General features: G+C 70.7%; 40 protein-coding genes, 1 tRNA gene and 1 other RNA gene (1 of these 42 cut by a window edge). 17 read left to right on the top strand and 25 right to left on the bottom strand.

The features are described 5' to 3' along the window. The 3 genes from ACFWN7_RS05540 to ACFWN7_RS05530 form a co-directional block, all read right to left on the bottom strand. Window positions 1-578, bottom strand: a 578-nt coding sequence (locus tag ACFWN7_RS05540; RefSeq protein ID WP_376937730.1) for a GNAT family acetyltransferase, incomplete at its 3' end; no start/stop codon positions are given. Further along, a complete protein-coding gene (locus tag ACFWN7_RS05535; protein ID WP_376937729.1) occupies window positions 578-1,696 on the bottom strand; it encodes a branched-chain amino acid aminotransferase in 1,119 nt (372 codons plus the stop codon). The genes ACFWN7_RS05535 and ACFWN7_RS05540, both read right to left, overlap by 1 nt. Before the next feature lie 24 nt (window positions 1,697-1,720). Further along, on the bottom strand, window positions 1,721-2,794 hold the full coding sequence (locus tag ACFWN7_RS05530; protein WP_376937728.1) for a 3-isopropylmalate dehydrogenase: 1,074 nt from the start codon (window positions 2,792-2,794) through the stop codon (window positions 1,721-1,723). A 125-nt stretch (window positions 2,795-2,919) separates the two neighbouring features. On the opposite strand from ACFWN7_RS05530, the gene ACFWN7_RS05525 reads away from it, so the two are divergent. After that, entirely contained in the window at window positions 2,920-3,180 is a 261-nt protein-coding gene (locus tag ACFWN7_RS05525; protein ID WP_376937727.1) for a DUF6458 family protein, read from the top strand. A gap of 81 nt (window positions 3,181-3,261) precedes the next feature. On the opposite strand, the gene ACFWN7_RS05520 is transcribed toward ACFWN7_RS05525, so the two are convergent. Continuing rightward, on the bottom strand, window positions 3,262-4,860 hold the full coding sequence (locus ACFWN7_RS05520; protein ID WP_376937740.1) for an MFS transporter: 1,599 nt from the start codon (window positions 4,858-4,860) through the stop codon (window positions 3,262-3,264). A gap of 80 nt (window positions 4,861-4,940) precedes the next feature. Between ACFWN7_RS05520 and ACFWN7_RS05515 the strand changes: the two genes are divergently transcribed. Then, window positions 4,941-5,507, top strand: coding sequence for a TetR/AcrR family transcriptional regulator (locus ACFWN7_RS05515; protein WP_376937726.1), 567 nt, complete (start codon window positions 4,941-4,943; stop codon window positions 5,505-5,507). Between the two features lie 14 nt (window positions 5,508-5,521). On the opposite strand, the gene serA is transcribed toward ACFWN7_RS05515, so the two are convergent. The 4 genes from serA to ACFWN7_RS05495 form a co-directional block, all read right to left on the bottom strand. After that, a complete protein-coding gene (gene serA / locus ACFWN7_RS05510) occupies window positions 5,522-7,111 on the bottom strand; it encodes a phosphoglycerate dehydrogenase (protein ID WP_376937725.1) in 1,590 nt (529 codons plus the stop codon). Between the two features lie 140 nt (window positions 7,112-7,251). Continuing rightward, complete coding sequence (locus ACFWN7_RS05505) at window positions 7,252-7,611, bottom strand: hypothetical protein (protein ID WP_376937724.1); 360 nt, start codon at window positions 7,609-7,611, stop codon at window positions 7,252-7,254. Further along, the gene (locus ACFWN7_RS05500; protein ID WP_376937723.1) at window positions 7,608-8,087 is read right to left on the bottom strand and encodes a DNA polymerase III subunit gamma/tau; all 480 of its coding nucleotides are present in this window, start codon (window positions 8,085-8,087) and stop codon (window positions 7,608-7,610) included. Before ACFWN7_RS05500 ends, ACFWN7_RS05505 begins: the two co-directional genes overlap by 4 nt. Window positions 8,088-8,130: 43 nt before the next feature. Further along, complete coding sequence (locus ACFWN7_RS05495) at window positions 8,131-8,538, bottom strand: hypothetical protein (protein ID WP_376937722.1); 408 nt, start codon at window positions 8,536-8,538, stop codon at window positions 8,131-8,133. Window positions 8,539-8,651: 113 nt separating this feature from the next. Here ACFWN7_RS05495 and ACFWN7_RS05490 point away from each other — a divergent pair, with 113 nt between their 5' ends. Then, window positions 8,652-12,872: a BTAD domain-containing putative transcriptional regulator gene (locus ACFWN7_RS05490; protein WP_376937721.1), complete on the top strand. Its 4,221-nt coding sequence runs from the start codon at window positions 8,652-8,654 to the stop codon at window positions 12,870-12,872. A 12-nt stretch (window positions 12,873-12,884) separates the two neighbouring features. On the opposite strand, the gene ACFWN7_RS05485 is transcribed toward ACFWN7_RS05490, so the two are convergent. The 9 genes from ACFWN7_RS05485 to ACFWN7_RS05445 form a co-directional block, all read right to left on the bottom strand. Next, window positions 12,885-13,625: a copper homeostasis protein CutC gene (locus ACFWN7_RS05485; protein WP_376937720.1), complete on the bottom strand. Its 741-nt coding sequence runs from the start codon at window positions 13,623-13,625 to the stop codon at window positions 12,885-12,887. A 99-nt stretch (window positions 13,626-13,724) separates the two neighbouring features. Further along, window positions 13,725-14,753 (bottom strand): ketol-acid reductoisomerase, encoded by a 1,029-nt coding sequence (ilvC, locus tag ACFWN7_RS05480; protein WP_376937719.1) that lies wholly within the window; start codon window positions 14,751-14,753, stop codon window positions 13,725-13,727. A 71-nt stretch (window positions 14,754-14,824) separates the two neighbouring features. Next, a complete protein-coding gene (gene ilvN, locus ACFWN7_RS05475) occupies window positions 14,825-15,334 on the bottom strand; it encodes an acetolactate synthase small subunit (protein ID WP_376937718.1) in 510 nt (169 codons plus the stop codon). Window positions 15,335-15,336: 2 nt separating this feature from the next. Further along, entirely contained in the window at window positions 15,337-17,142 is a 1,806-nt protein-coding gene (locus ACFWN7_RS05470; RefSeq protein WP_376937717.1) for an acetolactate synthase large subunit, read from the bottom strand. Window positions 17,143-17,185: 43 nt separating this feature from the next. After that, window positions 17,186-18,880: a dihydroxy-acid dehydratase gene (gene ilvD, locus ACFWN7_RS05465; protein ID WP_376937716.1), complete on the bottom strand. Its 1,695-nt coding sequence runs from the start codon at window positions 18,878-18,880 to the stop codon at window positions 17,186-17,188. A 10-nt stretch (window positions 18,881-18,890) separates the two neighbouring features. Continuing rightward, window positions 18,891-21,143 (bottom strand): bifunctional alpha,alpha-trehalose-phosphate synthase (UDP-forming)/trehalose-phosphatase, encoded by a 2,253-nt coding sequence (locus tag ACFWN7_RS05460; protein ID WP_376937715.1) that lies wholly within the window; start codon window positions 21,141-21,143, stop codon window positions 18,891-18,893. Between the two features lie 66 nt (window positions 21,144-21,209). Then, on the bottom strand, window positions 21,210-23,180 hold the full coding sequence (locus ACFWN7_RS05455; RefSeq protein ID WP_376937714.1) for a YhgE/Pip family protein: 1,971 nt from the start codon (window positions 23,178-23,180) through the stop codon (window positions 21,210-21,212). Then, window positions 23,177-26,269 carry an MMPL family transporter gene (locus ACFWN7_RS05450; protein ID WP_376937713.1) on the bottom strand — a complete coding sequence of 1,031 codons (3,093 nt, stop codon included), beginning with the start codon at window positions 26,267-26,269 and terminating at the stop codon, window positions 23,177-23,179. The genes ACFWN7_RS05455 and ACFWN7_RS05450 overlap by 4 nt, the downstream gene beginning before the upstream one ends. A gap of 8 nt (window positions 26,270-26,277) precedes the next feature. Then, window positions 26,278-26,880 carry a TetR/AcrR family transcriptional regulator gene (locus ACFWN7_RS05445; RefSeq protein ID WP_376937712.1) on the bottom strand — a complete coding sequence of 201 codons (603 nt, stop codon included), beginning with the start codon at window positions 26,878-26,880 and terminating at the stop codon, window positions 26,278-26,280. Between the two features lie 98 nt (window positions 26,881-26,978). Between ACFWN7_RS05445 and ACFWN7_RS05440 the strand changes: the two genes are divergently transcribed. From ACFWN7_RS05440 to ACFWN7_RS05400, 9 genes are all read left to right on the top strand, one after another. Continuing rightward, entirely contained in the window at window positions 26,979-27,167 is a 189-nt protein-coding gene (locus tag ACFWN7_RS05440) for a hypothetical protein (protein WP_376937711.1), read from the top strand. A gap of 152 nt (window positions 27,168-27,319) precedes the next feature. Then, entirely contained in the window at window positions 27,320-27,757 is a 438-nt protein-coding gene (locus ACFWN7_RS05435) for a hypothetical protein (RefSeq protein WP_376937709.1), read from the top strand. 161 nt (window positions 27,758-27,918) lie between these two features. Next, window positions 27,919-28,620: a biotin transporter BioY gene (locus tag ACFWN7_RS05430; RefSeq protein WP_376937708.1), complete on the top strand. Its 702-nt coding sequence runs from the start codon at window positions 27,919-27,921 to the stop codon at window positions 28,618-28,620. Further along, on the top strand, window positions 28,617-29,846 hold the full coding sequence (locus tag ACFWN7_RS05425) for a long-chain fatty acid--CoA ligase (protein ID WP_376937707.1): 1,230 nt from the start codon (window positions 28,617-28,619) through the stop codon (window positions 29,844-29,846). The genes ACFWN7_RS05430 and ACFWN7_RS05425 overlap by 4 nt, the downstream gene beginning before the upstream one ends. After that, window positions 29,843-31,039, top strand: a complete 1,197-nt coding sequence (locus ACFWN7_RS05420; RefSeq protein WP_376937706.1) for a thiolase family protein — start codon at window positions 29,843-29,845, stop codon at window positions 31,037-31,039. Before ACFWN7_RS05425 ends, ACFWN7_RS05420 begins: the two co-directional genes overlap by 4 nt. Next, complete coding sequence (locus ACFWN7_RS05415; protein ID WP_376937705.1) at window positions 31,036-31,716, top strand: energy-coupling factor ABC transporter ATP-binding protein; 681 nt, start codon at window positions 31,036-31,038, stop codon at window positions 31,714-31,716. Before ACFWN7_RS05420 ends, ACFWN7_RS05415 begins: the two co-directional genes overlap by 4 nt. Window positions 31,717-31,743: 27 nt before the next feature. Continuing rightward, window positions 31,744-32,337 carry an energy-coupling factor transporter transmembrane component T family protein gene (locus ACFWN7_RS05410; RefSeq protein WP_376937704.1) on the top strand — a complete coding sequence of 198 codons (594 nt, stop codon included), beginning with the start codon at window positions 31,744-31,746 and terminating at the stop codon, window positions 32,335-32,337. A gap of 121 nt (window positions 32,338-32,458) precedes the next feature. Then, on the top strand, window positions 32,459-33,244 hold the full coding sequence (locus ACFWN7_RS05405; RefSeq protein WP_376937703.1) for a metal-dependent hydrolase: 786 nt from the start codon (window positions 32,459-32,461) through the stop codon (window positions 33,242-33,244). A gap of 64 nt (window positions 33,245-33,308) precedes the next feature. After that, complete coding sequence (locus tag ACFWN7_RS05400; protein ID WP_376937701.1) at window positions 33,309-34,253, top strand: 5'-3' exonuclease H3TH domain-containing protein; 945 nt, start codon at window positions 33,309-33,311, stop codon at window positions 34,251-34,253. A gap of 24 nt (window positions 34,254-34,277) precedes the next feature. On the opposite strand, the gene ACFWN7_RS05395 is transcribed toward ACFWN7_RS05400, so the two are convergent. Together ACFWN7_RS05395 and ACFWN7_RS05390 are read right to left on the bottom strand one after the other, a co-directional pair. After that, window positions 34,278-35,294 (bottom strand): patatin-like phospholipase family protein, encoded by a 1,017-nt coding sequence (locus ACFWN7_RS05395; protein ID WP_376937699.1) that lies wholly within the window; start codon window positions 35,292-35,294, stop codon window positions 34,278-34,280. 104 nt (window positions 35,295-35,398) lie between these two features. Beyond that, window positions 35,399-35,471: transfer RNA gene (locus ACFWN7_RS05390), tRNA-Lys, on the bottom strand. A gap of 307 nt (window positions 35,472-35,778) precedes the next feature. Here ACFWN7_RS05390 and ACFWN7_RS05385 point away from each other — a divergent pair. Then, a complete protein-coding gene (locus ACFWN7_RS05385; RefSeq protein WP_376937698.1) occupies window positions 35,779-36,633 on the top strand; it encodes an inositol monophosphatase family protein in 855 nt (284 codons plus the stop codon). Window positions 36,634-36,739: 106 nt separating this feature from the next. Then, window positions 36,740-36,931, top strand: a complete 192-nt coding sequence (locus tag ACFWN7_RS05380; RefSeq protein WP_376937697.1) for a hypothetical protein — start codon at window positions 36,740-36,742, stop codon at window positions 36,929-36,931. Between the two features lie 77 nt (window positions 36,932-37,008). On the opposite strand, the gene ssrA is transcribed toward ACFWN7_RS05380, so the two are convergent. After that, window positions 37,009-37,378: a transfer-messenger RNA gene (gene ssrA / locus ACFWN7_RS05375) on the bottom strand. A gap of 218 nt (window positions 37,379-37,596) precedes the next feature. On the opposite strand from ssrA, the gene ACFWN7_RS05370 reads away from it, so the two are divergent. After that, window positions 37,597-38,262 carry an SIMPL domain-containing protein gene (locus ACFWN7_RS05370; RefSeq protein ID WP_376937696.1) on the top strand — a complete coding sequence of 222 codons (666 nt, stop codon included), beginning with the start codon at window positions 37,597-37,599 and terminating at the stop codon, window positions 38,260-38,262. A gap of 29 nt (window positions 38,263-38,291) precedes the next feature. Here the strand turns inward: ACFWN7_RS05370 and ACFWN7_RS05365 are convergent, their stop codons facing one another. Continuing rightward, on the bottom strand, window positions 38,292-39,032 hold the full coding sequence (locus ACFWN7_RS05365) for a tyrosine-protein phosphatase (RefSeq protein WP_376937695.1): 741 nt from the start codon (window positions 39,030-39,032) through the stop codon (window positions 38,292-38,294). Between the two features lie 85 nt (window positions 39,033-39,117). Between ACFWN7_RS05365 and ACFWN7_RS05360 the strand changes: the two genes are divergently transcribed. Next, the gene (locus ACFWN7_RS05360) at window positions 39,118-39,747 is read left to right on the top strand and encodes a TMEM175 family protein (protein ID WP_376937694.1); all 630 of its coding nucleotides are present in this window, start codon (window positions 39,118-39,120) and stop codon (window positions 39,745-39,747) included. A 9-nt stretch (window positions 39,748-39,756) separates the two neighbouring features. Here the strand turns inward: ACFWN7_RS05360 and smpB are convergent, their stop codons facing one another. From smpB to ftsE, 3 genes are all read right to left on the bottom strand, one after another. Next, window positions 39,757-40,233 (bottom strand): SsrA-binding protein SmpB, encoded by a 477-nt coding sequence (smpB, locus tag ACFWN7_RS05355; protein WP_376937693.1) that lies wholly within the window; start codon window positions 40,231-40,233, stop codon window positions 39,757-39,759. A gap of 115 nt (window positions 40,234-40,348) precedes the next feature. Beyond that, the gene (gene ftsX / locus ACFWN7_RS05350; RefSeq protein ID WP_376937692.1) at window positions 40,349-41,260 is read right to left on the bottom strand and encodes a permease-like cell division protein FtsX; all 912 of its coding nucleotides are present in this window, start codon (window positions 41,258-41,260) and stop codon (window positions 40,349-40,351) included. After that, window positions 41,257-42,348 carry a cell division ATP-binding protein FtsE gene (gene ftsE, locus ACFWN7_RS05345; protein ID WP_376937691.1) on the bottom strand — a complete coding sequence of 364 codons (1,092 nt, stop codon included), beginning with the start codon at window positions 42,346-42,348 and terminating at the stop codon, window positions 41,257-41,259. Before ftsE ends, ftsX begins: the two co-directional genes overlap by 4 nt. A 163-nt stretch (window positions 42,349-42,511) precedes the next feature. On the opposite strand from ftsE, the gene ACFWN7_RS05340 reads away from it, so the two are divergent. Beyond that, window positions 42,512-43,261 (top strand): gamma-glutamyl-gamma-aminobutyrate hydrolase family protein, encoded by a 750-nt coding sequence (locus ACFWN7_RS05340; protein WP_376937690.1) that lies wholly within the window; start codon window positions 42,512-42,514, stop codon window positions 43,259-43,261. Between the two features lie 37 nt (window positions 43,262-43,298). On the opposite strand, the gene ACFWN7_RS05335 is transcribed toward ACFWN7_RS05340, so the two are convergent. Continuing rightward, window positions 43,299-43,624, bottom strand: the 3' end of a protein-coding gene (locus ACFWN7_RS05335) for an alpha/beta fold hydrolase (protein WP_376937689.1). The gene runs 511 nt beyond the window's last position; the window shows 326 of its 837 coding nt (coding positions 512-837); the start codon falls outside the window, past its right edge; it ends in the stop codon at window positions 43,299-43,301.

Here is a 43,624-nt window from a genome sequence, read left to right as displayed (position 1 = left end):
GCTGCGGCGGGTGGGGCGGCTGCGGCGGCTGCGGCGGCTGCGGCGGCTGCGGCGGGCGGGGCGGCTGCGGCGGCTGCGGCGGCTACGGCGGCTGCGGCGGGTGGGGCGGCTGCGGCGGCTGCGGCCGCCCCGACGTCCGGGATCAATCGCTTGCCGAGTCCCACAGTATGGTCGGGCTCGTACCCGAGCGAGCGGTACCAGTCGATCACATCCGTGTTCGTCGATCGCACCTGCAAGTTGAGCTTCGGGCAGCCGCGCTCCACGAGCAGCCGCTCGGCTTCGGCGAGGAGGGCCGCGCCGATGCCCTCACGGCGACGCGTCTCGTCGACGGCGAGGTAGTAGATCCAACCGCGGTGCCCGTCGTAGCCGACCATCGCGGCACCCACGATCGCACCGCCGCCGGCCTTGCCTGCACCGCCAGCTTCAGCGACCAGGAACATCTCGGGCTGCACGGTGAGCTTGCGCTCGATGTCGCGATACGGGTCGTTCCACGGCACGGTCACGCCCGCGCGTCGCCAGAGCGCCACGACCGCCTCGGTGTCATCACGGCGGAACGTGCGGATGACCGTGCCGGCCATCACGCGTCGAGTCGCGTCAGCCAGCCGTGGCGGTCTTCCACGCGGCCGTACTGGATGCCGGTGAGCTCCTCGCGGAGCGAGAGCGCGAGCTCCGACGCGGCCGCACCGTTGTGCACGATCTCGAAGTCATCGGCGAGGAGGCGCCCGATCGGCGTGATCACGGCGGCCGTGCCGCAGGCGAACGCGCCCACGATGGCACCGGATGCCGCACCCTCGCGCCACTCGTCGATCATCACCTTGCGGCTCTCGACGGTGTGCCCGCGGTCGCGTGCGAGCTGCAGCACCGAGTCGCGCGTGATGCCCTCGAGGATCGAGTCGGACTCGGGCGTGACGAGGGTGCCGTCGCGGTAGACCAGCACCACGTTCATGCCGCCGAGCTCCTCGATGTACGTGCCGTCGTCGAGGAACAGCACCTGCTGGCATCCGTGCTGGGCCGCCTCCGCCTGCGGCAGCAGGCTCGACGCGTAGTTGCCGCCGGTCTTCGCCGCACCCGTGCCGCCCTTGCCGGCACGCGCATACCTGGTCGAAAGCCAGATCGACACCGGCTGCACGCCGCCGTGGAAGTAGGCGCCGGCGGGGCTGGCGATGAGGTAGTACGCGACCTTCTTCGCGGGCCGTACCCCGAGGAACGCCTCCTTGGCGAACATGAACGGACGCAGGTACAGGCTCGTCTCGGGTGCCGACGGCACCCACGCACCGTCGACTGCGACGAGCTGCTTCAGCGAGTCGATGAAGTACTCGCTCGGCAGCTCGGGCAGGGCGAGCCGTGCGGCGGATCGCTGCATGCGCGCCGCGTTCTCATAGGGGCGGAAGGTCCAGATCGAGCCGTCGGCATGACGGTAGGCCTTGAGCCCCTCGAAGATCTCCTGCGCGTAGTGCAGCACTGCGGCCGACGGTTCGAGCTGGATGGGCCCGTACGGCGACACGCGCGGACGGTGCCAGCCGCCCTTCTCCGACCAGCACAGGTCGACCATGTGGTCGGTGAAGTGGTTGCCGAAACCGGGGTCGGCGAGGATCGCCTCGCGATCGGCCTCGCTCTTCGCCGCGTCGTTGCGGGTGAGCGCCCACGCGAGACCGGTCTCGGAGGGGGTCTGCAGGGTCAGGTTCGTCGTCGTCATGGTCTCTTCCTTCGGATGCGCCCGTCAGGCGGGCTGGGTCTCATGTGCGCCGATGCGGACGGCGATCGCGTCGCCGACCTCGGAGGTCGAGCGTTTCGCGTCACCGCGCTCGGCGATGTCGGCGGCGACCGCCCGCTCGACCTTCGCCGCGGCATCCGCAACGCCCAGGTGGCGGAGCATGAGTGCGACGGAGAGAATCGCGGCGGTGGGGTCGGCGATGCCCTTCCCGGCGATGTCGGGTGCGGAACCGTGTACCGGCTCGAACATGCTCGGGAACCGGCCGTCGGGGTTGATGTTGCCCGAGGCCGCCAGTCCGATGCCGCCGCTGATCGCGCCGGCCAGATCGGTGAGGATGTCGCCGAAGAGGTTGTCCGTGACGATGACATCGAATCTAGCAGGATCGGTGACGAGGAAGATCGTCGCCGCGTCGACGTGCAGGTAGTCGACCGCGACATCCGGATACTCGGCGGCGACCGCGTCGACCGTGCGCTTCCAGAGCGACCCGGCGAACACGAGCACGTTCGTCTTGTGCACGAGCGTGAGCCGCTTGCGCGGGCGAGCGGATGCCGCGGCGAACGCGTAGCGCACGACGCGCTCGACCCCGTACGCGGTGTTCACCGAGACCTCGTTCGCGACCTCGGCGGGCGTGCCGACGCGGATCGCGCCGCCGTTGCCCACGTACGGGCCCTCGGTGCCCTCGCGTACCACGACGAAGTCGACGTCGCCGGGGTTCGCCAGCGGGCTCGCGACACCGGGATGCAGCACGGACGGCCGCAGGTTCACGTAGTGGTCGAGCTCGAACCGGAGCCTCAGCAGCAGGCCGCGCTCGATGTTCGCGCCGGCGAGACGCGGGTCGCCGGGCACTCCCCCGACGGCGCCGAGAAGGATCGCGTCGTGCTGCTTGATCGCCTCGAGGTCGTCGTCGGTCAGCACATCGCCGGTCTCGAGGTAGCGTGCGGCGCCGAGCGAGAACGGTGTCTGCTCGAAGGAGAGGTCGGTGCCCTCGATCGCCGCGTCGAGGACCTTCAGCGCCTCGCCGACGACCTCGGGACCGATGCCGTCGCCCGGAATCACCGCGAGCCTGACCGTGCCTACCATGGATTCTCCTTCGTGCGCCAGCCCTCCCAGCGTACTTGGTGGCGAGCGTAGCCTGACGACGAGGGCGGAAGCATCCCGCCCCGGCATGACGCGGCGTTCGCGCCGCGTCGGAGACGGAGGACCCCATGAGTCTCGGACTCGGAATCGTCCTGTTCGTGATCGGCGCGATCCTCGCGTTCGCGCTCAACCTCACGGTCGACTGGATCAACCTCCAGCTGGTCGGCTACATCCTCATGGGCGCCGGAGCGATCGTGATCATCCTGGGCATCATCCTGCTCGCCCGTCGTCGCCGCTCCGTCGCCACCTCGCACACGAGCGTCGACCCCGCCACCGGCGACCGGGTCACCCGCAACGAGCACACGGCACCCGACGAGCGTGCGGTCTGATCGGCTGACCGCGAACGGCCGCCCCTGCGCTCCTCCTGCGCGCCGGGGGCGGCCGTTCGGACGTACGAGGCGAGTCGCGCGTCACTTCGCGCCGGCCGCCCGCGGGTTCCGTAGCGCGAACGCCGCGATGAGCGCGGCGGCGAGCATCAGCCCGACGCCGATGAGCGAGGTCGTCACGACCCCGTCGCCGAAGGCATGGGCTGCGGATGCCGCGAGCTCGGCGCCGATGGCGTCGGGCAGGTCGTCGGCGACGATGACGGCGCCCGCGAGCGTCTCGCGTGCGGCATCCGCCTGACCGTTCGTGAGGATCGCCGGCAGCTCGATAGCTGAGCGGAAATGCGCCGCAAGGATGCTGCCGAGCAGGGCGGTGCCGAGCACCGCGCCGAGTTCGTACGCAGTCTCGGAGACGGCCGAGGCGGCGCCCGCCTTGGCCTGGGGCGCGCTGGAGAGGATGAGTTCGTTCGAGACCGTCTCGGCGGCGCCGATCCCGACGCCGAGCAGGATGAACGCGATGACGACGGGTGCGATGGTCTGCGCGTTCGTCGTGAACGCGATGACGAGGTAGCCGGCGGCCGAGAGCGCCAGTGCGATCGGCACGAGCACGCGCGGCGGCACCCGGCGCGCGACCGGCACCACCGCGAGGCCGGCGACGATCATCGCGACGAGGCCCGGAAGCAGCGCGAGTCCGGCGGTCACCGGGGTCAGCCCCGCGATGAGCTGCAGGTGCTGCGAGACGAAGTAGAGGAACCCGACGAGTGCGATGACGCTGAAGAGGTTCACGAGCACGGCGCCGCCGAACGAGCCCTGCCGGAAGAGCCGCACGTCGAGCATCGGCGATGCGCTCACGAGCTGCCGCCGTACGAACCAGGCGCCGCAACCGACGCCGGCGAGAATGGCCGCCACGCCGGCGACATCGACGCCCTCAGTCGCGATCGACTTGATTCCGTAGACGACCGGCCCCATCGCGGCCAGCGAGAGCAGGGTGCTCACGACGTCGATGCGGCCGGGCGACGGGTCGCGGCTCTCGGGGATGAGCAGCGGCACGAGCACCAGCATCGGCACGAGCACCGGTACCGCGAGGAGGAACACCGAGCCCCACGCGAAGTGCTCGAGGAGGATGCCGCCGACGAGCGGCCCGAGGGCGCTGCCCGCCGCGAAGCCCGAGGCCCAGATCGCGATCGCGAGCCTGCGCTGCTCGCGGTCGGTGAAGGTCGACCGGAGCAGCGACAACGTCGACGGCATGAGCATGGCGCCGAAGAAGCCCAGCGCCGCGCGCGCGGCGATGAGCGCCTCGGCGGTCGGGGCGAACGCCGCGGCGATCGAGAGCACCGCGAAGCCCGTCGAGCCGATGAGCAGGAGCCGCCGTCGCCCGAACCGGTCGCCGGCGCCGCCCATCGCGACGAGCAGGCCGGCGAGCACGAGCGGGTACGCGTCGATGATCCAGAGCTGCTGGGCGGCGGTCGGCGCGAGATCGGTGGCGATCGCCGGAAGGGCGAAGCTCAGCACGGTGTTGTCGACCGACACGAGCAGCACCGGGAGCATGAGCACGGCGAGGGCGATCCACGCGCGCCGCGGCGCACGTGGCGCACGTGGCGCGTGTGGCGCGTGTGGCGCACGTGTCGTTTCTCTCGTGCCTGCCGCGGAGCCGAGCGTCGCGGTCGCCGCTCGCGTCGTCTTCATCATTTCGGAATCCATTACTACACCGTCCGGTCGGTATAGTAACAGACTATGAACGGATGCCGCTCGCTACGATCGAGCACATGAGCCGACCCCCAGCCGCCCGCGAGGCTGTGCTCGATGCGTTCGAGCAGATCCTCGTGGAGGACGGCGAGCGCGCCGCCACCCTCGATGCCGCGGCGCGCGCCGCAGGCGTCTCGAAAGGCGGCCTGCTCTACCACTTCCCCTCGCGCGAGGCGCTCGTCGAAGGGGTGCTGACGCGCTTCTCCGCGCTCGTCGACGACGACCTCGAGGTCATGGCCGCGGCGCCCGAGGGGGCGGTCGCGTACTTCGTGCGCTCCTCGGTCTCCAATGACACGGCGCTCGAGCGCGCGGGCGTGGCGGCGGCGCGCCTGGCCCAGGCGGGGCATCCGTCGGCGGTGCGCATGATCCGGTCGGTGCGCGCGCGCTGGTTCGGTGCCGTGCGTGCGCACGTCGCCGACCCCACCGTGGCACTCGCCATCACCCTGATCGGCGACGGCCTCTACTACGACTCCGCGCTCCACGGCGACGACGCCGAGACGGGCGTCGACGCGCCGCGCGCGAGCGAGATGGACGCGCTCGTCGCACTGCTCGAGCGGCTCGCCGCCGAGCCGCGCGCCGCGCGGTGACCGGCGGGTGAGCCCTACTCGGTGATGTCGATCTCGGCGAGCACGTCGGCGTCGATGGCCTCGCGCACCCGCTCGAGCACGTCGGTGGGAACCGGCGAGTCGACCGTGAGCACGCTGAGCGCCTGGCCTCCCGCGGCGCGGCGGGCGATCTGCATGCCCGCGATGTTGATGCCGGCGTCGCCGAACTCACGACCGTAGATCGCGACGATGCCGGGACGGTCGGTGTACTGCATCACGAGGTGCGTCGTCGCGATCGGCACCTCGATCTCGTAGCCGTTCACGCCGACGAGCTTCTCGATCTGCTTGGGACCGGTGAGCGTGCCCGAGACCGAGATCTGCCTGCCGTCGGCGAGCGCGCCGGCGAGCGTGATCACGTTACGGTACTCGGGCGAGTCCGCGTCGACGATCAGTCGCACATCGATGCCGCGCTGCTCCGCGAGGAGCGGCGCGTTGACGTACGAGACGGTCTCGCTCACGACCTTCGAGAACACGCCCTTCAGCGCCGCGAGCTTCAGCACGCTCACGTCGTAGTCGACGAGCTCGCCGTGCACCTCGACGTCGAGGCTCGTGATCGCGGCATCCGCGAGTCCGGCGAAGAGCTGGCCGAGCTTCTCGACGAGCGGGATGCCGGGACGCACGTACTCGTCGATGACGCCGCCCGCGACATTGACCGCGTCGGGCACGAGCTCACCTGCGAGCGCGAGTCGCACCGATTTCGCGACCGAGACGCCGGCCTTCTCCTGCGCCTCGTCGGTCGACGCGCCGAGGTGCGGGGTGACGATGACGTTCGGAAGTCCGAGCAGGGGCGACTCGCGCGGCGGTTCCGAGACGAACACGTCGAGGCCGGCACCGGCGATCTTGTGCGAGGCGAGCGCGTCATGGAGCGCTTCCTCGTCGATGAGCCCGCCGCGCGCCACGTTGACGACGTAGGCCGTCGACTTCATCTTCGCGAGCTGCTCGGTGCCGATCATGCCCGTGGTCTCGGGAGTCTTCGGCATGTGGATGGTGATGAAGTCGCTGCGTTCGAGGAGTTCGTCGAGGCTCACCGTCTGCACACCGAGCTGCTGCGCCCGGGCTGCGGTGATGTAGGGGTCGTAGGCGATGACCTCGGTGCCGAACGCCTGCAGGCGGGCCGCGATGAGGGCGCCGATGCGGCCGAGGCCGATGATGCCGATCGTCTTCTCGTAGAGCTCGACGCCCGTGTAGTGCGAGCGTTTCCACTCCCCCTGCGCCAGCGCCGAGTGCGCGGCCGGGATGTGCCGGGCGAGGCTCAGGATGTGTCCGACGGTGAGCTCGGCGGCTGAGATGATGTTCGACGTCGGCGCGTTCACGACCATGACGCCCGCCGTGGTGGCGGCCTTGGTGTCGACGTTGTCGAGGCCGACGCCCGCGCGGGCGATGACCTTCAGCTTCGGTGCGGCGGCGATCGCCTCGGCGTCGACCTTCGTCGCCGAGCGCACGAGGATCGCGTTCGCCTCGGCGAGAGCCGCGAGCAGCGCCGGACGATCGGTACCGTCGACGTTGCGGATCTCGAAGTCGGGCCCGAGGGCGTCGACGGTGGCGGGCGAGAGTTCTTCGGCGATCAGCACGACCGGCTTTGACACGAACGGTTCCTTCGGGACGAAGCGCGCATGCGCGCGAATGAGAGCGCCTCCGCCAGTGGTGGGCGCCGATACCGGGACTACTTTACGGGAGACCTCCACCCTCGGCCGACTCCGTGACGTCAGGGGACGACTCCGTGACGTCAGGGGACGACGACCCCCCCGGCCACGCCCAGCAGCACGGTCAGGGTCAGGAACAGCGCCGCCGAGACGGCGAGACCGGCGAGGTAGAGCGCCGCCTTCGCGACGACGCCGCGCCGGCGGCCGAGCCCGAACGCCGCCACGAACGACCCGACCGGTGCGACCAGGGCCGCCACGAGCAGCACCCAGCCGATGGCCGAGAAGGCGAGTCCGAGGGCCGTGAGTTGCACGATCGACCCCACGACCTCCCACACGTCGTAGGCGAAGAACAGCCCGAACGCCACCGCGAGCGCGACGTCGAGCCAGAGCGGGGTGCGCGCTGCCGCGTCATGCCGCACCGTGCGTGCCGTCTCGGCGCTCACGCGGTGACCCCCAGCACGAACGGCACGGGCACCAGGACGATCGCGCCGCCGATGAGCCACAGCAACCGCGACCGTCGACGTGCCGAGAGCCAGAACGACAGCCCGAGCCAGAGTGCGGGCGCGAGCACGGCGAGCCAGAGCCCGAGCGCGTACATCGCGTCGTCGACGACGCCGAGTCCGGGTGCCGTCGTGCGCAACGCGGTGATGAGCCATCCGACGGTGTACAGCAGGTAGACGCCGCCGAGCACTCCGAGCACCACGAGCTCGACCGAGCCGGTCTGGGCGGCGCCGGTGACGTCGGTGTCGGATGCCGCGGCCCCGGCCTCGCCGCCGGATGCCTCTGCCGGGGCATCCGTCACCTCGTCATCGGACCCCGCGAGCGGCGCCGGGTTTCCGACGGTCTTCCATCCGGGTGCGAGCGTCGGGTCGTCGTCGCCGTCCCACCGAAGGGCGTCGTCGTCGGGGTCGCGGGGCATGCGACCAGACTATCCAGTCGGATACCCCGCGAGGCGTGCCGGCTCATTGACCGAGCCTCAGATGCTTCTCGAGCTGGTCGAGATAGGCGGGCCTGTCGGACGTGTCCGACCCGCCCGCACCGGAACCGCAATCGACGGCGTCCGTGTCTGCTGCGGCACGCTGCTCGGCGAGGTCGCGATACATCTCCGCACGACTCTCGGCGAGATCGAGCATGCCCTCGGCCTGAGCTGCGAGTACCGTGGCCCGCTGTTCGGCGAGGTCGCGTGCCATTTCGGCTCGGCTCTCGGCGAGTTCCTCGAGCCCCGAGCGCAGCTCGGCGGTCTGTTCGCTCGTGAGCTGCCGGACGGGTTCGGGAACCGGTTCTTGCGCGCACGAGGCGAGGGCGAGCCCGGCCGTGACCGCGATGATCGCGGTGGCGATGATGCGCTGGGTGTCCTTCGTGGTGTTCATGAGCCCACGGTCTCGCCTGCCGGTACTCGTCTCGCGCGCGAACGGTATTCATCGGGTACTCGCCGGACTCCGCAACGTTGACACCCCGGGCCGGCCGGTTCGACAATTTCCTCGTGGGCATTCACGTGCTCGGCGCAGTCGAGATCGACGAAGGACCGCTCAGCCCGCGAGATCGGACGGTGCTGTCGGTGCTGGTGCTTCGTCACGGTGAATCCGTGGCGCCGACGGTGATCGCCGATGCCGTGTGGGGCGAGCATCCTCCGGACACCTGGACGAAGCAGGTGCAGACCACCGTCGTGCGCCTGCGGGCGAGGCTCGGACGTTCGTCGATCGCGACCTCGTCGATCGGGTACGTGCTCGACGTCGACCCCGAGGCGATCGATGCGGTCCGGTTCGAACGGTTCGCACACGCGGCCGCCGAGTTGCGCTCGCGCGGCGACCCCGAGCGTGCCGTCGACGAGTGCCGACGTGCCCTCTCGCTGTGGCGCGGCGCCGCCTATAGCGCGATCCCGTCATGGGAGCCGGCCGTCATCGAGGCGGCCCGCCTCGACGAGGTCCGGAGCACCACCGAGGAGGAGCTCGCGGCGGCGCACCTCGACTGCGGCGAGCAGCACAGCGTGATCGCGAGCGCCGAAGCCCTGGTTCGCGAGCAGCCCCTGCGCGAGCGCCGGTGGAGCCTGCTCGCGACCGCGCTCTACCGCAGCGGTCGGCAGGCCGACTCCCTCGCCGCCCTTCGGGCCGCCCGCGTGCGGTTCGCGGCTGAGCTCGGGATCGAACTCGGCCCTGAGCTCACCGCCCTCGAAGCCGCGATCCTGCACCAAGACCCCTCCCTCCTGCCGCCGCCCCGCAGCCCGCAGCCGAGCGCAGAGTGCCCGTACAAGGGCCTGCATCCGTACGGCATCGACGACGAGGAGGAGTTCTTCGGACGCGACGCCGACGTCGCGGCCGTTCTCGCCCGCCTCGACCGTGCGTCGTTCATCGCGGTCTCGGGGCCATCGGGATGCGGCAAGTCGTCGCTCGTGCTCGCGGGCGTCGTTCCCTCCCTCACGCGCCGGGGCCTCTCGGTGCGCGTGGTCTCGCCCTCCCCCACGATCGCCGCGCAGCTTCATGACGCGCTGCACAGCCGACGGAGCGCCGACATCGTCGTCGTCGACCAGCTCGAGGAGCTCTTCCACGCCGGGTACCCGGCCGACGAGGTGCACGCGGTGGGCGGGCTCATCGCCGAGGCGGCTGCATCCCGGATCGTGGTGGCGACCGTGCGGAGCGACTTCCTCGACGAATGCAACGCGGAGCCCTCCCTCGCACCCCTGCTCTCCGAGAGCGTGCACCTCGTCGGCGCGATGAGCGACCAGGACCTCCGCGCCGCGATCGAGGAGCCGGCACGCCGGGCCGGGCTGCGGATCGAGTCGGGCCTCTCGGAGCTGATCCTCCGCGACGCCGCCGGTCACAGCACCGCCCTTCCGCTGCTCTCGCACGCGCTCGTCGAGACGTGGCTCCGGCGTGAGACGAGCGTGCTGACGGTCGCGGGCTACGAGGAGGTCGGAGGACTCACCGGTGCGATCGCCCGTACCGCCGAACAGCTGTTCGACGACCTGACCCCGGTGCAACGGGATGCCTGCCGGTCGACGCTGCTCCGGCTCGTCGAGCTCGGGGCCGACGGGCGGCCGCTGCGCCGGTACGCCAAGGCGAGTTCGTTGAACGACGACCCGGTGCGTGCGGCCGTCGTGTCTCGCCTCACACGGGCGCGGCTCCTGAGCGCCTCCGACGACACCATCGCCGTGACCCACGAGCTGCTCGCCCTCGCCTGGCCGCGGCTGCACGATTGGCTCGAGGAGGACGCCGCGGGTGCGCGCCTGCTCGGCAAGCTGACGGTGGCGGCCGATGCCTGGGAAGCGGACGGAGAACGGGAGGAGGACCTCTATCGCGGCGTCCGGCTCCAGAACGCCCTCGACTTGCGTACGGCGTCGAAGCCCGACCTGACCTCGACCGAGTCCCGATTCCTCGACGCTGCAGAGCTGCGGGCCCGTGGCGAGGAGGCCGAAGCGCGTCTCCAGCTCGAGCGCGATCGGCGGCAGCATCGCCGCCTTCGGGTCTTGTTCGGCGCCACAGCCTCGCTGCTCGGGCTCTCGTTGCTCGCCACGATGCTCGTCGTCGGCTTGACGCAGGAGGCCGATCGACAACGCGAAGCCGCCGTTGTGGAGGCGGTGGTGAGCACGTCGTTCGCGCTGCGCGAGTCGGAGCGCGACGTCGCGGCCCTCATCGCCGCCGAGGCATATCGACGGTGGCCCGACGACCCGCGCACTCGCAGCGCCCTGCTCGGCGTCTTCACCGCCGCGCAGGGATTCCTCGGAAACCGGTACGTGCCCGGCACGGATTCGATCGCCGGGGCGGTGATCGGGGACACGGGTCACGCGGTCATCGTTCGCGACGACGAATCGGCCGCCGTCGTCGACATGGAGTCCGAGCGCTCGGTGCGGGAGCTCGACATCGGCGCACCGCCGGGTGGATTCGGACCCCCACCGCTCGTTCGGGTGAGCGCCGACGGACGTCTCGCCGCGATCCTCCGCCCCATCGAATCGCGTCCCCTCAATTTGATGACCGGACCCGGAGGGCTCCCAGATACCGAACACGAGGGGACCTCCCAGTTCCTGCTCGTCGACCTGACGACGGGTCGCACCCGGCTGGGGCCCATCTCGATCGACTTCGGGGTGGGAGAACTCGCCCTGAGCCCCGACGGCCGTCACGTCGCCGTCGCGGATTCGCGCCTCGAAGCACGGTTGGGCGTGGTCACGGTCGCGACGATCGACCTGGAGTCGGGCGAGCTCCATCGGATCGAGGCCCTCCCGCGCGCCGCCGAAGAGCTCACCCCCGCCGTCTCCATCGCCTTCGCCCCAGACGGACGACTCGTCGTCGGGACGGGCGCCGCCCAGCTCGCTGTCGTCGAACCCGACTCGGTCGGCATCGTCGCGAGCATTCGGGTCCCGGAGGCGTCAACGAATTCCGCCATGGCGGTGACGGGCGACGGTCGCCTGATCGCCAGCGGCGAGGACGCTCTCGTCGCGGTGGATCTCACGACCGGAGACGTGCTGTGGTCACAGGAGTTCGCGACCGCGCAGCCCGCGCCATGCCCGTGGCTCGCGATCGCGCAGTCGCGTTCGACGGTCTTCTGCGGCACTCTCTGGGGCGGGATCGAGGAGCGCTCGCTCGACACGGGAATCGCGACCGGACGGCGGCTGGATCCACAGCTCGGCGCGGTCGGCTCCCTCACCGTCTCCCGGGGCGAAGACGAACTCATCGCGATCGGTGCCGGGTCCTCGGCGATCTCGCGTTGGCGCCTCGACGGCTCGGGCCCGATCACGCGGATGATCGCGCGCGGACAGGTGGTGTCTGGCGGCTACGACCCGTCGGGAACGTTGATCCTCGTGGCCGAACGCGCTCCCTGGGCGACGGACATGGGCGATCTCCTCCAGTTCTCGGTGTGGGATCCGCGCACGGACGCCACGCGCCTACTGGTTCCAGGGCTGGGCCTTCCCGTCTGGGTCGGCACGGACGTGCTGTACGGGTTTCTCGACGAGATCCAAGCCAACGGGTATTTCGACGCATCCACCGGGGCGCGCCTCGAGGGCGACCCCCTTCCTGCGCTAACTACCCACTCGTACCTCGATTCCCGAGGCCGCATCTACATCGCCGACGTCGGCGGTGCGATCACGCCGGTCGATGCGGGCACGCGGAGGAACCTCGAGCCGGCGATGCGATTCGACGGCTTCGCCGTCGCGATCAGTGCGAGCACTAATGCCGAGATCCTCGCCGTCACGACCCAGAAGGAGGGCATCCGGACCACCCGCTTGGTTGACGCCGCGACTGGCACGCGGATCTCGCCCGAGCTCACCGGGCCCGAACTCACCGTGCTGGCCGGACCCGGCGAGCTCATCGCGGCCGACGACAACCGACTGCTGCGGTACAGCGTTCCCGAGCTCGACCCGATCGACGCGCTTCCCGGCGTCAAGGGCGGCCTCGAGAGCCTGCAGGTCAGCGACGACCACCGCATCCTCGTGGTGGGAGCCAGGGACGATACCGTCACCCTCTACGACCTCGAAGCCGGGATCCGGCTCGGCGAACCGATCCCGAGCGAAGCGCCAGGCACCACCCCCGCGTACCTGCGGCCCGACGGACGCGAGCTGCTCGTGAACATGCGCGACGGTGTCGCCGTGTGGAACCTCGACCCGGACACCTGGTTCGACGAGGCCTGCCGACTCGCCGGACGCAACCTCACGCGGGAGGAATGGGCGACCTACTTCGGCGCCATCGCACCGTACCGTGAGACCTGCGGATGACGCGACGAAGGCTCACCGCACGAGCCGGGCCGCGGCGACCGCGGCACGCACGAGCCCGGGGTCGGTGACGTCGAACCCCGTGACTCCCCCGCCGGGCCCGCTCGCGCCGCCCTGGGTCGTCGTGCCGCGCGCCGAGAGATGCACCGCGTCGACGCCCACGGCCGCGAGGTCGGCGATGTCGGGGATGCGCACGCCGCCGCCGGCCATCACCTCGAGCGCACCGGATGCCGCGGCCATCGCCTGCAGCATCGACAGACCCGCGCGGCAATCGGCTGCGCCGCCCGAGGTGAGCACGCGTCGCACGCCGAGCCCGGCGACCGCGGCGACAGCCTCGAGCGGCCGGCCAGACGCGTCGACCGCCCGATGCACCGTGACGTCGGCGTCGCCTGCCGCCTCGATGAACCGTGCGATCGCGTCGAGGTCGAGTTCGCCCGACTCGGTCAGCGCACCGACCACGACACCGTCGGCCCCGAGCCCGACCGCCGTGCGGATGTCGCGCGCGATCGTGTCGAACTCGTCGGCGTCGTAGACGAACCCACCGCCGCGAGGTCGCACGAGCACATGCACGAACCCGGTCGTCCCCGCCTCGGCGGCGGCCGCGACGGTCGCCTCGATGAGCCCGGCCGACGCGGTGAGACCGCCGACCCCGAGCGCCTGGCAGAGTTCGACGCGGGCGGCGCCTTCCTCGAGCGCGATGCGCACGCCCGCGACATCCTGAACGGCGATCTCGACGGAGAGTGCAGCAGCGACCATTCCTCACACGCTACCGGCAGCGAAGCGCGCCGGCGCACACGAACGGCCCGCACCGGATTCTCCGGGACGGGCCGTTCGCATCGAGCGGAAAACCGATGACTAGCGCGCGACCTCGCCGTCGACGTAGTCGTCCTCCTCGACGTTGGTCCAGGAGAAGAGCTTGCGCAGGTCGCGGCCGGTGCCCTCGATGGCGTGCCCCTCGCCCTTGGCACGGAGCTCGAGGAACTCCTTGCCCCCGTTGTCCTGGTCGTCGATGAATCGCTTGGCGAAGGCGCCGGACTGGATGTCGGCAAGCACGGCCTGCATGTTCTCCTTGACGTGCGGGTCGATGACGCGCGGGCCCGACACGTAGTCGCCGTACTCGGCCGTGTCGGAAACCGACCAGCGCTGCTTCGAGATGCCGCCCTCCCACATGAGGTCGACGATGAGCTTGAGCTCGTGCAGCACCTCGAAGTAGGCGATCTCGGGCTGGTAGCCGGCCTCGGTGAGGGTCTCGAAGCCGTACTGAACCAGCTGCGAGACCCCGCCGCAGAGCACGCTCTGCTCGCCGAACAGGTCGGTCTCGGTCTCCTCGGTGAAGGTCGTCTTGATGACGCCGGCGCGGGTGCCGCCGATGGCCTTGGCGTAGGACTTCGCGAGGTCCCACGCGGTGCCCGAGGCATCCTGCTCGACAGCGATGATGTCGGGGATGCCGCGACCGGCGACGAACTCGCGCCGCACGGTGTGGCCAGGCGCCTTCGGCGCGACCAGGATCACGTCGACGCCCTGGGGCGCCTCGATGTAGCCGAAGCGCACGTTGAAGCCGTGGCCGAACACGAGCGTCTTGCCCTCGGCGAGCTGGTCTTTGATCGACTCGGCGTAGATGTGGCGCTGGTACTGGTCGGGCGCGAGGATGACGATGACGTCGGCCCACGCCGCGGCGTCGGCGACGCTCTTCACCTCGAAACCGGCCTCCTCGGCCTTCGGCTTCGACTTCGAGTCGTCCTTGAGGCCGATGACGACCTCGACGCCCGAGTCGCGGAGGTTCTGCGCGTGCGCGTGGCCCTGCGAGCCGTAGCCGATGACGGCGACCTTCTTGCCCTGGATGAGCGCGAGGTCGGCGTCCTTGTCGTAGTAGATCTCAGCCATGTGCTGTTCTTTCTCCTTGGGTGTGGGTCAGGTGACGGATGCCGCGACGCCGCGCCGCGGCATCCGCCCGGTCAGTTCTTGAAGACGCGTTCGGTGATGGACTTGCCGCCACGGCCGATCGCGAGGAGTCCGGACTGCGCCATCTCCTTGATGCCGTAGGGTTCGAGCACCTTGAGGAACGCGGTCGTCTTGCCGGAGTCGCCGGTGACCTCGATCACCAGCGCATCGGTCGAGACGTCGACGACGCGCGCACGGAACAGGGTCACGGCCTCGAGCACCTGCGACCTGGTCGCGTTGTCGACCCGCACCTTGATGAGCAGGTGCTCGCGCTGCACCGACTGCGGCGGGTCGAGCTCGACGATCTTGATGACGTTGACGAGCTTGTTCAGCTGCTTCGTCACCTGCTCGAGCGGGAGGTCTTCGACGTCGACGACGACCGTGATGCGGGAGAGCCCGGCGATCTCGGAGTGACCGACCGCGAGCGACTCGATGTTGAAGCCGCGGCGGGCGAAGAGCCCCGCGACGCGCGTCAGCAGGCCCGGCTTGTCTTCGACGAGGAGGGAGAGCACGTGGGTCGACATGGTCAGTCCTCCTCCTCGCTGAAGGCCGGCGAGTGATCGCGGGCGTATTGGATGTAACTGTTCGACACGCCCTGCGGCACCATCGGCCACACCATCGCGTCGGCCGAGACGACGAAGTCGATCACGACCGGGCGGTCGTTCGTCTCGAGCGCCAGCTTGATGGCGGCGTCGACCTCCTCCTCCGTCGTGACCCGGATGCCGAGCGCTCCGTACGACTCGGCGAGCGTCACGAAGTCGGGGATGCGCACGGTGTCATGGCCTGTCTGCAGGTCGGTGTTCGAGTACCGGCCGTCGTAGAACAGCGTCTGCCACTGGCGCACCATGCCGAGCGAGGAGTTGTTGATGACCGCGACCTTGATCGGGATGTCGTTCAGGGTGCAGGTCGCGAGCTCCTGGTTGGTCATCTGGAAGCATCCGTCGCCGTCGATCGCCCAGACCGGACGATGGGGCTCGGCGACCTTCGCGCCCATGGCAGCGGGGACCGCGTAGCCCATGGTGCCCGCGCCGCCCGAGTTCAGCCACGAGTTGGGCCGCTCGTACTTGATGAACTGCGCGGCCCACATCTGGTGCTGCCCGACGCCCGCGGCGTAGACGCCCTCGGGACCGGTGAGCTCGCCGATGCGCTGGATCACGTACTGCGGGGCGAGCAGCCCGTCGGACGGCTGGGTGAACCCGAGCGGGAACTCCGAGCGGAGCCCGTCGAGGGTCGCCCACCACTCGTCGAGGTCGGGGGCCGTGGTGGCCGTCACCTCGCGGTACCCGGCGAGCAGGTCGACGAGGACGTCTTTCAGGTCGCCGACGATCGGCACGTCGGCGGTGCGGATCTTCGAGATCTCGGCCGGGTCGATGTCCACGTGCACGACCTTCGCGTCGGGGGCGAAGAGCGCCGACTTTCCGGTGACGCGGTCGTCGAACCGTGCGCCGAGTGCGACGAGGAGGTCGGCTTCCTGCAGCGCGATCACGGCGGGCACGGTGCCGTGCATTCCGGGCATGCCGAGGTGCTGCCGATGCGAGTCGGGGAACGCGCCGCGTGCCATGAGCGTCGTCACGACGGGGGCGTTCGTCGCCTCGGCGAGCGAGAGGAGCTCTTCGGAAGCCTGCGAGCGGATGACGCCACCGCCCACGTAGAGCACCGGCCGCTTCGCCTCGGCGAGCAGCTGCGCCGCCGCGGCGACCTGCTTGCCGTGCGCCTTCGTGATCGGCCGGTAGCCGGGCAGGTCGACCTTCGGCGGCCACCGGAACGAGAACTTGGCCTGCTGGGCGTCCTTCGTGATGTCGACGAGCACAGGGCCGGGGCGGCCGGTCGTGGCGATGTGATGCGCCGCCGCGATCGTGGCCGGGATCTCCTCAGCACGCTTCACGAGGAACGAGTGCTTCGTGATGGGCATCGTGATGCCGACGATGTCGGCCTCCTGGAAGGCATCGGTGCCCATGAGGTTCGAGAACACCTGGCCGGTGATCGCGAGGATCGGCACCGAGTCCATGTGCGCGTCGGCGATGGCCGTGACGAGGTTCGTCGCGCCGGGGCCCGAGGTCGCGATCGCGACGCCCAGCCTGCCGCTGGACGACGCATACCCCTCGGCCGCGTGACCGGCGCCCTGCTCGTGACGCACGAGGATGTGCCGGAGCTTGCGGCTCTCGAACAACGGGTCGTAGACGGGGAGGATCGCGCCGCCGGGCAGGCCGAAGACGTCGGTGATGCCGAGCGCCTCGAGCGAGCGGACGACCGCCTCGGCTCCCGTGATCTCCACGGGAGCGCCGGGCGGCACCTGGGCGGGCGAAGGCACGGGGGTCGATTCCGTGGTCATTCGGTTCCTGTTCTGTGCTGACGAGGGTGTTCGGATGCGCGACTCAGCCCGTCGTGGCGCCTTCTGCGGCGGAGCGCACGAGCTTCGAGTACTTCGCGAGGACGCCACGGGTATAGCGCGGGGGAAGCGGAGCCCAGCCTTCACGGCGGGCAGCCAGCTCGGCATCGTCGACCAGTAGGTCGATGGAACGAGCTGCGATATCGACCCGTATCAGATCACCATCGCGCACGAAGGCGATCGGACCTGCGTCCACCGCTTCGGGTGCCAGATGGCCGATGCACAGACCGGTTGTGCCGCCTGAGAATCGACCGTCCGTCAAGAGTAGTACATCTTTTCCGAGGCCCGCGCCCTTGATGGCCGCGGTGATGGCGAGCATCTCGCGCATGCCGGGCCCGCCCTTCGGCCCCTCGTAGCGGATCACGACGACGTCACCGTGCTTGATCTCGCCGGCGGTGAGCGCGTCCATCGCGGCGCGCTCTCGCTCGAACACCCGGGCGGGGCCCTCGAACGTGGCGGCGTCGAAACCTGCCGTCTTCACGACAGCGCCCTCGGGGGCGAGCGACCCGTGCAGGATCGTGAGGCCGCCGGTGGAGTGGATGGGGTCGTCGAGCGTGCGGAGCACCTCGCCGTCGAGCGGCGCGATGTCCATCTCGGCGAGGTTCTCGGCGAGCGTCTTGCCCGTGACGGTGAGGCTGTCGCCGTGCATGAGACCGGCGTCGAGGAGCGCCTTCATGAGCACCGGGAGCCCGCCGCGACGGTCGACGTCGTTCATGACGTACTTGCCGAACGGCTTCAGGTCGCCGATGTGCGGCACCTTCGAGCCGATGCGGTTGAAGTCGTCGAGCGTGAGCTCGACCTCAGCCTCGCGGGCGATGGCGAGGAGGTGCAGCACGATGTTCGTGGAGCCGCCGAGTGCCATGCCCACGGCGATCGCGTTCTCGAACGCCTGCTTGGTGAGGATCTGCCGCGCCGTGATGCCGTTCTTCAGCAGGTTGACGACGGCCTCGCCCGAGCGGTGCGCGTAATAGTCGCGACGTCGGTCGGCGGATGCCGGTGACGCCGAACCCGGAAGGGACAGCCCGAGCGCCTCCGCGACCGATGCCATGGTGTTGGCGGTGTACATGCCGCCGCACGCGCCCTCACCGGGCGCGAACGCGCACTCGATGGTCTTCGCATCTGCCTCGCTCATCGTGCCGGCCTTGACTGCGCCGACGGCCTCGAACGAGTCGATGATCGTGATGTCCTTCTCGGTGCCGTCGGACAGGCGCACCCATCCGGGCGCGATCGAGCCCGCATAGAGGAATACCGAGGCGAGGTCGAGGCGCGCGGCCGCCATGAGCATGCCCGGGATCGACTTGTCGCAGCCGGCGAGCAGCACCGAGCCGTCGAGGCGCTCCGCCTGCATGACCACCTCGACCGAGTCGGCGATGACCTCGCGCGACACGAGCGAGAAGTGCATTCCCTCGTGACCCATCGAGATGCCGTCGGAGACCGAGACCGTGCCGAACTGCAACGGGTACCCCCCGCCGCTGTGCACCCCCTCTTTCGCGGCCTGCGCGAGGCGGCCGAGCGAGAGGTTGCAGGGGGTGATCTCGTTCCAGGAACTGGCGATGCCGATCTGCGGCTTGTCCCAGTCGGCATCGCCCATGCCGACGGCACGGAGCATGCCCCGGCTGGTCATGGCCTCGATGCCGTCGGTGACGGTGCGACTACGCGGTTTGGGATCGAACTCGGGCATGCGTTCGAGTCTATGGCCAGCGCGACTCGGCCTCGCGCGCCGCGTCCCGGGCGTCGGCGAGACGCTCGAGGAGCAGCGCGACGTCGTCGGTACTGCGCACGCGATACGTCGCGATCGACTTGCCCTGCCCCACCTTCACACCGATGTCCACGGTGTCGAGGGCGGCGAACGCGTCTTCGTCGGTGACGTCGTCGCCCATGTAGATCGTCGCGGTCGCGCCGACGTGCTGGCGGAGGCGGGTGAGCGATTCGCCCTTGTCACTGGACCGCACGGCGAACTCCAGCACGGCCTTGCCGGTTCGCACCGTGATGCCGAGCAGTTCGGCCGTGACCCGGTCGCGGGCGTCCTGCTGGAGCGCGAGGCCGTCGTTCGCCTTCATCCTGCGGGTGTGCAGGGCGAGGCCGGCCGGCTTGCGTTCGATCCACGCACCCGACGAGCCGTCGGCGACGCCTTCGACGATCTCCGAGAGCCGCTCGAGCTTCGCGAGCTCGGTGTCGCGGAGGTCGATCTGGATCGGGCCGGTGTCGAGCTTCAGCTCGACTCCGTGCGAGCCGCTGAGCATGGCGCCGGAGGGCGGGTTCGCGACGGCACCGAGGCTCTCGAGCGCTCGGCCCGAGACGATCGCAACCCGCGTGTCGTCGGCGGTCGCGAGGCGCTCGATCGCCGCACGGGCCCGCTCGGTCGCCCGCGCGTCCTCGGGCCGGTCGACGAGGGGGGCCAGCGTGCCGTCGAAGTCGAGCGCGACGAGCAGTCGTTCGGTGCCCGCCAGGCGCCCGATCGCGGCCTGCAACGGGTCGGAGACGCCGGGCTTGATGATGCCGGCGCCGGTGAGCGTCTCGAGGAACCTCGCCGACCAGTTCGCCACGTCGTTCTCGCGCACGCGTTTGCGCAGGGCCCGCATGCGCCGCCCGCGCTCGCGCCGCGGCATCCGGATCGCCTCCACTATGGCGTCCTTCAGGCCCTCGATGTCGTGCGGGTTCACCAGGACTGCCTGCCGGAGTTCGTCGGACGCCCCGGCGAACTCGCTGAGCAGCAGCACCCCGTCGTCGTCGAACCGGCAGGCGACGTACTCCTTGGCGACGAGGTTCATGCCGTCGCGGAGGGCCGTGACGAGCATCACGTCGGCGGCGAGGTAGAGGGCGACCATCTCCTCGCGGGGATACCCATGGTGGAGGTAGGCGATCGCCTGGTGCCCGAGGGTCGACTGGTCGCCGTTCAGGCGGCCGACCATGAGTTCGATCTCGTCGCGGAGCTGGCGGTACGTCTCGACGCGTTCGCGCGACGGGCTCGCGACCTGCACGAGAGTGGTCTTCTCGACCGCGACCCGGCCGTCGCCGAGCAGCTCGCCGAACGCCTTCAGCCGGTGCCGGATGCCCTTCGTGTAGTCGAGCCGGTCGACGCCGAGCAGGATCGTCTCGGGGTTGCCGAGGCTCTCGCGGATCTCGCGTGCCCGCGCCTGCACGTCGGGACGGCGAGCGATCTCCTCGAAGCCCGCGGTGTCGATCGAGATCGGGAAGTGGCGCGCGACCACGCGGCGGGTCTCGCCGTCGGCACGGGCGTCGGGCACGTCGATGATCGTGCCGCGGGTCGTGTACCCGTAGAGACGGCGCACCGCGCGCGAGAAGTTGCCCGCGTCCGCGGGTCGCTGGAAGCCGATCACGTCGGCGCCGAGGAGTCCATCGATCACCTGGCGCCGCCACGGCAGCTGTGAGAAGATCCCGTATGCCGGGAACGGAATGTGGTTGAAGAACCCGATGACGAGGTCGGGGCGCGCCTCGCGGAGCATCCGCGGCACCAGCTGCAGCTGGTAGTCCTGCACCCAGACCACGGCGCCGTCGGATGCCGCGCGTGCGGCGGCCTCGGCGAAGCGCCGGTTGACGCGCACGTACGCCTCCCACCACTCGCGGTGGTACGAGGGCGGCGCGATCACGTCGTGGTAGAGCGGCCAGAGCGTGTCGTTCGAGAACCCCTCGTAGTAGTCCTCGAGCTCGGCCTCCGACAGCGGAACGGGAATGATCGAGATGCCGTCGCGCTCGAACGGGTCGAACTCGCGGTCGGCGACGCCCGCCCAGCCGATCCATGCGCCGTCGGCGGCCCGCATGACCGGCTCGAGCGCGGTGACGAGACCGCCGGGCGAGCTCCGCCACCGCGTCTCGCCGTCGGGACCCTCCTCGTAGTCGACGGGGAGCCGGTTGGAGACGACGATCATGTCGTAGGCGTGGTCGACGTCGGGCTCGTCGCGTGTCGGTTCAGGGGCGTGCATATGGCGGATGTCCCTCCTTCGCGCTCCGTTCAGGCTAACAGCCGCGCTCCGCGGGTCGAGGAGACCTCACCCGAGCGCGGTGGACGCGAAGCCGATCGACCGGATGCCGCGGCGCCGGCCCACGACGACGGCCGTGCCGATCACGCCCACGACCCCGAAGAGTGCGACCATGCCCGCGGCCATCGCCACCGCCGCCCCGCCGGCGCCGGCGACGATGAGCTGCATACCCTGCACCGCCCAGGTGAGCGGCAGGAAGGGACTGACCGCCTGGAACGGGCCGCTCAGCACCTCCACGGGATAGAGTCCGCCGGATGCCGCGAGCTGCAGCGCCACGAGCACGAGCGAGACGAGCATCCCGCCCCGGCCGAGCCACGCGGTGAGGAACGCGTGCATCGCCGTGAACGCGAACGCGAGCAGCGCCGCGAAGGCGAGCGTCTGCGGCAGCAGGGTCCACGCGACGCCGAGCGCGCCGTGCAGGAGCAGCACGACGGTCACCGCCTGGGCGAGCGCGAGGAGTCCCGCCCGGCCGAGCGTACGCACGACGAGGCCGCCGGTCGACGCGGTGCTGCGCAGCGCCTCGCGCCCGAACGGCCGGAACACGAGGAACATCGCCATCGCGCCGAGCCAGAGCCCGATCGGCACGAACAGCATGCCGATCACCTCCCCGATCGACCCGATCTCATTGTCGCGGGCGGTCGTGGCGGTCACGGGCTCGGCGACGACATCGGCGGTCGCGGCGGCGTCGATGTCGGTGAGTGCCTCCGCCTGCTCGGCGCCGTCGGCGAGGCCGTCGGCGAGGGCGTCTGCGCCGCCCGCGAGCTGCGTGGCGCCGCTCGCGGCATCCGCTGCTCCCGTCGAGAGCGCGCCGAGCCCGCCGGCGAGCTCGTCGACGCCCGCGGCGAGCCCGTAGCCGCCGTCGCGGATGCCCGCGGAGCCCGCCGAGAGCTCTGCCGCGCCGCCCGCGAGTCCCGAGATGCCCGACTGCACGCCGTCGATGCCCGCACGCGTCTGTGCCGCGAGCGTCTGCCCGCCGGTCACCAGCGCGCCGAGCTGCCCGCGGATCTGGGCGATGCCGCCCGCGGCCTCGCCGATCTGGGGGTACTGCTCCACGAGCTCGGGGTGGTCGGCGACGAACTGGTCGAAGCGGTCGGCGATCGGGCCGACCTGCTGCTCGAGGGTGCCGATGCCGGCGGCGATGCCGCCCGTGTACTGGTCCACCCCGTCGGAGATCCCGTCGAGGCCCGCCGCGCCGGCGTTCAGCTCGCCGAGCCCGCTCGCGATGCCGTCGACGCCGTTCGTGTACTGCGCGACGCCGTCGGCGTAGGCGTGGGCGCCGGTCGCGGCATCCGTCGCTCCGGATGCCGCCGAGGCAGTGCCGCTGGAGAGTTCGCCGAGCCCGCTCGCGAGCGAGTCGACGCCAGTTGAGATCTGCGTCGCACCTGCTGCGGCGTCGCCGAGCGAGCCGCCGAGCGCGGCGAGGTTGCCGTAGAAGCCCTCGAGGTACTGCGCGGTGAGCTCGCGGCCGAACGTCGAGGTCATCGCGTCGCCGACCGACTGCGCGACGGATCCGGCGAGGTACCCATGGGCGTCATCGGTGCGGATGTCGAGGTTCGCCTTCGTCGGGGTCTCACCCGACAGCGAGGTGACCGACGCCGAAAAGTCGGCGGGGATCGTCAGGACGGCGTAGGCATTGCCCGACGCGAGGAGGTCGGCGGCCTCCTCGTCGTTCGAGATCGTCCACCGGAAGCCGGCGGTGTCGGGGTCGGTGAGCTCGGTGACGAGGAGGCGCCCCGCGAGCACGGGCTGGTCGGTGCCGTCGGGAAGGGTCATCGTGACCATCTCGTCGTTGTTCACGACGACGGCCGGGATCGCCTCGACGTTGTCGTCGGCACCCGCGAACGCACCGGACACGAGCCCGGCGACCGCGAGCGGAACTGCGATGACCGCGGCGATCAGCCCGCCGTAGCGGGTGCGACGCTGGGCGAGGGTGGAGCCGAAGAGCCGGGAGAGCCGCGCGCGTGTCGAACGCTGCCTCATCGGGCGACCTCCTTCATTGTGGAGACAGGTTCGGTGGAGACGGGTTCGATAGAGACGGGTTCGAGGGAGACGGGTTCGAGGGAGACGGGTTCGAGGGAGACGGGTTCGAGGGAGACGGGTTCGAAGGAGACGGGTTCGATGGAGGTGGGTTCGATGGAGACGGGTTCGAAGGAGACGGGTTCAGTGGAGACGGGTTCGAGGGTGCGGATGCCGCGAGCCGCGAGTTCGGGCGCGGCATCGGGTGCCACGGCGGTGAGGCCGACGCCGACGACGATCGTGACGCTCGGCGGCACGAGGGCGGCGAGCGCCTGCCAGAGCGCGACGCTCGACGAGCCGGGATCGTCGTCGAGGTCGATCACCACGGCCTTCGGACGTTCGGCGAGCGCGGCCGCCACCGCGACGAGCGCGCGAGCCTCGACGCCGAGGGCGGCGAGGGGGGTGTCGGCGTCGAAGCGGGGGCCGTCCGGGCCGTGCCCGGCGGCCTCCGCTGCTCGCGAGGCCCAGGAGCGCACGAGGGCGTTCGACGGTGCGACGCGGTACCACGGACGGGTGGCGTCGAGCCGGCGGGCCACGAGCTCGCCGACAGTGCCGCCGGTCGCGGCATCCGTCGCCAGCTCTGCGATCGCGACGCCGCGCATGACGGAGCCCGAGCCCGACGGCAGCGGCACGCCGAGCACGGCGACGCGCCCCGACACGGGGGCGAGGCGGCCGGCGAGGGTCGCGGCCACGATCCGGCGGTCGACGGCGTCGCCGCGAACCACGAGCACGCCGCCGGCGGGCACCTCGACCGAGAGCGGGCCGATCGGGCGTTCGGGAAGGCCGAAGACCGCGTCGTCGGTGTTCACAGCCGCCGGGCGCGCGGCGGCCCAGCGCTGCTGTTCGAGGTGGGCGCGCAGACGCTCGCCCTCGATGTCGACATCGGGCAGGCGCTGCTCGAGCCACTTCGGCAGCCACCAGGCCGCCTTGCCCGCGAGGGCCATCGCGGCGGGCACGAACGTCATGCGCACCAGGAATGCGTCGAAGGCGACGCCGACGGCGAGTGCGAACGCGATGCCCTTGATCACGCCCGAGCCCTCGGGCACGAAGGCGAAGAAGACGAAGAACATGATGAGGGCCGCGGCCGTGACGACGCGTGCGGCGTGCTGGAAGCCGTGCACGATCGACCCCCGCGGATCCCCGCCCCCCTTCGACGGGCTCAGGGACCCCGACGAGCTCAGGGATCGGACGAACTCCTCGCGCATGCCCGAGACCAGGAACACCTCGTAGTCCATGGCGAGCCCGAAGAGCACCGCGAGGAGCAGGATCGGCAGGAAGCTCAGGATCGGCCCCGGCTGGATGTGCAGCAGGTCGGCGAACCAGCCCCACTGGAAGATCGCGACGGTCGCCCCGATCGCGGCGAACGCCGAGAGCAGGAAGCCGAGCGCGGCCTTGACCGGCACGAAGATCGACCGGAAGACGAGCAGGAGCAGCACGATCGACAGGCCCACGACGATGAGCGAGAACGGCACGAGCGCATCGTTGAGGCGGTTGGAGATGTCGATCGTCACGGCCGTGTAGCCCGTGACCGCGATCGGGGTGCCGTAGTCGGCCGCGATGCCGGGAGCGAGTTGGCGGATACGCTCGACGACGTCCTTCGTCTCGGGCGAATCGGGGGCGCTCTCGGGGACGACCTGGATGATCGCGGTGTCGGCGGTCTCGTTGGGCAGCCCTTCGCCCACGTACGCGACGTCGTCGAGCTCGGCGATGCGGGCGCCGACCGCGTCGAGGTCGTCGAAGATGTCGGTGGTCTGCGTGATGTCGACCGTGACGATGAGGGGCCCGTTGTAGCCCGGTCCGAAGCCGTTCTCGATCATCTCGTAGGCCTCGCGCTGGGTGGAGCCCTCTGGCTCGGATGCCCCGCTCGGGAGGTTCAGGTCGAGGCTCGCCGCGGGGATCGCCGCCACGCCGAGAAGGCCGACGACGAGCACCACGAAGACCACCGGCGCCTTCAGGACGAGGTCGACCCACCGGCGGCCGAGCGTGCGCTTGCCGCTGTCGTCGTCGGCGTTCGCGCGGCGGTGGGCGCGGCTGCCGGGCTTCGGAACGAGCCGCCGGCCGAGCACGCCGAGGAGCGCGGGCAGGAGCGTCACCGCGCCGACGACCGCGATGAGCACCGCGAAGGCCGCCGCGATGCCCATGACGCTGAGGAACGGGATGCCCACCACGAGCAGGCCGAGGAGCGCGATGATCACGGTGAGCCCCGCGAAGACCACCGCGCCGCCGGCGGTGGCGACGGCCTCGGCCGCGCTCTCGGCGGGATCCTGCCCGCGCGCGAGCTGGGTGCGATGCCGCGAGAGGATGAACAGCGCGTAGTCGATGCCGACCGCGAGCCCGATCATGACGGCGAGCATCGGCGCGGTGCTCGACACCGTGGCGAAGGCCGCGACGAGCGAGATGCCGCCGAACGCCGCGCCGACGCCGACGAGGGCGGTGAGCAGCGGCATCCCGGCCGAGAGCAGCGACCCGAAGGTGATGAGCAGCACCACGCCCGCGAAGAGCACGCCGAAGACCTCGGTGATCGTGAGGCCGAACGTGGTGTCCTGGAAGACCTCGCCTCCGAAGGCGACCGTGAGGCCGGCGTCGCGGCCCATATCGCCGGTCGCGGTGACGGCGTCGATCGACTCGGCGGTCACGTCGGTCGTCTGCCCGTCGAACTGCACCTGGATGTAGGCGGTGCGCGAGTCTGCCGAGACCTGGTCGCCCGTGTACTCGTCGAAGGGGCCGAGCACGCTCGCGACGCCGTCGACCCGGTCGAGCTCGTCCTCCATCGCCGTGATGGCGCTGCGGTACGGCTCCGATTCGACGGATGCCCCGTCGGGCGCCTCGACGACGGCCTTCGCCGATGCCCCCGACGTCTGGGGGAACACGGCGGCGAGCGTGTCGATCGCCTCCTGGGACTCGGTGCCGGGGATCGCGTAGGACTCCTGCAGCTGGCCGCCGAGCCCGAGACCCGCGCCGAGGAGGGCGGCGAGGGCGAGCACCCACGCGGCGATGACGAGCCAGGCCCGCCGGAAGGCGAATCGGCCGATTCGGTGGAGGAGCAGTGCCATGGCGCGGCCTATCGGGTCGGGCGGCCGTCGGCCGGAAGGAGGAGCTCGGACAGCACCGCGATGAGCGCGGAGCGGATCTCACCGTCATCGTCGGCTGCCTGTCGATCGTCGAGGAACGTGGCGCCCGCGACGAGCGTGTACGTCGCGCCGGCCAGTGCGACGCTGAAGCGCATCTGCTCGCCGAGCGGGGCATCCGGATCGCAGATCGAAGCGGCGAGACCGCGGATCGCCTCGTTCGCCCGCTCGATGACCGGGATGCCGCGGAGCGACTGGGCCTGATTCACGAAGGTGTGCACGGCCAGTCGGTTGCCGAGGAGGAAGTCGACGAACCGTTCGATGAAGACGGTTCGGGCGCCTGCCGACCGCCCGCTCGCGACGAAGCCGCCGAGGAGTTCCTCCAGGGCGTCGATCGCCGGGCCGATGGCGGCCTCGAGCAGCGCCTCCTTCGAGGAGAAGTGGTAGAGCACGCTCGACTTCGAGTAACCGGCGTGGTCGGCGATCTGCTGCAGGGAGCTCGCGGCGAATCCGACGGTCGAGAACTGTTCGAGCGCCGCTTGGCGGAGCTCCTCGCTCGCGCGCACGCGGGACGACGTGTGGGCATCGGTGGGCATGTCTCCGACCCTAGTTGACCGATCGGTCAGATCCTGCACGATCGGTCAGATTCACGGATGACTCTCAGCGGCGCGTGATGAGCCGATAGCGTGAAGACATGCGCAAGTACCTCTTCAGCGGAGCAGTGCTCGGTTCGATCTTCGGGGCGATCGCGGTCGTTCGGGCGACCATCGCGGGCCCGCGCGACTGGCGCCTCCTGCTGATGTGGGTGTCATGGGCCGCGAGCCTCGCGATCGCGATCGGCACCGTCGCCGACGAGTCGAAGCGGGCGGAACTCACGGAGTAGCCGACCGCCGGGAACCCGAACGCGCAATCGCCGGACGCAAGCCGGCGTGCGCGGCGTGTCACGCGCGATCCTTCAGGCGAGGCCTGAGACTTGATGCAGAACCGCCGTACGATCCGTACCGAGCGGACCGATGCGAACGAGAGGGGCACACGATGTTCCGCCGCTGGCGCAGAGCGAGGCTCGCAGCACAAGCCTCAGCCCACGCTGCCGCCCCCACGCCTCGTCAGACCGCTGCCGACCTGCGTGGCGAACACCTCTTCGAGCTCCTGAACGCGAAGCTCTCGGAGTTCATCGGCCCCGCCGGCGCGTGGTCGCTCGTGCGCCGCACCGACGAAGACACCGACCAGATCTTCCACGCGATGCTCACGCACCAGATCGCCGCCGACCTCACCCGCACCGTGCTCGACGAGCGCGACGCCGTCGCCGTCATCGTCCCAGCTGAGGACGAGCCACTCGCCCTCAGCTGGCAACCCGCACCGCTCGTCGTCTGGGCCGACCCGGTCGTCGTCTCGGAATCGGAAGCGGGGTCGGATGCCGCGGCACTGCCCACGATCGGATCGTCGACCGACCTCGAGTCCCGCGCCGCCTGAGCGCCTGTCGCGCTCTCGGGCGCGTCCCGGCCGCGCATGCGGCCGCACCGTTCCAAAATCGCGCCACGATTCTTGTACGGCCGCATCGAGAAGCCGCTCACTCGCCCCTCATAGCGTGATTCCCGGGCACGTCGCCCGCCACGCCACGAGAGGGAGAACCGATGAGTGCCACCCAGCACGCCTCGCACGACGCATCCGACACCGCCGCTGCTGCAACCGGCCCCGACAATGCCGCCGCCGCCGACAGCGCAACGCCGCGACGCCGCGCACGGGGCACCGCCGGCGACCTCGCCCAGATCGCCGTGTTCGCGGCGCTCATCGCGGCGCTCGGGCTGCCCGGCGCCCTCTACCTCGGCGGCACGGCCGTTCCGATCACGTTCCAGACGCTCGGCGTGATGCTCGCCGGCGCGATCCTCGGCGCCCGCAAGGGGTTCCTCGCGGTGTTGCTGCTCATCGCCCTCGTCGCGGCGGGCCTGCCGCTCCTCTCGGGCGGGCGCGGGGGTCTCGGTGTGTTCGTCGGCCCGTCGGTCGGCTACCTCCTCGGGTGGCTCCTCGGCGCCGCCGTGATCGGCTGGCTCACCGCCCGGCTCCTCCCCCGCTACCGCGTGCTCCCCGCGCTCGCCGCGACCGCCCTCGGCGGTATCGTCGCCGTGTACCTCGTGGGGGTTCCCGTCTTCGCCGCGATCACCGCAACTCCCCTCGGCGTCGCCCTCGCCGGCTCGGCGGTGTTCCTGCCGGGCGACGCGATCAAGGTCGTCGTCACCGTGCTCGTCGCGAAGGGCGTGCACCGCGCCTGGCCCGGGCTCATCGCGCCGCGGCCGTGGCCGTGGCGGCGGAACGCGGCGGCGCCGGCGGGCGCATGAGCGAGTGGCTGCGCGGCCCCAGCAACGGGATCGCCCTGGCGTTCGGCGACGACGCCGTGCGCTACGGCGAGCTCGCCCGCGCGGTCGATGCAGCCCGGCTCCCCTCGGGTGACGGCCCGGTCGGATGCCCCGCCGGTGCCGATCCCGTCACGCTCATCACGACGGTGCTGGCGTGCCTCGACCGCGGTCGGCCGGTGCTCGTCGGCACCTGCCGGGCGGAGGCGGAGGCACTCGGGGACGCGCTGCCCGACGGCACGGAGCTCGCCCTGCAGACGTCGGGCTCCTCGGATCCCGCCGACACCCCGCGCGTCGTCGCTCGCACGAGCGACTCGTGGCTCGCGTCGGCCGCTCCGCTCGCCGAGCTGGCGGGTCTCAGCGCCACGGATCGCATCGCCGTCACCGGGCCGCTGCACGTGTCGATGCACCTGTACGCGGCGCTGCACGCGCTCTGGCTCGGCGCATCCGTCGGTGACGGGCTCGAGGGGGCGACGGTCGTGCACGCGACACCGACCCGGCTCTCCCGGCTGATCGACGATCGCGGCCGGCCGCCGAAGGCGGTCGTGGCGGGCGCGGCCATGTCCCCGCGCCTGCGTGCGCAGGCGTCCGTTCGCGGCATCCGCCTGACCGAGTATTACGGCGCGGCGGAGCTCTCGTTCGTGCTCGCCGGGGCCGGCGACGGGTTGGCGCCGTTCCCCGGCGTCGAGGTCGAGCTGCGACCGGGTGCCACGGGCGACGAGATCTGGGCCCGGTCGCCGTATCTCGCGCTCGGCGTGATCGGCGGCGGGATGCTGCGGCGCACCGACGACGGCTTCGCCACGGTCGGCGACCTCGCGACCCGCGCGGCGGGCGGCGGCATCCGGGTGCTCGGACGGGGCGACGCGGCGATCACGACCGCCGGGGCCACGGTGCTCGCCGAAGACGTCGAGGCACGGCTCGCGGCGCTGCCCGGCGTCGCCGCAGCCGCGGTCGTCGGCGAACCGCACGAGCTGCTCGGCGAGCGGGTCGTCGCGATCGTCGAGCTCGCCGATGGTGCGCACCTCACCGACGTCGTGACGGCGGCTCGGGGCGAGCTCGACCCCGCCGAGCTGCCGCGCCGCTGGTTCGTACGGCCAGTGCCGCGCACCGCCTCAGGCAAGGTCGCGCGCGGCCGGCTGCGCGACGCGCTCGCGACGGGCGCGCTCGGCGCGGGGCATGCGGTGCCCGCCCCCGAGGGAGTCCGCCCGTGACCGGCGCGCTGGCCGGCGCGCCCGTGATCGTCGCCGCCCGGCGGAGCGCGATCGGCACGGCCGGACGGGGATTCGCCGGACACCCGGTCGACGCGCTGGCCGCCCCGGTGCTCGCCGCGGTCGCTCGTGCCGTCTCCCCCGCCGGGGTTCCGGTCGACGATGTCGTGCTCGGCAACTGCATGGGCCCCGGCGGCGACCTCGCACGGGTCGCCGCGCTGCGAGCGGGGCTCGGCGAGCAGGTGCCGGGAGTCACGGTCGACCGTCAGTGCGGCTCGGGACTCGACGCCGTCCTGCAGGCCGCCTCCCGGGTGCGAGCCGGTGACGCGAGCCTGGTGCTCGCCGGCGGCGCCGAGTCGGCGTCGACCGCGCCGCACCGTCTCTGGCCCGACACGGGCGAGCGCTTCACGCGTGCGCCCTTCGCACCCGACGGGTTCGCCGACCCGGACATGGGGCCCGCCGCCGACCGGCTCGCGGCACTAAGAGGCATCTCCCGCGAGCGGCAGGACGCCTGGGCCGCACGATCCCACTCCCGCGCGGCGGCGGCGCAGTCTGCCGGCATCTTCGACCGCGAGATCGTCGGCATCGACGGTGTCGCGCGCGACGATCGGCCGCGCACCGCGATGGACGTCGCACGGCTCGCCCGGTTCGCACCCGCGTTCGCGAACGCCGACGGCGGCGCCGGTGCCCGGCATGCCGACGCCGGGCGCGCCCAGACGATCGCAGTCGGCACCGTCACCGCCGGAAACTCGTGCGGCTTCTCCGACGGCGCCGCCGCGATGGCCGTGACCACCGCCACGATCGCCCGCGAGCTCGGCCTGCCCGCCCTGCGCGTGCGCGCCTCGGCGGTCGCCGCGGGCGATCCGGCCGTTCCCGGCATCGGCGCGGCTCCGGCCGCCCGCGTGGCCCTCGATCGCGCCGGCCTCGCCGCACGCGACCTCGGCTTCATCGAGATCACCGAGGCGTTCGCCGCACAGGTGCTCGCCGTCAGCGACGAGCTCGCCCTCGACGAAGACCTCATCTGCGCCGACGGCGGCGCGATCGCGCTCGGACATCCGTGGGGGGCATCCGGTGCCGTGCTGCTCGTGCGGCTCGCCGCGCGCATGCTCGCCGCCGATGACGACCGGCCCGGCCTCGCAGCCTGCTCGATCGGCGGCGGCCAGGGCATCGCGATGATCGTGGAGCGTGCGACATGAGCAAGATCGTCTTCGAGGGCGTGAGCCACCGCTTCGACGCCGAGACCGTCGTCGACGACGTCTCGCTCACCCTCGGCGAGCACCGCATCGGCATCGTCGGTGCCAACGGTTCGGGCAAGTCCACCCTCGCACGAATGATCAACGGGCTCGTCACCCCGACGAGCGGACGCGTCACCGTCGACGGTCTCGACCTCGCCCGGCACGCCCGCGAGGTGCGCCGCCGGGTCGGCTTCGTGTTCACGAACGCCGACAACCAGATCGTCATGCCCACGGTTCGCGAGGACGTCGCGTTCACCCTGCGCCGTCACAAGCTCAGCGCAGCGGATGCCGCGGCTCGCGTCGACGCCGCCCTCGACCGCCTCGGGCTCACCGAGCTCGCCGACCGCCCGGCACACCGCCTCTCGGGCGGGCAGAAGCAGCTGCTCGCCATCGCCTCCGTGCTCGTGGCCGAGCCCGCGATCATCGTCGCCGACGAGCCGACGACGCTCCTCGACGCACGGAACGCCCGGCGTATCGCCGAGCACTTCGCCGCGCTCGACCAGCAGCTCGTGGTCGTCAGCCACCAACTCGAACTGCTCGAGTCATTCGACCGGGTCATCGTGATGGAGGCGGGCCGGATCATCGCCGACGACGAGCCGCGGCACGCTCTCGGCGCCTACCGGGCCCTCATCGGGTGAGCGGGTGCAGATGATGGGTCTACGCGGATGATCGGCGTCTTCCACCCCGGCACGTCGCTCGTGCATCGCGCGCCCGCGCTCCTGAAGCTCGGAGTGCTCGCCGTGCTCGTCACGGTGGTCGCGCTGCAGGTCTCGCTCGCGTGGCTCGGCGCGGCATCCGTGCTCGTCGTCGCGCTCTTCGGGCTCGCGCGAGTGCCGTTCAGGCTCGCATGGCGGCAGGTCGCGCCGATCCTCTGGGTGCTCGCGTTCGCGGTGCCCGTGCAGGTGATCTTCGGCGGGTGGGAGACGGCCGCGGTGATGGCCGTGCGGCTGCTGCTCGCCGTCGCCCTCGCCGCGATCTACACCCTCACGACGCCCGTGACGGCGACACTCGACGCCATGCAGGCGCTGCTGCGGCCCCTCCGCCGCTGGGTCGACGCCGACCGCGTGGGGCTCGCCCTCGCCCTCACCATCCGGTGCGTGCCGCTCCTCGCCGAGCTCGTGCGCGAGGTGCTCGAGGCGCGTAGGGCGCGCGGCGTGGAGGGTTCGCTCATCGCGCTCGCGGTGCCGGTGATCGTGCGCGCCCTCCGCACGGCGGAGCACCTCGGCGAGGCGCTGACCGCGCGCGGGTTCGACGACTGATCCAGCAGCGGACGTGGGCGCGCCGAGCCGAGCCGGCTGGTCGTCGATGTCCCAGGTCGCGGGCAGACTGGCCGATGGCCGATCGGCCCACCGAGGAACCGGCCGAGGAGCGCACCACCGCATGATGGGCATCACGCACGCCACGAGCGGCGCCGCGGCGTGGATCGCGATCACGGGCACCATGCCGATGATCACCCTCGGGGCGTATCCCCTCGACCCGGTGGGCGTGCTCGCCGGCGCCGCGGTGTGCGCCGGCGCCGCGCTCCTTCCCGACGCCGACCACCACAGCGCGACCATCGCCCACTCGGTGCCCGTGCTCGGCAGGGTCGTCACGGGCACGGTGGGCGTGCTCTCGGGTGGACACCGGCAGGGCGCACATTCCGGCGTCGCCGTGGCGATCGTCGCGGCCGCCGCCTGGGCGCTCACCATGGTCACGTTCCCAGTGGAGGAGTTCGGCACGGTCCCCGTCGGTGGGGGCCTCGGCGCCGCAGCGCTCACCTGCTTCGGCCTCAAGGCGCGCGAATTCGTGCGCACCTGGACGGCGGCGTGGGTGCTCGGCGCCGTCCTCGCCGTCTTCATCGTGCTCTTCGCCCCCGAGCAGGTCGCGTGGTTCCCGCTCGCGGTCACGCTCGGCTTCGTCGTGCACCTCGCCGGCGACTTCCTCACCACCGGTGGCCTGCCCGGCCTCTTCTGGCCGTGGGTGCCGCGCCCGCCCGAGCGGCTCCGGCCCGTACCCGTGCTGAACCGACTGTGGCTGCCGAACGGCTACGTCGCACTCCCACTGCTCGGAGACACCGGGTCCATCCGAGAGACGATGCTCGGTGCTGTGCTCGGCGTCTACTGCTTCGCTGGATTCGCTTCCGAGAGTCTGCGCCTGGTCGGCGTCGACCTGTTCGCGACCGGGTGACACGCGACTCGATCCCCGAACGCCAGGACGACCCGATCGCGTCGGTCCGTGGGAGGATCGCCGTGTGGCCGACCGATTGATGCTCCTCGACACCGCCTCGCTCTACTTCCGCGCCTTCTACGGCGTGCCCGACTCGATCAGGCGGGACGACGGCACACCGGTGAACGCGGTGCGCGGCCTCCTCGACATCATCGCGCGGCTCGTCACCGACTACGAGCCCACGCACGTCGTCGCCTGCTGGGACGACGACTGGCGCCCGCACTGGCGGGTCGAGCTCATCCCGAGCTACAAGGCGCACCGCGTCGCCGAGATCGTGCCGGGCGGTCCCGACGTCGAGGAGACCCCCGATCCGCTCGAGGCGCAGATCCCGATGATCCGCGAGCTGCTCGCCGCACTCGAGATCACCGTCATCGGCGCCGCCGACCACGAGGCTGACGACGTGATCGGCAGCCTCGCCAGCCAGGCGGATGTCGCGGTCGACGTCGTGACCGGGGACCGCGATCTGTTCCAGCTCGTCGACGACGCGCGCGGCGTGCGTGTCATCTACACCGCGCGCGGAATGAGCAAGCTCGAGGTGCTCACCGACGTCTCGGTCGTCGCCAAGTACGGCGTGCTGCCCGGCCAATACGCCGATTTCGCGGTGATGCGCGGCGACGCCTCCGACGGGCTCCCCGGCGTCGCGGGCATCGGCGAGAAGACCGCCGCAAGCCTCCTGCAGCAATTCGTCGACCTCGACGGCATCGTCGCGGCGGTGGCCGACCCGACCGCGCCGCTCTCGGCCACGATGCGCGCGAGGATCACCGCGGCATCCGACTACCTCGACGTCGCTCCCACCGTCGTCGAGGTCGTGCGCGACCTCGACCTCGGCGAGTTCGATGCCCGCATCCGCCCGCTCGACGCCTCACGCCTCTCCGAGATCGAGCGACTGGCGACGGAGTGGAACCTCGGCGGCTCAGCGCAGCGGGTGCTCGCGGCGCTCGGGAACGCGGCGGGCGCGGTCAGGTCCTGACGCCTTCACTGCGCAGACGCGTGGTCAGGTGACGAGGTTCGCGACGATCCGGTCGATCTCTGCCGACTCGTCCCTGATCAGGCTCTGCGCCGCGTCCCTCAGCGCGGTGAGCCGGGAAGTACTGGGGTCGTCCATCGCACCGGCGATCCGGTCGTCGACCGCCTGCAGGCGCGCATACGCATCACCGAGAGCACGCGCAGCCAGCACATCGCCTCCGGTGACGCTGGTGGCCATCTTCGCGACGTCGACGAAGGAGCCCAGCCACGAGGCCTCTGCGACGAATGCGGGGGTGCTTCGCGGCATCCCGGTGCCTAGCGAAACAAGGAAGATGGAGTCTCCAGTGAGCTTCAGCGCTGACGTCAGCTTGAGCGATTCGGTCATCGCGACCACGGCCGGGTTGTTGGCCCACACCCCGCCATCGACGAATCGATGCCGCTCACCTGCCCAACTGAACTCGGCAGGGGGCAGGTACGTCGGGGCGGCAGAGGTCGCCCGGGCGACGTGCGTCAGCTTGGCATCCCAGGTCTCCGGCGACACCGCTGCGTCGATGGAGCTGAATACCACCGGGATGTTCGCGTCCGCCTCGTAACTCGTCACGAGTAGTGGCAGCTCGGCGTCGGAGAGCCGGATGTCGCCGAGGACCTCCTGGAGCACGGATTCCAGGCCGTCTGCGCTATGTCGAGCATTGCCGCCCCACTGCTGCTCGCGGCCGAACACGGCACCGATCCTGTTCGGAGGACCGAGGAGGCGTTCACTCCATGTCTCGCCGGTTCCGAGGAGGCGTTTCGACCATTCCGATTGCTCGGACACGCGGAAGATGCGGGAACCGTACTTGGGATAGAACTCCGCGAGCTCTGCAGCACTCAGCCCCGCGCCCAACCCGATCGAGATGATCGCGCCCGTGGACGTGCCGGCAGCGAGATCGAAGAGATCGATGGCGCGACGACCGGATCGTCGCTCGATCTCGGCGAGCACGAGAGCCGGAAGATATCCGCGGATCCCGCCGCCGTCGATGGAGAGGATACGCAGACGGCTGGCCATGTCCACATCCGACACCCGAGCATCGCCCGAGTCAACGGCCCCGATCGGGTGTCATCGGGATGGAGAACCCCGAACCTAGCGAGAGGATCGGGGCTTCTATTCGGTGCACCCCCAGGGACTTGAACCCTGAACCCACTGATTAAGAGTCAGTTGCTCTGCCGATTGAGCTAGAGGTGCGTGATTCCGGATGTCTCAGACAACCCGAACCGAGGGACCACGTTATCAGGAGAACGACCCCGCGCGCCAATCGACGCATGGTCTTCACAAAGTCGAGTGTGCAGGCGAACGGATCATGCCGTACGACCTTTCTCCACGTCTACGGTGTCTTGGAAAGGTCGTGGGGTGGCAGGACGGTCGTACAACGAGCTTCGCCGGCGAGTGGGCTCGCGCACGGAGTCGAACTGTGCACGACATGATAGGCCGTACCAAGCAAACGGCGTCCCGCGCGCCCGGCCCGGCCCGCGCGCGTCGCTAGGCTGGATCGGTGACCGCCGATCTCGCCGAAGACCTCGCCCTCGCCCTCGAACTCGCCGATCTCGCCGATGCCGCCTCGCTCGCGCGGTTCCGTGCCGTCGACCTCGACGTGCAGACGAAGCCCGATCGCACGCCCGTGACCGAGGCCGATCTGGCGGTTGAGCGCACCATCCGCGACCGCCTCGCCGAGGCACGCCCCGGCGACGGCATCCTGGGCGAGGAGTTCGGCACCGAGGGCGGCGCGACGCGCCAATGGATCATCGATCCCATCGATGGGACCGCGAACTTCCTGCGCGGCGTGCCCGTGTGGGGCACTCTTATCGCGCTCGCAATCGACGGCGTCCCGGTCGTGGGCGTCGCGTCCTCGCCCGCGATGGGCCGGCGCTGGTGGGCCGCGCGCGGCATGGGCGCGTGGACGACCGCCGCGGCCGGAGAGCTCGGCACGAGCGGGCAGGGGGCGGATGCGGCATCCGCTCGATTCCCGGGTGCCAGGCGCCTGCGCGTGTCGGCCGTCGAACGGCTGGCGGATGCCTCGCTCAGCTTCCAGAGCCTGGCGCAGTGGCGGGAGGCGGGCCACCTCGACCGCCTGCTCGCGCTCTCGCAGCAGGTGTGGCGCGACCGCGCGTACGGCGACCTGTGGTCGTACGTGCTGCTCGCCGAGGGCGTGATCGACATCACCGGGGAGTTCGACGTGAAGGTCTACGACCTCGCTGCGCTCGTGCCGATCGTCGAGGAGGCCGGCGGGCGGTTCACCTCGATCACGGGCGAGCCCGGCCCGTGGCACGGCAGCGCGCTGGCGACCAACGGGCGACTCCACGAGCCCGTGCTCGCCGCGCTGGCGGACGGCGCCATTCCGACTTCGTAGGCGGGTCTTCGTGAAGTAGGTCGCGCCATCGCCTGTTCGGGGTTATGTTGCTGCCAAGGCCGGGAGGGGGTGGAGTCCGGCGATGGCACGCAGACGGAACCGACCGATGGACCAGCAGCCGCTGGGTCCCGAGGACGACCCGTACCTCGCGTACCTCATCTGGCGCGAGGAGCGGGAGGCCGCTGCCCAGGCGGAGGCGCCGGCCGAAGACGACGCCACACCCGAGCCGGGACGACGATCGTGGATCCGGAAGCTCGCCATCTGGCACCGAGGCGGTGGCGGTGACGCCGGCCCGTGAGCCCCGACGCGCCGACACGACGAAGGCCGCCCCGATCGGGGCGGCCTTCGTCTTCCGCAACGTGCGACAACGGCCGATGGTGGAGATGGGGGGAATTGAACCCCCGTCCATCGCTGTGATTCCACGCCTTCTCCGGGCGCATCCTGTGCAAGCGTTCTGCTCGGCCCCGACCTTTGCCACAGGCACCTAAGTCGACAGGCCCAGCCTGAAGAAAGTCCCACGCGTCGCTCAGGCGACGACGCGCAGCAAGTTCCCTAGATGACGCCAGCGGCCGGGGCGGGAACAGACCCGGGCTGACGGACTATCGGACTCGCTTAGGCAGCGAGGGCGAAGTCGGACTGCTTCTTATCGGCAGTTATTGTTTTGCAGAGATCGTTTACGAGATAACCCTGCATCCTCGGCCCGCTTCTCGTGGGTTCGCAGGCGATGTCGAAACCGATCATCCCCATGTCGCACCTCGCCGGTCGAGACCGGTTCGGCGGGCCGTTGTCGCACGCTGTGGAGTTTCCGATCCGCACTCGCCCGAAGGCGGCGCGGCCTTACAGACTACAACAGGTCGGCGGGTCGTGTCATTCCATTCCGCATTCCGTTCTCCGCACTCCGTTCGCGTCCCCTTTCCGCAGCACCTCGCCGCAACGTCGGCGCCCCACCGTATGCTGAGGCCCATGCCGACCACGATCGCCGTCACCGGCCGCGCAGAGGAGCGCGTCGCTCCCGAGCTCGGCGTCGTCACGCTGTCCGTCGGCGCGCAGGGCGCCGCTCGCGAGGAGGTCACGTCGCGTACCGCCGCGGCGCACGAGCGGCTGCTCAGGGAGATACGCGGGCTCGAGGCATCCGGTGCCCTCGACACCTGGTCGGCGGGGCAGCTCCGGGTGTGGTCGTACCGCCCGTGGAACAACGAGGGCCGCCAGCTGCCCGTCGTGCATCAGGCGAGCGCCGAGGTCGAGGTGATCTTCACCGACCTCGCGAAGCTCGGCGAGTGGGTGGGTGATGCGGCCGCGTCGTCCGAGCTCGCGATCAGTGGCATCGAATGGCGGTTGACGGATGCCACGCGCCGACGTGTGCAGGAGGCGGCGCAGCGCGGCGCGGTGGTCGACGCGCTCGCGAAGGCGCGGGTGTACGCGTCGGCACTCGGCCTCGGCTCACCGACGCCCGTCGAGCTCGCCGATCACGGCATGCTGAGCGTGCAGCCCATGCCCGTCGCACCGAAGGCGATGATGATGCGCACGGCGGCCGACGTCGGCGGCGGCATGCCGGCAACCGAGTTCGCGCCGGCGCAGCTCGTGATCGAGGCATCCGTCGACGCGAGGTTCACGGCCGAACCCGCCTGACCCGGCTTGCGGCGAGGAGCCACGGCAACTCAGCCGTCGGCGTCGATGAGCAGACGTTCGAGGGCTGCGAGGTCGTGGAGCGCGAGGCCGGAGGCGAGCAGGTATTCGCGGGTCGAACCGTGGGCGCGCTCGACCGAGTCGAGGACGCCTTCGATGGCCTCGCGCGGGCTGCCCCCCATGAGCACGCGCAGCTCGGGAGTGTCGGGGATGCCGTAGCGGCTGACAAGGCCCACCATCTCCTCGAGCCACTCGCCGGCGAGGTTGGCCTCGGTGCGCACGTAATCCTCGACGACAGCTTCGCGATCGACGCCGACGGCCATCAGGGTCAGGGCGACGACCACGCCGGTTCGGTCTTTTCCGGCTGTGCAGTGCACGACGACCGATCGCTTCCCGGCGCTCGCGATCTCGCGGAGAGCGCTCACCACGACCGACGCGTGCTGGGTGACGATGCGCTCGTAGAGCGCGTCGAGCGAGATGCCGCCCGCGCCCTGCGACGCCCCCGACCCCTCGAACACCGGAAGGTGCAGCACCTCGACGTCGAGGCCGTCGAGGTCATCGGGCATGACCAGCGCCTCGTTCTCGTCGCGCAGGTCGATGACGATGCCGATGCCCCGCCGCCGCAGCTCGGCCCGACCCGCCTCGCCGAGACGATGCAGGCCGTCGGAACGGTAGAGCACACCGTCGCGAACCCGGCCGTTCTGCGCCGTCATCCCGCCGACGTCGCGGAAGTTATAGGTGCCGGGAACCGGAATGCGAGTCGAGGTCTCCATCGCGATGAGCCTACCCGCGACCTCCGATATGCCGGCTGGGAGGCTCCCCCGAAACGACTCTGCCCGCAGCGTAGGATCACCACTGATGATCGACCGCGATCGGAACCCGCAGGAGTTCGCTCGGGTGTTGTCCTTGAGCGACTCGATCTTCGGGGTCGCGATGACGCTGCTGGTCGTCAGCATCGTCATCCCCGCCGGTCTTTCGTCGAGCGAGTTCTCGACCGCCGTCGTCGAACTGGCGCCCAGGATCGCGATCATGGCATTGAGCATCGCCGTCGCGGCGAGCGCTTGGCTCGCCCACCAGCAGCTCTTCGGCGCGGTTCAGCGCATCGACTCCCGCTTGCTGGGCGGCAACTTCGTCTTCCTCGGGCTGATCGCCCTCATTCCCCTCCCCCACCAGGTGCTCGGAGCGTATCCCCACGAGCCGCTCGCGTATGTGCTCTACGCCCTGGTGCTCGGCGCCGTGAACGCCATGGGGGTGGCGATGGAAGTCACCGCCCGACGTCGTGATCTGCTCCGTGAGCGGCGAGCCGACGATGATGCCCGACTGGAGGTGATCCGCGGGTCGATTCTGGTGGCCGGATTCGCGGTGAGCATCCCGCTCGCCTTCGTCCTCGTGTCCTGGACTCCCCTCATCTGGGTCGCGCTGCTGCCGCTCGATCGGCTGCTGGTCTGGCGGAGGCGCCGGGCGAGGCCTGACCGTGCGGAGACGTGAAGGATTCCCTCAGTCCCCGAGGTGACGCCTGCTCGCCATCGCACGATCGGCCTCGCGCTTGTCCTGCCGCTCGCGCAGCGCATGCCGCTTGTCGTACTCGCGCTTGCCCTTCGCCACCGCGATCTCGACCTTCGCACGCCCGTCGGCGAAGTAGATCTGCAGCGGAACGAGGGTGTAACCGCCCTCTTTCGTCTTGTGGCTGATCTTCACGATCTCCTGCTTGTGCAGCAGGAGCTTGCGCTTGCGCCGCGGCGCGTGGTTGTTCCACGTGCCCTCGGTGTACTCGGGGATGTGCACGGCGTCGAGCCACATCTCACCGCCGTCGATGAACGCGTACCCGTCGACGAGCGACGCCCGCCCCTTGCGGAGCGACTTCACCTCGGTGCCGGTGAGCACGATGCCGGCCTCGTAGGTGTCCTCGATCGTGTAGTCGTGGCGCGCCTTGCGGTTGGTCGCCACGACCTTCTGACCGCGTTCCCTGGGCACGGCGCACTCCTCGCTTCGATGACGGATGCCGCGGCGGTCGCCGTGGCAGCCGTTCAGTCTAGCCGACCCCGGTGGCCGAGTAGGCGCGCCAGCGCCGTATCCAGACCCGGCCCGCTTACACCCGCAGGTACCGTGTGATCGCGATGCCCGCCGACACCGCCGCGAGCAGCACGCCGACGGCGACCAGGAGGGGCACGACGATGAACGCGTCGGTGAGGCCGACGAACGTGAACGACAGGCTCTGCGCGAGGTAGCCCTGCACGAAGAAGTGCACGATCGCCACCACCGCCCCGCCCGCGAGCAGCGACCCGAGGAGTCCAGCGAACACGCCCTCCAGCACGAAGGGCGTCTGGATGAACCGGTTGGATGCTCCGACGAGACGCATGATGCCGAGCTCGCGCCGCCGCGAGAACGCGGAGAGCCTGATGGTCGTCGCGATGAGCAGGGCCGCGGCGACCAGCATGATCGCGGCGATCGCGATCGCCGTGTAGCTCGCGGCATTCAGCACGTCGAAGATCTGGTCGAGGTAGCGACGCTGATCGACGACCTGTTCGACGCCCGAGAGCCCCGCGAGGCTCTCGACGATCACCGCAGCTTGCGACGGGTCGACCAGGTTCACCCAGAACGTCTCGTTGAGCACCTCGGGGGTCACGTAATCGGCCGCGGGGGTGCCCTCGAACTGCTCCTGGAAGTTCTCGTACGCCTGCTGGTGGTCTTCGAAGTAGAACTCGTCGATGAACGGCGTGAGCGTGTCGGAGCGCAGCTGCGCGTCGATGGCGGACTTCTGCTCCTGGGTGGCCTCACCGTCGGTGCATCCCGCCGCGGTCGACACCGAGGTGCAGAGGTACACGGCCACCTGCGCCCTGTCGTACCAGTAGTTCTTCATCTGGGCGATCTGCAGCTGCATCAGCGCGGCGGTGCCGACGAATGTCAGCGAGATGAACGTCACGAGCACGACCGAGACGACCATCGAGGCGTTGCGGCGCAGGCCGTTCGCGGCCTCGGAGAGCACGAGCCCGAACCTCATCGTGTCGGTCCCACTTCCTGCTGGTCGTCGCCCTCGCGCGGCCCGCCCGGCGCGCGCAGTCCCAGCCGCTCGGCGAGCGTCAGGTGTTCGGATGCCCCGCCCGTGGGTTTCACGGCGACGTTGCCGCCGCCCTCCTCGGCGGTCGACGCCGCACCGTCGCCCGTCAGGGCGGCGACGGGCACGGACGCGGTCGCCGCCGCGGTGATCGCCGCCGCGGCATCCGTCACCTCGTCTCGTTCCTCGGGCTCGACGTAGAGCGGCTGCTTCGCGTCCATGACCTCCTTGCCGACCTTCGGTGCCGCTGTCACGGTCTCAGCCTCGGCGTCGACTTCCGTGGCCGCACCAGTCGCCTCCTCAGCACCCGTGTCGGCGACGGCGTCAGTCTCGGTCTCGGTTTCGGCCCGCTCGGCACCGTAGCCCGCTGCGCGCTCGTCGCGCACGACGTCGCCCGCGGAGAGCTCGATCACGCGACGCTTCATCTGGTCGACGATGCCGGCCTCGTGGGTCGCCATGACCACCGTGGTGCCGCCCGCGTTGATGCGCTCGAGGAGGGTCATGATGCCGGCGCTCGTGACCGGGTCGAGGTTGCCGGTGGGCTCGTCGGCGAGGAGGATCTGCGGCTTGTTCACGATCGCGCGGGCGATCGCGACACGTTGCTGCTCGCCGCCCGAGAGCTCGTGCGGCATCCGCTTGCCCTTGCCGTCGAGGCCGACGAGCTTCAGCGTCTCGGGCACCGCCGACTGGATGAACCCGCGCGACTTACCGATGACCCGCAGGGTGAACGCGACGTTCTCGTAGACGTTCTTGTTCGGCAGCAGCCGGAAGTCCTGGAATACGACGCCCAGATCACGCCTGAAATAGGGCACCTTGCGGCTCGAGATACGGCCGAGGTCCTGCCCGAGCACGTGGATCTTGCCCGTGCTGGGCTTGTCCTCCTTGAGGACCAGCCGGAGGAAGCTCGACTTGCCCGAGCCGGAGGCGCCGACGAGGAAGACGAACTCGCCGCGGAGGATTTCCACCCCGATGTCGTTCAGGGCCGGCTTCGCCTGGCCGGGGTAGGTCTTGGTGACGGAGTCGAAGCGGATCATCGTATTCGAGCCTAGGCAGTATCGAGGCGAATGGGGGCAGCGACACCGGATTTCCCGGGTCGCCGCCCGCACCCGACGCCTGGCGTCCTCGCCTGCCCGTGCGGGACGCGCAGGAAGTGCCTAAGTTGGATACCGGGACTGAGCGCAGCCCCCGGGAGTGATCATGGCCGTTCCCCTCATCGGCATCGTCGCCGATCGAAAGTCCGCGAGCTACGGAGCCTGGGTCGACATCCCCACCGATGCGATCTCGCACACGTACGTTTCGGCGATCCAAGAGGCGGGCGGTGCGCCGCTGCTCATCCCGAGCCTCGACGTACACGTCGACGATCCCGAGCGCCTGATCGACCTCATCGACGGCCTGTTCCTCCCCGGCGGCCGCGACCTCGACGCCGAGCTCTACGGCAGCGTCGCGCATCCCTCGAATGACCAGCCGCTGCGGGTGCGCGACGAGCTCGAGATCGCCCTCACCCGGCTCGCCCGCAAGCGCGACGTCCCGGTGCTCGGCGCCTGCCGGGGCATGCAGGTGCTCAACGTCGCTCTGGGCGGCACACTCGAGCAGCACCTCGGCGACCGCATCGACCTCACCCCGCACCGGGACATCTACGGCGAGCACACGTCGCATCCCGTGTCGATCGCGCCCGACACCCTGCTGCGCAGCATCACGCACGAGGCCGAGTTCGAGATCTCATCGCATCATCACCAGGGTGTCGACCGGCTCGGCGACGGGCTCACGGCCTCGGCGAGCGCGCCCGACGGCGTGATCGAGGCGATCGAGGCCACCGATGGCGCCTTCTGCCTCGGTGTGCAATGGCACCCCGAGGAGCGGCTCGATCCCGAGGGCATCGCGCTCATCCGGGCGTTCGTCGCGGCGGCGGGCGCGCGGTCGGAGACGAAGTACGCGATGGCGTCGTAGAGGGGGCACGAACGGCAGGTACGAGCACCGGTGAACGTCAGTCGGACAGGAAGTCCAGCACCGCCGCTGCCAGCGCCTCGGGCGCCGTGAGCTGTGCCATGTGCGCCTGTCCGTTGAGCACCCCGATGCGGGCGTCTGGGAAGGCCGCAGCCACCACCTCGGGGTCGGCCAGGATCTCGTCAGGCGACTCGCTGCCAACCAGCAGGAGCACCGGCACGTCGATTCGTGCCGCCGACGCGGGGTCGAACGCCTGCTCCCCGAACGCGCGGAGCTCGCGCGGGACGGTGGGTGCCGCCGCCACGCGAGCCGACCAGGCCGGTGATGCCTTGATGTTCGCGATCTCCTCTTCGGTCACCTGCACCA

This window comes from Agromyces sp. NPDC058484, assembly GCF_042720415.1.
Taxonomy (GTDB): Bacteria; Actinomycetota; Actinomycetes; order Actinomycetales; family Microbacteriaceae; genus Agromyces.
The sequence above is the reverse complement of the archived record's forward strand: the minus strand, read 5'-3'. Positions and strand labels throughout refer to the sequence as shown.

Excerpts from the sequence above, each read along its gene's own strand:
- ACFWN7_RS05535 (WP_376937729.1), bottom strand. The coding sequence starts at position 1,696 with ATGACGACGACGAACCTGACCCTGCAGACCCCCTCCGAGACCGGTCTC.
- ACFWN7_RS05530 (WP_376937728.1), bottom strand. The coding sequence starts at position 2,794 with ATGGTAGGCACGGTCAGGCTCGCGGTGATTCCGGGCGACGGCATCGGT.
- ACFWN7_RS05525 (WP_376937727.1), top strand. The coding sequence starts at position 2,920 with ATGAGTCTCGGACTCGGAATCGTCCTGTTCGTGATCGGCGCGATCCTC.
- ACFWN7_RS05520 (WP_376937740.1), bottom strand. The coding sequence starts at position 4,860 with ATGAAGACGACGCGAGCGGCGACCGCGACGCTCGGCTCCGCGGCAGGC.
- ACFWN7_RS05515 (WP_376937726.1), top strand. The coding sequence starts at position 4,941 with ATGAGCCGACCCCCAGCCGCCCGCGAGGCTGTGCTCGATGCGTTCGAG.
- ACFWN7_RS05500 (WP_376937723.1), bottom strand. The coding sequence starts at position 8,087 with ATGCCCCGCGACCCCGACGACGACGCCCTTCGGTGGGACGGCGACGAC.
- ACFWN7_RS05495 (WP_376937722.1), bottom strand. The coding sequence starts at position 8,538 with ATGAACACCACGAAGGACACCCAGCGCATCATCGCCACCGCGATCATC.
- ACFWN7_RS05485 (WP_376937720.1), bottom strand. The coding sequence starts at position 13,625 with ATGGTCGCTGCTGCACTCTCCGTCGAGATCGCCGTTCAGGATGTCGCG.
- ilvC (WP_376937719.1), bottom strand. The coding sequence starts at position 14,753 with ATGGCTGAGATCTACTACGACAAGGACGCCGACCTCGCGCTCATCCAG.
- ilvN (WP_376937718.1), bottom strand. The coding sequence starts at position 15,334 with ATGTCGACCCACGTGCTCTCCCTCCTCGTCGAAGACAAGCCGGGCCTG.
- ACFWN7_RS05470 (WP_376937717.1), bottom strand. The coding sequence starts at position 17,142 with ATGACCACGGAATCGACCCCCGTGCCTTCGCCCGCCCAGGTGCCGCCC.
- ilvD (WP_376937716.1), bottom strand. The coding sequence starts at position 18,880 with ATGCCCGAGTTCGATCCCAAACCGCGTAGTCGCACCGTCACCGACGGC.
- ACFWN7_RS05460 (WP_376937715.1), bottom strand. The coding sequence starts at position 21,143 with ATGCACGCCCCTGAACCGACACGCGACGAGCCCGACGTCGACCACGCC.
- ACFWN7_RS05455 (WP_376937714.1), bottom strand. The coding sequence starts at position 23,180 with ATGAGGCAGCGTTCGACACGCGCGCGGCTCTCCCGGCTCTTCGGCTCC.
- ACFWN7_RS05450 (WP_376937713.1), bottom strand. The coding sequence starts at position 26,269 with ATGGCACTGCTCCTCCACCGAATCGGCCGATTCGCCTTCCGGCGGGCC.
- ACFWN7_RS05445 (WP_376937712.1), bottom strand. The coding sequence starts at position 26,880 with ATGCCCACCGATGCCCACACGTCGTCCCGCGTGCGCGCGAGCGAGGAG.
- ACFWN7_RS05440 (WP_376937711.1), top strand. The coding sequence starts at position 26,979 with ATGCGCAAGTACCTCTTCAGCGGAGCAGTGCTCGGTTCGATCTTCGGG.
- ACFWN7_RS05435 (WP_376937709.1), top strand. The coding sequence starts at position 27,320 with ATGTTCCGCCGCTGGCGCAGAGCGAGGCTCGCAGCACAAGCCTCAGCC.
- ACFWN7_RS05430 (WP_376937708.1), top strand. The coding sequence starts at position 27,919 with ATGAGTGCCACCCAGCACGCCTCGCACGACGCATCCGACACCGCCGCT.
- ACFWN7_RS05425 (WP_376937707.1), top strand. The coding sequence starts at position 28,617 with ATGAGCGAGTGGCTGCGCGGCCCCAGCAACGGGATCGCCCTGGCGTTC.
- ACFWN7_RS05415 (WP_376937705.1), top strand. The coding sequence starts at position 31,036 with ATGAGCAAGATCGTCTTCGAGGGCGTGAGCCACCGCTTCGACGCCGAG.
- ACFWN7_RS05410 (WP_376937704.1), top strand. The coding sequence starts at position 31,744 with ATGATCGGCGTCTTCCACCCCGGCACGTCGCTCGTGCATCGCGCGCCC.
- ACFWN7_RS05405 (WP_376937703.1), top strand. The coding sequence starts at position 32,459 with ATGATGGGCATCACGCACGCCACGAGCGGCGCCGCGGCGTGGATCGCG.
- ACFWN7_RS05395 (WP_376937699.1), bottom strand. The coding sequence starts at position 35,294 with ATGGCCAGCCGTCTGCGTATCCTCTCCATCGACGGCGGCGGGATCCGC.
- ACFWN7_RS05380 (WP_376937697.1), top strand. The coding sequence starts at position 36,740 with ATGGACCAGCAGCCGCTGGGTCCCGAGGACGACCCGTACCTCGCGTAC.
- ACFWN7_RS05370 (WP_376937696.1), top strand. The coding sequence starts at position 37,597 with ATGCCGACCACGATCGCCGTCACCGGCCGCGCAGAGGAGCGCGTCGCT.
- ACFWN7_RS05365 (WP_376937695.1), bottom strand. The coding sequence starts at position 39,032 with ATGGAGACCTCGACTCGCATTCCGGTTCCCGGCACCTATAACTTCCGC.
- ACFWN7_RS05360 (WP_376937694.1), top strand. The coding sequence starts at position 39,118 with ATGATCGACCGCGATCGGAACCCGCAGGAGTTCGCTCGGGTGTTGTCC.
- ftsX (WP_376937692.1), bottom strand. The coding sequence starts at position 41,260 with ATGAGGTTCGGGCTCGTGCTCTCCGAGGCCGCGAACGGCCTGCGCCGC.
- ftsE (WP_376937691.1), bottom strand. The coding sequence starts at position 42,348 with ATGATCCGCTTCGACTCCGTCACCAAGACCTACCCCGGCCAGGCGAAG.
- ACFWN7_RS05340 (WP_376937690.1), top strand. The coding sequence starts at position 42,512 with ATGGCCGTTCCCCTCATCGGCATCGTCGCCGATCGAAAGTCCGCGAGC.